We start from the raw sequence: 57389 nt of genomic DNA, 5'->3' as shown, positions 1-57389 counted from the left end.
GGCTGCACGAATGGGCGATGGTGTATCGCACCGACGACATCCGGCACCAGAAGGTGCCGCTACGCCTCGGACGAGCGGGCACCGACGCCGTGGTCGACTCGATGTCGCTGCGCTGCACGCATTTCGACGCCTACCGGTTCTTCACTCCGGAGGCCGTCGGCCGCAACGCCGAGCCGCTCACCCGCGCCGACCAGCTCCGCCGTGAACAGCCGGGCTGCTTGCACGCGAACATGGACTTGTACAAGTGGGGCTTCAAGCTGGTCCCGCTGATCTCCTCCGAGCTGCTGCTGGACTGTTTCGAGCTGGCCTGCGCCGCCCGCGAACTCGACATGCGCGCCAGCCCCTACGACCTGTCCGGGTTCGGCTACGAGCCGGTGCGCATCGAGACCGCTACCGGGCGGGCTGAGTACGTTCGCGCCCAGTCCGCGCTGGCGCAGCGCGCGGCCGAACTGCGCCGAACCATGCTGCGCGTCTGCGACGAACTGCTGGCGGCGGACGCCGACGCGACCGAGCACACGCAGCAGGCCCACCCGCGCTGACGCCGCGCCTCGACGGAAAACTTGGCGAATCCGAGCGGGATTCGATGAAACCGTCCCCCGAAGTTACCGCGAATTACTACCATTCAGTCAGTTCAGCGGTGACTGTCCCAGTCACCCTGGGTAGCCAAGCCCGAAGACGAAGTTGGGGGACGCGACGATGCGCCCAGTGGCCAGACTGTGCCGTGCCAAACCGTTGGCTCTGCTCACCATCGGCATGGTCACGGCCATGCTGCTGCCCGTGAGCGCCTCGGCCGATCCGGAATCGGATACCCGCAACGCGGTCCAAGAGTTCCTCGACGTCGGGCGCACCTCGGTCCCCCGGGCCGACTGCGGACCGGGCTCCGCTCCCGAGAGCGGCCTGCAAGGCGATGTCACCGCCGCCGACCGCGACAGCGGGCGCAGCACGCAGGGCTACCGGTGCAATATGTCCTTCGTCGGCGGCTACGCCGGCCGCGGGGCGGGCATCACCTCCACCAGCTTCGAGCACTGCGCCTACCTGGGGTCGTTCTTTCCCGGCGACCTGATCGGCGAGGCGCGCGGCGTCCAGGTGCTCGACGTGTCCGATCCGGCGCATCCGCGCCCGACGGTGACGCTGACCGAGCCCGCCATGCTCGCGGGCACCTGGGAGAGCCTCAAGGTCAATACCGCGCGCAAGCTGCTGGTCGGCACCGGCGTCCCGGTCGGCGAGGGCGTGGGCTACCTGTCGGTCTACGACGTCTCCGATTGCGCGCATCCGCGGCTGCTCAACCCGGGCCCGGGAACGAATCTGCTGATGCCGCTGCCGATCACCACGCACGAGGGCGGCTTCTCCCCGGACGGCAACACGTACTGGGCATCGGGGATCGCACCCGGTTTCGTCAGCGCGGTCGACCTGACCGACCCGGCTCACCCGCGCGTGGTGTGGCAGGGGCTGACCGGCATCGAAGCGCACGGTTTCGGCATAAGCCCCGACGGCAACCGGATGTACATCTCCGCGCTGGGCGGATTCACCGTCCTCGATATCAGCGCGGTGCAGCGACGCGATCCGAACCCGCAGGTGCACCACCTCGGCCGGGTGTTCTGGACGGACGGCTGGGCGACCCAGCACAGTGTCCCGGTCAGCTACGCCGGCAAGCCCTACCTCTACACCGTCGACGAAGGCGGTTCCGGCGGCGTCAAACTCATCGATGTCTCCGACGAGACCGCGCCCAAGGTGGCCAACAAGATCAAGCTCGAGATCAACCTGCCGCAGCACATCGACAGCAATATCGGCTCCTCCATGGGCGGTTCCGCCTTCGCCTACGAATCGCACTACTGCGCCGCGGACCGGCAGGAGAACCCGACCGCGCTGGCCTGCGGGTGGATCTCGTCGGGCATCCGGGTGTTCGATATCCGCGATCCCTACGCCATCCGCGAGATCGCCTATTACAACCCGCCCGCCCGCACCGGGCAGAACCTGAGTCTGTGGAATTCGCCGCACGCGCTCGCCTCGCTCATCGGCGTTCCCTTGATGAGCGCGCCACCCGCGGTGCGCGCCGTGCTGGAGGGACAGTTCAACCCGCTGGATGCCACCACCCCCCGTACCGGTCGCCTCGCCTTCGGCGACGTGTCCACCGACTGGTGCTTCTCGCCGCCGGAATGGCGCGGTTCGCAGCTCTACGTCGCGTGCTCGGACAACGGATTCATGGTGTTGCGGCTGGACGACGAGGTGTATTCGCCACCGGCGGACCAGCAGTCGATCGTCGGGTCGTAGCGGTGCGGCACTGGACGCGAATCGCCGCCCTGGTTTCGGCGGCCTTCGCGCTGCTCGTGCTGGGCGCCGCGCTGCGGCCCCTGGTGTTCCCGGAGAACCGTTCCGCCGCACCCGTTCTCACCGTGATGGAGATCGGCTTCGTTCAGGACATGACCACCCATCACCAGCAAGCGCTGCTCATGGTGCAGCGGCTCGACAGCTCGGTCGACCCGGCGATCGCCCGGCTGGCCGAGCAACTCGACCGCACGCAGCGGCTGGAAATCGGCACCATGCTCGGCTGGCTGCGCCTGGCGAACGCGGCCCCGAGCTCCGACCGTGCGATGGCGTGGATGCACGCCACGGACGCGTCGCCGCATCGGCACCCGGCAGCGGTCGCGCAGACCGCCCCCACTCCCCTGATGCCCGGGATGGCGAGCGGCGCGGAGCTGGACGCCTTGGCGACGGCGCGTGGCCGCGACGCGGAAGTCCTGTTCCTACAGTTGATGTTCCGGCATCATCAGGGCGGAATCGCGATGGCCGAGGCCGCCGACGGGCTCCTGGGCTCGGGACCGGTCAAGGAGATCGCCCGTGCCATGATCCACGGGCAGGGCCAGGAAGCCGGGATGATGGGCATGCTGCTCACCCAGCGCGGGGCGGTCCCGCGGCCGTGACCACCGGGTCAGGACGCCACGTGCAATTCGAACCCGGTCGCCCCGCGCGTCTCGCGGCCCGGCTCGAGACGCAGGCTGCGGTCGTAGTCGCCCCCGGCCTGCGCGCGGTAGGGAATCGGCTCCAGCTCCGCCAGATCCGACATCCGCCGCCGCAGGTCGTGGGCGACTTCCTCGAAGCGCGCCGAGCCGAGCCGGATCGTGTCGTGCACCAGGAACGGCGGCAGCACGTCCATGCCGGTGTAGTACAGGATGCCGTGGTGGATGGGGAACAGCAGATCCTCGACCGGTCCGTTGATCCCGCGGTCGGAATACGACGGCTGCTTGCCGCCGATCGACACCACGAGCATCGCACGCCGGCCCGCCAGCACGCCCGCGCCGTACCTGGGCAGCGCCGTACCGCCTGCACCGTAGGCGAAACCGCAGGTGAGGACCCGGTCCACCCACCCCTTCATGATCGCGGGCATGCCGAACCACCAGAGCGGGAAATGCAGGACCACCGCATCCGCCCACAGCAGTTTCTCCTGCTCGGCACGGATGTCGGGACTCAGCGTCCCGTTGTGGTACGCCTCGCCCGATGCCAGCATGAAGTTGGGCTCCTCGACCGCGCCGAAGTCGTCGGTGTCGGCGGCGGCCTTCCAGCCCATCGCATAGAGGTCGGTGATCCGGACCTCGTGACCCTGCGCCCGCAACTGCCGCACGGCAACGTCTTTCAGCGCGCCGGTGAGTGAGTCCGGCTTCGGGTGGGCGTACACGACCAGTACGTTCGATCCAGCTTTCGTCACGTCTGGGCGCAACAGCCTCGGACGGGCAGGAATTCCGGCGTACCGCCGACCTGCGCGGACGCAGCGTCCTTCCGGCCGCGGAGTCTCGTGGAACGCGGGCGCGGTGCGACGCGTTGCCCTCGACGACCGTCGATCCGGCGAGCGCACCCGGGCGGAAAGAAACGCGGGTGCCGGACAACACTTTCGAGGGCAGACACCGGGTCGTCACGGGCGGCGGAATGGGCCGCGCTGCCGAGCTCGCGTTCCTCGAGCAGCGAGCAGCGCGCGTCGAGCAGCGCGCGTCGCGACAGGTCGCCCGGCGGCGGACCGGCGACGCCACGACGGTATCGTCGGCTGAACCGGATCACGATCGTCGGCCGGGAGAGGTTGGGCAGCGAATGATTCGGACCGATGCGTTCACGGTCCCGGGGCACGTGCGGGGTTATCCGGGGGTGGCTTTCGGCGGGTACGTGGCGGGGCTGCTCGCCGCCGCCAGCGGTTCCGAGCAGGTGCGCGTCGACTTCCGCCGCAGCGTTTCGGTGGACACTCCGGTCGTGCTGGCCGCCGACGGCTCGGGCGGCGCGGCGCTCACCGATCAGGACGGTGCGGTGCTCGCCGAAGCGTCCGCGTCGACGGTTACGGTCACACCGCGGCCCGCGCCCACTTGGGCGCAGGCACGAGCGGCGAGTGCGACAGCCGACGTGCTGCGCAAAATGAGCCGCTGCTACGGCTGCGGCGCGGCCTGCCCGCCCGGCCGTGGGCTGCGCCTGTCCCCCTGGGCCATGCCCACGCACGACATGGTCGTCGCCGCATGGACCCCCGATCTGTCCCTGGGCGGGCCCGATGGCCTCCTTTCCACCGAAAACGTCTGGGCCGCTTTGGACTGCCCCGGCGGGTGGGCCGCGATGGCCCTGCGTGACCTGCGCCCGGGTGCGGTGACCGCCGCCCTCACCGCCACCCAGTTCGAACCCGTTCGCGCCGGTGACCCCTACCTCTCCTACGGCTGGCCGATCGCGGCGAACGGCCGCAAACACACGGTCGGCGTAGCACTGTCCCGCATCGACGGCACCCTCTGCGCCCTCGCCGAAGCCCTGTGGATCGAGCCCCGCCAACCGCTGCCGTTCGAGTGGTGATCCACCCCGACCTGTCGGTTGCTATCGGTACCGTCGCCGCCATGCCCTCGTCGGTGCACGAAGTGCTCATCGAATTGGTCCGGCGCGCAGACCAACTTTGGTCGCGAAACTGCTGACTTCCACGCTCGGACTATCGCTTCCCGAGTTCGATCACGCGCGCGTCGACTCGGGCGACCTGCCGGATATCGAACCGACCGAGTATCGGGCGGACCTGGTCGTCACGCTCACCGCCGCCGGTATCCCGGTGCTCGGCATCGTGGTCGAGGTGCAACTGCAGCGCGACGACGACAAGGCGTGGAGCTGGCCGAACGCGACGCGATCCTCACCGCCCTCGCCGCGACAGCACACGACTCCGCGGACGGCAAAAGGTACATTGACCTGGTACTGGCCGCACTGCCGAAAGCAGCGCCCCGGCACTTCCTGGAGATGCTGATGACGACCGACACGTCCCCGTACTACAGCCAGTACTTCAAGCAGCTGTACGCCGACGGCAGGACCGAAGGCAAGGCGGAAGGCAAAGCCGAGGGAGAGGCAAAGGCGTTGCTGACCGTCCTCGCGACTCGCGGACACGTCCCCGAAGCGGTGGCCGCCGAGATCAACTCCTGCACCGACGACGCGCGCCTGACCACATGGATCACCCGGGCCGTCACCGCCGACACCCTCGAGGAGGTCTTCGGCGACGGGGCTCAGTGAGTGTCGACGAAGCGGTACCACTGGCCGTCGAAGGCGGAGTATTCGACGCCGTTGGTGGCCGGAGGGCCGAGGTGGGGTGGGGTGGCCGGGTCGCGGAAGAAGGCGAAGCCTTCCGAGTCCTGATCGCCCGCCTGGGTGTAGAACAGGCAGCCGCCGTCCCGGGGCGTGATGAAGGTGATGGTGTAGACGCCCAGGCGGGTGCGGTGGCCGGAGTGGGCGCAGTCGACGGCTTGGTTCTCGAGGATCCCGCGGGACAGCCGCCAGCCGGTGTCCTCCGGAACGTCGTAGAGCGTGAGCGCCACCAGGACGCCGATCAGTACGGGCGAGGCGAGGCTGTGGAACAGGGCGCGGTAGCGCAGCAGGCCGAGCAGCCCGAACAGGACGGCGATCCCGCCGAGCACGCCGAGGACCACCCACAGCACGACGAGGGTCGGGAAGGTGCCCTCCGCGGCGAGTTGCCAGAACAGCGCCGCGCAGCAGAGCACGACCAGGGCGGTCAGGAGCCCCATCCACAGCACGAACCAACGAGGAATACGCGACCGTGTGCGCACGGACCCAGCGGAGTTCACGTGTTCAAGATACGAGGGGCCGCAGCTTCGCGCGCGGTATCGGTGGCGAAATCACCCAGCTCCATGGGGATCACGCCGGTCCGACCGGCCACCACAACCGTGACGGAAACCCGGCGAACCGGTGCGGAGTCGATTTCGAAAGCCCGCCTGCTCGCCTCATGTGGCCGAGAACGGTACCGCGCATCGAATTCCGATGATCACTCGCGGTCCGCGGGCAGCCGAGCCCGCCAGTGTGAAAACAAACATTCCGGAACGCTTTTCGATTCCGGCCCGAACGCGAAATCCCCCGGCCGGAAAACCGACCGGGGGATTCGCTATTACTCGAAGTAGATCGTGTACCGCACGCTCACAGCGGCGGGAAGCCCGCCGATCCGGTGGCCATCCAATTCCAGAACATCGCCGCGCGATTGGCGAGCAATGCCACGATGTCGAGCACAACGCTTCCCATGAATCTTCCTCACAAATCGAACGATCTCGTGCGGCCCCCAGGGTAACGGACCGATAAACGGGAGTCGAAACTCCGGATCCCCGAAGCACGAAATCCCCCGGCCGATGGACCGGGGGATTCGCGATGGGCGCGGACTAGACGCAGGCCAGCGCCTTAGCCTCACGGCGACGGCGGTGCAGGATCGGCTCGGTGTACCCGTTGGGCTGCTTGGTGCCCTCCAGGATGAGCTCCTTGGCCGCCTGGAAGGCGATGCTGCCCGCGAAGTCGGCGGCCATCGCCCGGTAGTTCGGGTCACCGGCGTTCTGCCGGTCCACGACCGGGGCCATCCGCTCCAGGCTGGCCACCACCTCGTCGGCGGTGACGATGCCGTGGCGCAGCCAGTTGGCCATCAGCTGGCTGGAGATGCGCAGGGTCGCGCGGTCTTCCATGAGCGCGACATCCTTGATGTCGGGCACCTTGGAGCAGCCGACACCCTGGTCGATCCAGCGCACCACGTAGCCGAGGATCGACTGCGAGTTGTTGTCCAGTTCCTGGCGCTTCTCCTCGTCGGTCCAGTTCGGCGCGGCGGCCAGCGGGATCTCCAGGATCTCGTCGACGGTGGCGCGGCGGCCCCCCTTGGCGATCTCCTGCTGACGCTTGAACACGTCGACCAGGTGATAGTGCGTCGCGTGCAAGGTGGCGGCGGTCGGCGAGGGCACCCACGCGGTGTTGGCACCCGCGCGCGGGTGACCGATCTTCTGGGTGAGCATGTCGGCCATCAGGTCCGGCATGGCCCACATGCCCTTGCCGATCTGCGCCTTGCCGGGCAGGCCGGCCGCCAGACCGGTGTCGACATTCCAGTCCTCGTAGGACAGGATCCACTGCTGGGACTTCATGTCGGCCTTGCGGACCATCGGCCCGGCCTCCATGGAGGTGTGGATCTCGTCACCGGTGCGGTCCAGGAAGCCGGTGTTGATGAACACCACCCGTTCGGCGGCGGCCTGGATGCAGGCCTTCAGGTTCACCGTGGTCCGGCGCTCCTCGTCCATGATGCCGACCTTGAGCGTGTTGCGCTCCAGCCCGAGCACGTCCTCGATCCGGCCGAACAGCTCGTTGGTGAACGCGACCTCGTCGGGACCGTGCATCTTCGGCTTCACGATGTAGACCGAACCGGTGCGGCTGTTCTTCAGCTTCGCGTCATCGGCCAGGCTGTGCTTGGCGATCAGCGAGGTGATCAGGCCGTCCATGATGCCCTCGGGCACCTCGTTGCCCTCGGCGTCGAGGATCGCGTCGGACGTCATCAGGTGACCGACGTTGCGCACGAACAGCAGCGAACGGCCGTGCAGCACCAATTCGCCGCCGTCCAGCGCGGTGTACACGCGGTCGGGGTTCATGGTGCGGGTGAAGGTCTTCTCGCCCTTGCTGACCTTCTCCGCGAGGTCGCCCTTCATCAGGCCGAGCCAGTTGTGGTAGCACAGCACCTTGTCTTCGGCGTCGACCGCGGCGACCGAGTCCTCGAAGTCCATGATCGTGGTGACCGCGGACTCCAGCACGACGTCCTTCACGCCCGCGGTGTCGGTGCTGCCGATCGGGGACTGCGGGTCGATCTGGATCTCGATGTGCAGGCCGTTGTGCTTCAGCAGCACCGAACTCGGCGACTCGGGATCACCGAGGTAGCCGACCAGCTGGGACGCGTCGGCCAGACCGATGCTGGTGCCGTCCTCCAGGCCGACCTCCAGCTCGCCGTCGACGATCTTGTAGGACGTCGAGCCGATGTGCGAACCGGTGATCAGGGTGACCGAGTCGTCGAGGAAGTTGCGCGCCCACTCGATGACCTTGTCGCCGCGCACCTTGTTGTAGCCGGTGCCCTTCTCCGCGCCGTTGCCCTCGGGGATGGCGTCGGTGCCGTAGAGCGCGTCGTACAGCGAGCCCCAGCGCGCGTTGGCCGCGTTGATCGCGAAGCGCGCGTTCATCACCGGCACCACGAGCTGCGGTCCGGCGGTGACGGCGATCTCGTCGTCCACGTTCTGGGTGGTGATCCGGAAATCGGCGGGCTCGGGGCGCAGGTAGCCGATCTCGGTCAGGAAGTTCTTGTAGGCGGCCTTGTCGTAGTTCGCGCCGGGGTGTTCGGCGTGCCAGGCATCGACCTTGCCCTGGATCTCGTCGCGTTCGGCCAGCAGGGCGCGGTTGCGCGGGGCGAGGTCGTTGACGACCTGCTCTGCCCCGGCCCAGAACGCGGCGGAATCCACGCCGGTCCCGGGGAGCGCCTCGTTCTCGACGAACTCGTGGAGAACGCGTGCCACCTGGAGCCCGCCGACCTGAATCCGCTCTGTCATCTACTGCCTCACTTCCGCGAAACCGGGTGGGAAAACAAAGCCATGTTACCCGCGGGTAGTGGTGCCACCGCGCGCCGGGTCGTGCGGCCCTGTGCCCAAATCTGTCCGCCACGCCGATATGAGCAGGTCTTCACCCGGCGGGTCGTCGAGCCGTCGGCGGTCGGCCGGACAGCCCCTTGATCGTAACCCGCGGCCGATTTAATGTACTGATCGGAACATTTCTCGATCCACGCAGGAGTTCAGGTGTCACTCACCGACAAGGTCGCCGTCGTCACCGGGGGCAGTCGCGGTCTGGGCAAACAGATGGTGCTCGCGTTCGCCGAAGCAGGCGCGGACGTGGTGATCGCCAGCCGCAAGCTGGAGGGGTGCGCCGCGCTCGCCGAGGAGGTGACGCAGCGGTTCGGCCGCCGCGCCCTGCCGGTGGCCTGCAACGTCAGCGACTGGTCGCAGTGCGACGCTCTGGTGGAGACGGTCTACGGCGCGTTCGGCCGGGTGGACGTGCTGGTCAACAACGCGGGCCTCTCACCGCTGTACCCGAGCCTGGACCAGGTCACCGAGGCGTTGTTCGACAAGGTCATCGGCGTCAACCTGAAAGGCCCGTTCCGGCTGTCGGCCCTGATCGGCAGCCGCATGGCGGCCGACGGCGGCGGCTCGATCATCAACATCTCCTCGATCGAGGCGGCACGGCCGGAGCCGTTCGCGGTCCCCTACTCGGCGGCCAAGGCGGGACTCAACGCCCTCACCGGCGGGCTGGCGCAGACATTCGCGCCGAACGTGCGGGTCAACACCATCCAATGTGGCCCCTTCGAGACCGACATCGCCACGGCGTGGCCCGACGAGCTGCGCACGGAACTCACCGAGCACAACGCGCTGCGCCGTGTCGGCGAGCCCGGCGAGGTGGTCGGGGCGGCTCTGTTCTTCGCCACCGACGCCTCCGCGTTCTGCACCGGCGCCACCCTCGCGGTGGACGGGGGCTGGCGATGAAGGCGCTGACCTACGAAGGCCCGCAGTCCATCTCGTACCACGATCAGCCCGACCCGGTTCTGCCAGGACCCGATGGCGCGATCGTCCGGGTGACCGCCTCCGGCATCTGCGGCAGTGATCTGCACATCTACGCCGGACACGGATTCGTGGCGGGCGCGGGTTACGGCGTCGGGCACGAAGCGGTCGGCGAGATCGTCGAACTGGGGCCGCACACCCGCGGCTTCGCGGTCGGCGACCGCGTGCTGGTCGCCGCGTCGGCAGGATGTGACAGCTGCCCGCGGTGCCGTGCCGGAATCGTCACCGCGTGCGAGCGCCACCCGCTTCCGGTCGACGCCTGCTACGGGCTCGGCGGCTCGCTGGCGGGGTGCCAGGCCCAGCTGCTCGCCGTACCGCACGCCGCGGGCAACCTGGCGAAGCTGCCCGACGAGGTGAGCGACACCGCCGCCGTCGTGCTCACCGACAACGCGCCCACCGCGTGGTACGGAGCCCGGCGCGCCCGGATCGCGCCGGGCGACACCGTGGTGGTGATCGGCCTCGGCCCCGTCGGGCTCATGGCGGTGCAGTCCGCCTTCGCGATGGGCGCGGCGCGGGTGCTCGGCGTCGACCTGCTCGCCGAACGCCGCAAGCGCGCCGCCGACCTGGGAGCCGAGCCGGTCGAGTCCGACGACCCGAAACAGGCGATCCGTGAAGCGCTGCGCGGCGGAGCGGATGTCGCGATCGAGGCGGTGGGCGCCGACGAAACCGTCAAGCTGGCGATCAGCGCGGTCGGGCACGGCGGCCGAGTCAGCGTGATCGGCGTCAGCCACAACCGCGCCTATCCGTTCCACTTGATGGCGGCGCAGGTGAAGGACCTCGAATTCCACATCGGGCTGTGTGCGATCCAGTACGAACTGCCCGCATTGCTGAAGCTCACCGCGGGGGGCAGGTTGCGGCCCGAGGCCGTGGTCACCCACCACCTCCCCATGTCCGAAGGCCCCGCGGCCTATCGAATGTTCGCCGAGCGGGCCGACGGCGTGGGCAAGATCGTGCTGGACCCGACGAGATGACCGCCCCTTCGCGTCGGCGCGGCCGCCCGCCCGCCGCCGAATCGACGGCGAGCGACACCAGGGAGCGGATCGTGCGGGCGGCGATCGACCTGTTCGCCGAGAAAGGCTTTCACGGCACCGGGGTGGCCGAGATCGGCGAGCGCGCCGACGTGCAGCGTGGCGCGCTGTACTACCACATCGGTTCCAAGGAGGACCTGCTGTGGCAGATCCTGCGCGACTACATCCAGCGAATGCTGGCCGACGCCGAACAGATCGCCGACGGGCCCGACGATCCGGTCACCAAGCTGCGCAAGCTGATCGACAGTTACGTGCGGCTGATCATCCGGCATCAGCGTGAGGTGGCCATCCAACTGCGCGACGTCGGCGCGCTCACCGGCGAGCGGGCCGCGCAACTGCAGGACCTGCGCGACCGGGTCCAGCACTGCTGGCAGCGGGTCATCGACGCCGGTCACGCCGAGGGGGCGCTGCGCACCGCCGACCACGTGCTCACCAACAGCGTGCTGGGCATGTTGAACATGGTGTCGTTCTGGTACCGCCCGCACGGCGACCGCTCGCCCGGCGAGATCGCCGGCATCCTCACGACCACTTTGCTCGACGGCGTGGTGACCGGCACCGCACGGAACACGAAAGGCTGAACATGGCTTGGGATTTCGAGACCGACCCGGAGTACCAGCGGAAACTGGACTGGGCGGCGGAATTCGTCCGGACCGAGGTGGAGCCGCTCGATCTGCTCTACCCCAATCCGTACGACCGCACCGACCGCGAGGCCATGGCGCTCATGCGGCCGCTGCAGGAACAGGTCAAGGAGCAGGGCCTGTGGGCCTGCCACCTCGGGCCGGAACTGGGCGGCCCCGGCTACGGGCAGATGAAGCTCGCCCTGCTCAACGAGGTGCTCGGCACGTCGGTGTGGGCGCCGTCGGTATTCGGTTGCCAGGCTCCGGATTCCGGCAACGCGGAGATCCTCGCCCACTACGGCACGCCTGAGCAGAAGCAGACCTACCTCGAGCCGTTGCTGGCCGGGGAGATCGGCTCGTGCTACGTCATGACCGAGCCGACCGGTGGCTCGGACCCGACGCTGTTCCGGACCCGCGCGGTGCGCGACGGCGACCACTGGGTGATCAACGGCGAGAAGTGGTTCAACTCCAACGCCCGATTCGCCGCCTTCCACATCGTCATGGTGGTGACCGACCCGGACGTGAGCCCGTATCGGGGCATGTCGATGTTCATCGTGCCCGCCGACGCGCCCGGTCTGGAGATCGTGAAGAACTTCCACGTCGCCGGATTCAGCGAGCACGAGGGACACCTGCGGTTCACCGACGTCCGCGTCCCCGCCGACCACCTGCTCGGCGCCGAGGGACAGGGCTTCGTGGTCGCGCAGACGCGGTTGGGCGGCGGCCGCGTGCATCACGCGATGCGCACGGTCGCCATGGTGCGTAGAGCGTTCGACATGATGGCCGAGCGCGCGGTCTCGCGCCCGATGCGCGGCGGCCCGCTGGCCGGGTTGCAGATGACCCAGGAACGCATCGCCGACAGCTGGATCGAGATGGAGCAGTTCCGGCTGCTGGTGCTGCGCACGGCCTGGCGCATCGACAAGGAGCAGGACTACACGAAGGTCCGCAAGGACATCGCCGCCATCAAGGTCGCCATGCCCAAGGTGATGCACGACATCGCCCAGCGCGCGCTGCACTTGCACGGCGCGATCGGCGTCAGCCAGGACCTGCCGTTCATCGACATGCTCAGCTACGCGGAGGTGATGGCCCTCGCCGACGGCCCCACCGAGGTGCACAAGATCACCCTCGCGAAAGAGGTGCTGAAGGACTACGCCCCCGCCGACCCGGTGTACCCGAGCGGATACCGGCCCGCGCTCCGGGAGAAGGCGCGCGAACTGGTGGCCCGGCGCCTCGAGCACATCGTCGGAAACCTCTGACCGAGCGCACGCGGGGATGGCGCCCGAGTTCAGGACGCGCGCTTGGCGGTGTCCCCGACGTGCGAGGTGTCCGCGTATCCGGCGACGGGACTGAGCCGCAGCACCGACGGCATCCGGCGGGTCAGCGCGGGCGGGCCGGTGAATCCCACACGGCCCGTCCGCAGCGCGTGCGGTCCAGCGCGCGCCCCGTTCGCCGAGACCGAACAGGATCGGCTCCAGCTCCCGGCCCGCGTCGGTGAGCAGGTATTCGCCGACCAGCTTCTCCACCAGTCCGGCGCGCTCGAACTGCCGCAGACGTTTGGCGAGCAGGCCGCGCGACAGGCCGGGCAAGCCACGCGCGAGGTCGTTGAACCGGGTGGTGCCCAGCAGCAGGTCGCGCAGGATCAGCAGTGACCAGCGCTCGCCCACCACGTCGAGCGCCCGGGAAATCGGGCAGTACTGGCCGTAACTCGGCATCGAAGTCGTCATGGCACCTCGCGGACGGGGTCTCGTTGGGTCGCCTTCGCGATGCACACCCACCTGGTCGCCGCGCAGGTGTGGCGGCACAATCACGGCATCGACGCCGCCCCGCTGTTCGCCAAGGTGGTCGCGGGCGCCATCCTGGTCAGCACCGGCGCCTCCGACCGGGTCGGCTCCAACGGCCACGCCGAGCGGGTGGAGGGCGGCTACCGGGTGCACGCGCGCAAAGCTCCTGCCAGCGGATGCGAGGCGGGCACAGTCCTGGTGACCAGTGTGCGCTGGGACGACGCACCGGACGGACCGCAGGTGCTGCACTGCGCCATCCCGTTCTGCACTTCGTCAACACCGACCAGTACGCGAGCCGGACGCTCAGCCGGAAGACCGCCGCGGCGGACGCGCTCGTGCACACCGTGCGCCTGGCCATCGAAACCGTCGGTGGGCTCGGCTACTCCCGCACCTGTGAACTGGAGATGCGCTACCGCGACGTGCACGGCTGCCTCTTCCACCCGTTGCCACGGGCCGAGCAGACCCACTTCACCGGTCGGGTCCTGCTCGGCAGTCGCCGATCGGATGACACCTGCCCGATCCGTTAACGCCGCCGCCGCTCGCCCCCATAATTCGATGAGGGCGAAAAGCCCTGCGCGGTGAGCCGACCCGATCGCCGGTCACGCGACGACGCTCCGAGGAGAAGCCATGGTGTCCGCACGCAGGATCGCCCGATCGCCGATCACCTGGACCGTCGCGGTGTTGCTGGTGGCGGCACTCGGCGCCGGACTGGCCGTATTCCAGCCGTGGCGGCTGTTCACCGACACCACCGTGCAGGAGGCGGCGCCGTCGGCCGCCACGGCGCCCGGTCCGGGCGATGCGGCACCGCAGCCGCGCGCCATCGCACAGGGCACGTTCGTCTCGCACGAGCACGCCACCACGGGCACCGTCGTCGTCCTGCGACTGCCCGACGGCAACACCGTGCTGCGACTGGAGAACCTCGACACCTCCGACGGCCCCGACCTGCACGTCTGGCTCACCGACGCGCCGGTGCGCGAAGGCCGTGACGGGTGGTTCGTCTTCGACGACGGGGCGCACACCGACCTGGGCAAGCTCAAGGGGAACCAGGGCAACCAGAACTACGCCGTTCCCGCCGACGCCGACCTCACCCAGCTGACCAGCGTCGCGATCTGGTGCGACCGGTTCAACGTCTCCTTCGGCGCCGCCGAACTGCGACCGGTCTGACCCCCGGGAACCCCCGCCGGGCACCGCCGGAAAATGACCCGACAACGGCGGGTGCGCTGTGCCACCATGTGTTTCGACAACGATCACCGCCTCGAGGTGGTCGCCGAGCAGTGGAGAGGAGGGGCGGCAGTGATTCCGGAGACGACGAAGCGGACGCAAGCCGAGACGGCGCGTTCGTCGGTCGCGGGCAATGCGTTCGGCAGGCCGATGCGCGCACCGCACGGCGAACCGGACGACAGCCGCCTCCAGGCCCTCGGCTGATCGCCGCCTTCCTCTCCCCCTTCGCTCGATTCCGCACGAAACGTGGTGAACCCCATGACGTTCCGCCGTGCCGCCGACCAGGCGGCGCCCACCGCCGACAACTGGATACACACCGAGGTCCTCGTCCTGAACGCCTCCTACGAGGCGCTCGACGAGATCAAGGCCGACCGGGCGGTGGTGCTGCTGGTCGCCGGAGCCGCGGAGTCGGTCGCCGACCGCGAACCACACTTCCCGATCCGGTCGCGGCACGTGGAACTCGCTCTGCCGCTGACGATTCGGCTGCTGCGCTACGTCTACCTGGAGCACACCGTGCTGGTGCACGACGAGAGCAGGGCCACGCTGGCGGGCGTGCTGCGCCGCGACCGGAACCGGTGCGGCTACTGCGCGGGGTGGGCGCGCACCGTGGACCACATCCGGCCGCGGTCCCGGGGCGGGCCGAACACCTGGAGCAACCTCGTGGCCTGCTGCGCGCCGTGCAACTCGGCCAAGGCGGACCGCACCCCGGAGGAGGCGGGCATGCGCCTGCTCTGGGAGCCGAAGGCCCCCACCCACCAGGTCAGGCAGCAGCGGCGGATCTGGAAGCAACTGGCCGCGACCTGACCACGACCCGAGAAAGGAGAAGATCGCGATGACGCGCACCGAGACCACCGCCGTCGCGGAGCTGACCCTGGCCGACCTGCTCCCGCTCTCGGATTCCCGAGGGTGGCACCGGGCGGCCTGCCGCGGCGACCCGAACCACGAAGCCTGGTTCCCGTACCCGTCGCAGGACTTCGACTACGCACGAGAAGTCTGCGCGGGCTGCCCGATTCGTCAGGCGTGTGGGAATTTCGCCGCGCGCACCGGGCAGTCCGGCGTCTGGGGCGGACACGAGTTCGACCGCGGACGAGTGATCCGCCACTGAGGTTCCGCCGCCGTGCCTTCGCGCGCGGCGGCGGATGACGCCTTCCCCTGGTCAGGAGGAGCCTCGCCGAGTCCGGCCGGAGCCGGTGACCATACACTGGGGCGCGTGGGCACTCATCGCAGCGGAACCAGGTCCCGGGGCGTCAGCAAAGGTCCGGTTATCGCGGTGGTTGCCATTGTGTTACTGGCCGCGATCGTCGTCGGCTGGTTCCAGCTGCGCGATCGGGCGGCGAATCAGGACAGCGCGGCGGCGGCCGAATGCGTGGAAGGGCCTGCGACGCTCCACGTGACCGCCGATCCGAGCATCGCGGCGCAGGTGCGGACCGCCGCGGACAGCTACAACGCCACCCAGCCGAAAGTGCGCGATCACTGCGCCCGGGTCGCGGTGACCGCGCAGCCCTCCTCGGCGATCGTCGCCGCGTTCACCAGCGGCAAGCCGTGGGACCAGGCGCTCGGCCCGCAGCCTGCGCTGTGGATCGCCGATTCGACCCGCTCGATCGAGTCCATGCGGGTGCCCGGCCTGATCGAGGGGACGCCGGTGTCCATAGCCGCGAGCCCGATCGTGCTCGCGGTGCCGGAGGAACTGCACCGTGCGCTGGAGCAGGCCGAGGTTTCCTGGGCGGACCTGCCGCGGTTGCAGCAGGGCTCGCTCGGCGAGATCGGGCTGAGCGGCTGGGGCGGGCTGCGGATGGCCCTGCCCTCGGGTGACGCCACGCTGGCCGCGGCCACGGCGGTCGGGTCCGCCGTCTCGGGCGCCGAGCCGCTCAGCGAGCAGGCGGCGCAGTCCGGCCAGGTGGTCGCCGCGATCTCCGGACTCGCCGCCGATGCCCCGGAGTCGTCCGGCGCCGCGGCAGCGCTGTCGGAGATCACGGCACAGGACGCGCCGATGCACGCCCTTGCGGCTACCGAACAGCAACTGAAAGGACTGCCCGGCGTCCTCGCGTTCCGGCCCGCAGGCTCGGCGCCGGTGGCCGACTACCCGGCCGCGTTGATGTCCGGCGCTTGGGTGGACAAGACGCAGAACCTCATCGCCGGGCGGTTCACCGACTATCTGCGCAAACCCGAGCAAGCGCAGGCCTTCGTCACGGCGGGCTTCGGCAGCGCGCCGCAGAACGCGGCCCCCGTCCCCTCGCGCGGCGCGCTCGACAAAGTACGCGACACGCTGGCGCATCCCGTTCTCGGCGTTCGGTCGACGGTCTTGGTCGACGTGTCGGCCTCGATGGGCACCGCCGAGGGCGCGACGACGCGACTGGCGAACGTCCTCGCCGCGGTGAACTCCACGATGACGGTCATGCCGCCCGACTTCGGCCTGGGTGTCTGGACCTTCGGCAAGAACCTCGACGGCAACACGCCCTACCGGGTGGCGGCCGCGACCGCCCCGCTCACCACCGAACAGCGTACGAAGATCAGTACCGCCCTGAGCTCGGTCCGCCCGGACGAGAACCGGTCCGACCAGGCGTATCCGTCCCTGATCGCGGCGTTCAAGAGCGCGGTCACCGGGTACACGGCCGGTCGCACCAACTCGGTCCTGCTGATCACCGACGGACCCGACGACGATTCCACGGTCACCGGCCCCCAACTGGCCGCCGACATCACCGCGGCGATCGACCGCACCCGCCCGGTGCGCGTCGACGTGATCGTGCTCGGCGGCAGCGGCACGCAGACACTCCAGGCGCTGGCCCAACAGACCGGCGGGAGTTACACCCGCCTGGCCACCTCCGACGACATCAGCTTCGGCTCCGCCGTGGTGAAGGCACTCACCACGCCGTAGCCGTGCCCCCTCGGCACCGACCGGAGTCTCGCGCTTCGCCCCGCCGGATCGAACTCGTAGTCGACGCATCCGTCGACACCGCGACGGTCCCGTCGGGAGTCCATGCACGACGCGGTCGGCTGGCCGGACCCGGCGAAAACTTACCGAAGACGGCCGCCGCCGACCGAGACCGGCATTCAGTCCGCGTACGCCTCCAAGGGAGGGCACGCGCACACCAGGTTCCGGTCGCCGTATGCGCCGTCGATCCGGCGCACCGGCGGCCACACCTTCGCCCTGGCGTGCCCGAGCCCCCGAGGATAGACGGCGACTTCCCGGCTGTAGGGATGCTCCCAGTCCCCCACCAGCGATGCGGCGGTGTGCGGCGCGCCGCGCAGCGGATTGTCGGTCACCGGCCACACGCCCGCGGCGACCTGGTCGATCTCCGCGCGGATCGCGATCATGGCTTCGATGAAATCGTCCAGCTCGGCGAGGTTCTCGCTCTCGGTGGGCTCCACCATCAACGTGCCCGCCACCGGGAAGCTCATGGTCGGTGCGTGGAATCCGTAGTCCGCCAGGCGTTTTGCCACGTCGTCGACGGTGACGCCGGTCTGTTTGGTGATCTCCCGCAGGTCCAGGATGCACTCGTGGGCCACCATGCCGTGCTCGCCGGTGTAGAGCACGGGGAAGTACTCGTCCAGCCGCCGCGCGATGTAGTTCGCCGAAGCGATCGCCGACAGTGTGGCCCGGCGCAGGCCGTCGGCACCCATCATGCGGATGTAGGCCCAGGTGATCGGCAGGATCGACGCCGAACCGTACTTCGCGGCCGATACCGCGTGCGACCCCGCTTCCAGCGGATCGCCGGGCAAGTATCGCGCCAGGTGCGCGCGCACCGCGACCGGCCCGACGCCGGGACCGCCGCCGCCGTGCGGGATGCAGAACGTCTTGTGCAGGTTCAGGTGGCTCACGTCGCCGCCGAACCGGCCCGGGCGGGCGAGGCCGACCAGGGCGTTCAGATTCGCGCCGTCCACGTAGACCTGGCCGCCCGCGTCGTGCACCAGCGCGCACAACTCGGCGATCTCGTGCTCGTAGACGCCGTGCGTGGACGGGTAGGTGATCATGATGCAGGCCAGGCGATCGGCGTGATCGGCGATCTTGGCGCGCAGGTCGTCCAGGTCGACGTCGCCGTTGGCGCGGCACTTCACCACCTCGACGCGCAGCCCGGCCATCGCGGCCGACGCCGCGTTGGTCCCGTGCGCGCTGGACGGGATGAGGCAGGTGTCGCGGTGGGTGTCACCGCGGTCGAGGTGATAGCGGCGGATCGCGAGCAGACCGGCGTACTCGCCCTGGCTGCCCGCGTTGGGCTGCAGGCTCACCGAGTCGTAGCCGGTGATGTCCGACAGCCAGCGTTCCAGGTCCGCGATCACCTTCAGCAGGCCGGGCGCGTCCTCGACCGGCGCGTAGGGATGCACGCGAGCGAAACCCGGCCAGGTGATGGCCTCCATCTCGGCGGTGGCGTTGAGTTTCATGGTGCAGGAGCCGAGCGGGATCATGCTGCGGTCCAGCGCGATGTCCTTGTCGGACAACGAGCGCAGATACCGCAGCATCGCCGTCTCGGTGCGGTACTTCGTGAACGCGGTGTGGTTCAGGAACTGCGAAGTGCGGTTCTCGATCGCCGCGACCGGCGCGGGTGTACCCGCCTCGGACGACACGGCGGTGCCGAAGGATTCGAGCACGGCCGCGACGTGCGCGCCGGTGGTCGCCTCGTCGCAGGCGATGCCGACATGGTCGGCGTCGACCAGCCGCAGGTTGATGCCGCGCGACTTCGCTTTCGCCACAACGGCTTCCGCACCGCCGGGCACGTGCGCGAGCACCGTGTCGAAGAAGCTGTCGTGCACCACGGCGCCGTCCAGCCCGGCCGCGATCGCCGCGGCGTGCCCGTGCACCCGGCGGGCGATCGCCCGCAACCCGTCGGCGCCGTGGTAAGAGGCGTACATCGCGGCGACGACGGCCAGCAGCACCTGCGCGGTACAGATGTTGGAGGTCGCCTTCTCGCGACGGATGTGCTGCTCACGGGTCTGCAAGGCGAGCCGGTAGGCGACCGCGCCGTCCGCGTCCACCGAGACGCCGACCAGGCGGCCCGGAAGCTGGCGGGCCTGCGCCTGCCGCACGGCGAGGTACCCGGCGTGCGGGCCACCGAAGCCGAGCGGGACGCCGAAGCGCTGGGTGGTGCCGAAGCACACGTCGGCGCCCTGCTCGCCGGGTGGCGTGATGAGCGTCATCGCCAGCAGGTCCGCGCCGACGGCGACCAGCGCGCCCCGCTCGTGCGCCGCGGCGATCAACTCGGTCAGGTCGACGACGCGCCCGGAAGCCCCGGGAGCCTGCGCCAGCACACCGAAGAACTGCCCCTCGGGCAGCTCGCCGGTGGACACATCCGCCTCCACGATCTCCAGCCCCAGCGGCTCGGCTCGGGTGTAGAGCACCGTCTTGGTCTGCGGGAACAGGTCGCTGTCGATGACCAGCCGGGCGGACTTGACCTTGCCCGCGCGCCGCAGCAGCGTCATCGCCTCGGCGGCGGCGGTGGCCTCGTCCAGCATGGACGCGTTGGCGACGTCCATGCCGGTCAGTTCCGCCACCATGGTCTGGAAATTGAGCAGCGCCTCCAGCCTGCCCTGGCTGATCTCGGGCTGATAGGGCGTGTAGGCGGTGTACCAGGCCGGGTTCTCCAGGAGGTTGCGCACCAGCACCGGCGGGGTCAGCGTGTCGTAGTAGCCGAGGCCGATCATCGAGGTGGCCACGGTGTTGGCCGCGGCGAGTTCGGCCAGTTCGGCGAGCACCTCGTGCTCGGTGCCCGCCGCGGGCAGCCCGGCCAGGCCGCCACCGTCCATGATGCTCGCGGGAAGCGCCCGGACAGCCAGCTCATCGAGCGACGGCACGCCGACGACGTCCAGGATCCGGGCCAGTTCCGCCCGGTCGGGTCCGATATGGCGGTCGGCGAATGAGCGAGTCACAACAGCTCCCAAGGTCGGGCGGGGTCGACCACCTGGTCGACGGGTACCGGCCCTCCCCCTCTGTCGTGGCGCCTGAGAGATTCGGGTGCCGCGACCGATGGCCGAGACCCTTTCCCCATGGGCGGGCGGCTCGAAGCCACCGCTTTCCAGAGGCGCCGAAGCCCGCACGGTCCTGGTTGCCTGAGAGATTGACGGGGAGGTGCTGCTCCTTCGGCGCTCGGACTCTTTTCGAGACCGAGACTCTCCCGCACGGCGGCGACGCACCGTCAGTTTATGCCGACGCCACGCCGGAACGCGCCATCGGACCCCGGGTGAGCAGTGTCGTTCTGGTCACTCCGAGGCCCGGCGGGCATCACCGTCAGATGGCCAGGCCGGCGCGCAACCTCGTCGCGGCGAGCACGATCGACTCCGCTTGGATACCGACCAGTCGAGCCAGCGGCACCGCGACACCCGGCGCGTTCTGCTCCACGTCGGCGCACCACCGATCGAAGACCGCGGCGAAGCGGTCGCGCTCGGCGGCCAGCACCGGCCCGGCGCCACGCCGGTACTCGTCCTCCAGCAGCCGCAGCAGCATCCCGCCCAGCCGCAGGCGCAGCATGGCGGTCCAGTCGTACTGCTCGACGAATATCTCGCCGCGCGTCGCGATGCGGTTCCGTTCCGGCACAGCCTGTCTGCTCACCGCGAGACCGGGCAGCCCGGCGACCAGCGCGCGCACCGACCGCTCGAACGGGCTGCGACCGCTCAATCGGCCGTCGACGCGAGCGAGCACCTCGGAGGCGACCTCGGCCATGGCGTGATAGTCGGCGGCCGTGGCGTCGAGCAGGTCGCCGAGCACGCGGTCGCCCGCCGAGCCGTCGCCGATGCGCGAGTCGGCCCAGAGCGGCAATTCGCAGACCAGGATCGCCGTGCCGTAGCGCGCCGCGTAGTCGCGGCAGCCACCCCCGCCCAGCGCCGCGACCGAGTCGAGGCCCTGCGCCGCGAGCAGATCGGCCATCGCCTCGAACAGCGGCAGTTCGAATACTCCCGGCGCAAGGGTGCGGGCGCCGGGCGCGTCGGGTTCGCCGCGGTAGATCGGCACGTCGGCGGCGGCCAGACGAGCGGTCAGCGCCGACCAGTACTCGGGGTCGCCGCCGGAGGTGTAGAAGAATCCGCCGCCGAACTCCGCGTTGTGCAGCGAGGCGATCAGCGCGGGCCGGGTGCGGTCGATCAGCGACATCATCGCCTTCGTCTCCGGCAGCGGGACGCCGACCTGCCTGCCGCGCCACACGGTCGGAAAACACCATTCCGGTTGCTCGGCCGCGGGCGGCCGGTAGAAGCCGCGCGCGACGCTCGTCCTGGTGTGCGGTCCGGCGAACCACCCTTCGTTCAACCGGGTGCCGTCCGGATCGACGCACAGCAGGAAATGCCACGTAGCACCCACGGTCGACGCGTCGTCCGCGGCCATCCGGCCGAGCAGGTGGCGGATCGTGGCCATGCCGATGGGCTCGTTCGGATGCGGATTGCCGAACACCAGGATGTGCCGCTCGCCCGAGCCGACCGTCACCTCGCGAATTGGATCGCCGCCGCGCGACCGTCCGAGTTCGGCGACCGAGACCCGTTCCGGATGTTCGGCGGCCAGCGCGTCGGCGAACGCGTTGAGTTCGTCGACGGTCGGGAACGCGTCGATCCGGCCGATCGGCCCGACCAGGCCGGTGATGTCGCCTGTCTGCACGGCGCCCCCCTTTCGCCGCCGCCGCGGCCCTTCACCCACCGCGGCGGCGCTGTCACACACCACGGCCGGGGAGGCGACACGCCTTACCCGGCCGTGGAAGCGTTTCTCATTCCATTGTGTTCGGGCTGAACGGGCGATTGCTAGCCCGTCTTGCGGTTCATTCGCGCCTTCCGACGGAACGACAGCTCGTCCTCCGGACGTTCGGTGATCGCCGACGCGCGTTCGGCGGGGAAATTGGCGATGGCGCCGGTCAGTTCGCGCATGGCGCCGCTGACGGCGATCCCGAAGACGCCCTGTCCGCCCTGCAGTAAATCGACGACCTCCTCGGCCGAGGTGCACTCGTAGACCGAGGTGCCGTCGGAGAAGAGGGTGATCCCCGCCAGGTCCTGCACGCCGCGGCTGCGCAGATGATCGACGGCTATCCGGATGTTCTGCAGCGAGATGCCCGCGTCGAGCAGCCGCTTGACGATCTTCAGGACCAGAATGTCCTTGAACGAATACAGCCGCTGACTCCCCGACCCCGCGGCGCTCCGGATGGAGGGCACCACCAGACCGGTGCGCGCCCAGTAGTCGAGCTGCCGATACGTGATTCCCGCTACCTGGCACGCACTGGGAACGCGATAGCCGACCAGATCGTCAGGTACCGAATCGTCGGGGAACAGGCCTGGCTGTACCACATCCTGCGATTGCTCTGCCACTGACCACTCCCTTGCTTCGCCGACGCATTCCCAGCCTCATCGATGACCCGGCTCCGTCACCGACCGAATCGGTGCGGATTCGGCCGAAACGGACGTGGCCCAACTGTCGAGATTACTCCCCACGATTGTCCAGGGAGCGACGTCATCGAGCCAAACGCGACGCGCGGTAAAAGTCTCGACCTCTACTTCAGCTATCGGTCGCCTTGAAGTCGTCCGGGGACACCGACTCGAGAAACTCCTTGAACTTCTCCACCTCGTCCTCGCGCTCGTCCGGCATCACCAGCCCCGCTTCCTCGAGAACGGACTCCTCGGCATGGATCGGGCAACCGACCCGCAAGGCGATCGCAACCGAATCCGACGGCCGCGCGGAGATCCGCAGATCGTTCTCGAACACCAGGTCCGCGTAGAAGGTGCCCTCTTGCAGATCCACGATCCTGACCTCCTTGAGGGTGTGCCCCAGCTCGGTGATCAGGATCTTGATGAGGTCGTGGGTCAGCGGGCGGATCGGGGTCACCCCCTCCTGCTCGAGGACGATCGCAGTCGCCTCGGCTTGCCCGATCCAGATCGGCAGATACCGGTCGCCCGCCACTTCGCGGAGCAACAGCACGGGCTGGTTCTGTGGCTGCTCGACACGGATGCCGATCACGCGCATTTCGCTCATCGCACTGCCTCCCATACTCGCCGCCGGCCCGGCATGACCGCTGCAGAGCTCGCCGTACCACGAGTCTAGGCGAACCCGCACCGGTCCAGCGATCCGTCTGCACAGCCGAAATCACCGTGTTGGCTCGGCGAAACCTCGGGACCCGAGGCCGCCGGGGGGGTCAACCCCCCAGCGAACCCCGGACCGAGGACTTCACCAGACAGGTGTGCAGGGTCAGCGACAGCGCGGCCAGTTCGCGCACCGTCTCCTCGGCACGGGCGCGCGCGTCCGCGTCGCGGCTTTTCGCGATCGGGGCGACGATCTGCGCCACGAGCGCGGCCTCCCGGTCGGCGGCGAGCTTGAACGCACGCAAATGCCGTGCCTCCAGACCGAATTCGGCCATCGCCCGCGCGGTCTTGGCCAGTGTGACCGCGTCGGCGTCGAAATATCCCGCCGGGCCGGGCGTGATCAGGTTGGCCCTGATGAGGTCGTTGAGGAACCTCTCGTCGATCCCGGCCTGGTCGAGCAGATCGGCCCGGGTGACCCGGATTTCGTGATCGAACCGCAGATCATCCGGGGAGACCTCGCTCGGCACGACGCCGAGCCTACGAGGCGCGGCCACCGGGCGCACGCCACGTTCGGAACCCGGCGCGGCCTGCTCGGCGTCCGGCGCACCCGGACCCGGCTCCGGCGCCCCGGACCGGACGGAGTGCGCTCGGGCGCGGGCTTCCCGCACGCCGAGCGTCGCCGCACCGCTGTCTATTGCCTCGAGCTGTTCCTTGATCACCTTCAGCGGCAGGTACTGGTCGCGTTGCGCGGTCAGCACGAACCGGAGCCGTTCGACGTCCGCCACGGAGAATCTGCGGTAGCCCGAAGGGGTCCGCTCCGGCCGGATCAGGCCCTCCGCTTCCAGGAAGCGGATCTTGGAGATGGTGACGTCGGGAAAGTCGGGGCGCAGCAGGTCGAGCACGGATCCGATCGACATTCCTCCGCGTGCCCACTGCGCCGCACCGGTCACAGCGCCAGGTCCTTCATGACTCAGAGCCTTTCATGAGGGGTACAACCCAGCGCCGACGCTGTCATAGACTCCCCGCGCCCGCCGACGAGTCGGTCACCTGGGCGCGCGGTCCGGTGAGGAACACCAACCGGAACTTGCCGATCTGCACTTCGTCGCCGTTCTGCAGTTCCGAGGAGTCCACCGGCTCCCGGTTCACGTACGTGCCGTTCAGGCTGCCCACGTCGACGACCTGGAACGAGTCGTCGTCCTGACGGAACTCGGCGTGCCGACGGCTGACGGTGACGTCGTCGAGAAAGATGTCACTGTCGGGGTGCCGCCCCGCCGAGGTGGTCGGCTGATCCAGCAGGAACCGCGACCCCGCGTTCGGGCCACGCTTGACGACCAGGAGGGCCGCACCAACGGGCAGACCCTCGACCCCTTGGACCGGCTGCTCGCCGGTCGGCTCTCCGGAGCGCGACGCGTCGACCTCGTTCAGGAAATCCGCGCGGAAGACCGACGTCGTCTCGGCCGCGGTCTCCCCGTAACCCGGGTCTTTGTTCTCGCTCACCGTTTCTCTCCTCCTCGAACCTGATTATCCATGCAAGCAGGTGATGCCTCTGGCACCACGACCTGCCGTCGAGTCTCTAGATTCCCGGCGCAGCCGCCGGGTGCATCTGTTGGCATTGACCGTACCCTGCCGGGCCGCACCCGTGCAGGTAGAACTGGGAAGGCTGCTTCAGCCCCCGATAACTCCTTGATAACCTGCGGCATCCAGCAGTTCACCGAGTGTCACGTCGAGGCTCGCCGCGTCGCTCACCTCCAACTCGAACAGCCACCCGTCACCATAGGGGTCGGTGTTCAACGTCTCCGGCTCCGAGGTCAGCTTGTCGTTCACCGCAACGATTTTCGCGCTCAGCGGCGCGTAGATGTCGGACACGCTCTTGGTCGACTCCACCTCCGCGATGCTGTCCGCGGCGGCCACGTCCGCGTCCGTCTCGGGCAGCTGCACGAACACAACGTCACCGAGTTGAGACTGGGCGTAGTCGGTGATGCCCACCCGCACCCGGGTCGGGGCGATCCGGCGTACCCACTCGTGCTCCTCGGTATAGCGCAGATCCTCGGGGGTCTGGGTCACAGGCCGTCCTTTCTTTTGAACGTTGCACGCAAACTCTATCGGCTACGCCGTCCGGTGCCCCACAGCCGGTATCGCTCTTGCGACCGCGATGGCTCTGCCGGTATAGAGCACCCCGGTCCACACGTACACCGCCGTGCCCCAGATCAGGAGTGCCCCGCCGAAGGCACGCCCGAAACCGGCGGCCGCCCAGTCCATCTGCCCGGCCAGCAGCCAGGGCAGCGCGGACATCAGGGCGAAGGTGGCCGCCTTGCCCAGGTAGATCACCTCCGGCGGGGGCAGGTCGCGGCGTTTGTACACCGACAGCGTCGCGGTGAGCACGACGTCGCGCCCGACCAGGATCGCCGCCACCCACCACGGGATCAGGCCGCGGATCACGAAGGCCGCCAGCGTCGTGACCAGAAAGAGCCGGTCGACGAACGGGTCGAGCAGCGCCCCCAGCCGTGAGGACTGATCCAGCAGCCGCGCGAGCTTGCCGTCCAGGAAGTCGGTGACGCCGCTGGCGACCAGGAGCGCGAACGCCCAGCCATCGGCCCGCTCGATCAGCAGCAACCACAGGAAGAGCGGAACGCCCAGCAGGCGCAGCACGCTCAGCACGTTGGGCACGGTCAGGACGCGATCGGCGAAGACGCCGCGTACTCCGCCGCCGCCGGCGCGTTCCTCGGGTTGCGCTGTGCCCGATTCGGTTGTCACGACCCGTGCATACCCCACCGACCCCGGTCCCCGCCATCTCCACGCGCCGAATTTCCGGATATCGGCGCGGCACGCCCGTGCGAGGATGGTGTCCGCCACAACGCGGCGGTGACAGAATGATTAAAAATGTTTCTCACCGTATGGCCGGTGAGCGAGAGGAAGTCATGTCCGCATACGACTACGACGTGGTGGTGATCGGCTCCGGCTTCGGCGGTAGCGTCAGCGCCCTGCGGCTCACCGAGAAGGGCTACCGGGTCGGCGTCCTCGAGGCAGGCCGCCGGTGGAATCCCGAGGACATCCCGCGCACGAATTGGAATGTGCGCAAGTCGATCTGGGCGCCTCGGCTGGGCCTGACCGGACCGCAGCGGATCAGTCTGCTCGGCAAGTGCGCCGTGTTCTCCGGCGCGGGTGTCGGCGGCGGCTCGCTCATCTACGGGAACACGCTCTACGAACCCCTGCCGAACTTCTACACCGACCGCCAGTGGTCGCACATCACCGACTGGCGCGCGGAACTGGCGCCGTTCTACGACCAGGCCAAGCGCATGCTCGGTGTCGCGCCCAACCCGCGCACGACACCGGCCGACGAGGTGATCCGGGAGATCGCCGAGGACCTCGGTGTGGCCGACACCTTCCATCCCACCGACGTCGGGGTCTTCTTCAACGAGAGCGATCCGGGCACGGAGGTCGACGACCCCTACTTCGGTGGGGCGGGTCCCCGCCGCACCGGCTGCGTGCACTGCGCGCGCTGCTTCACCGGCTGCCCGCACAACGCCAAGAACACCACCACCACGAACTATCTCTACCTGGCCGAGCAGGCGGGCGCGCAGGTCCACCCGCTGACCACGGCCACCGCGGTGCGGCCGCTACCCGGCGGCGGGTACGCCGTCGACACCCAGCGGTCCGACCGCTGGATCCGCAAGCAACGCAGAACCTTCACCGCCGAGCAGGTGGTGTTCGCGGGCGCCGCGCTCGGCACCCAGAAGCTGCTGCACAAGATGCGCGACGACGGCGTGCTGCCGCACCTGTCGCCCCGGCTCGGCGAACTGACCCGGAGCAACTCCGAGGCCATCCTCAACGTCGTCAGCCGCGCGCGCCGCGATTTCGCCGAAGGCATCGCGATCACCTCCTCCATCCATCCGGAGGCCGACACCCATGTCGAGGTGTGCCACTACGGCAAGGGTCAGAACGCGCTGTTCCCGATGTCGGTGCCGATCGTGGACGGCGGCGCGTTCCGTTTCCTGCGCTTCCTGCTGGCGATCGTGCTGCACCCGCTGGTATTCCTGCGCAGTCTCGACGCGCGGCACGCGTCGGAGAAGTCGGTGATCCTGCTGATCATGCAGTCGCTGGACAACTCGCTGACCTCGTTCCGCAGCCGCGGGCGCCTGCGCACCAGGCAGGGCACCGGCGAGCCGAACCCCACCTGGATCCCGCTGGCCCACGACATCGGGCGGCGATTCGGCGCGAAGGTCGACGGCGACACCCACGGGCTCATCATGGATGTTTTCGACATCCCGGCCACGGCCCACTACATCGGCGGCTGCGTGATCGGTGACAGCCCGCGGACCGGCGTGGTCGACGCCTATCAGCGGGTCTACGGCCATCCCGGCCTGCACGTGGCGGACGGCTCGGCGGTGACCGCCAACCTCGGCGTGAACCCGTCGCTGACGATCACCGCGCAGGCCGAGCGCGCCATGGCGTTCTGGCCCAACCGCGACGACCCCGACACCAGGCCGGAGCTGGGGTCGGCCTACCGGCGCATCGCGCCGGTCGCCCCGGCGCGTCCGGCGGTGCCCGCGGCGGCGCCCGGCGCGCTGCGGCTGCCGATCGAGCCCGCGCCGCCCCGCGTCCCGGTGGACTGAGTCCGACGCCACACCGGCATGGGCCGCCCGCACCGGCTAGCGTGAGCCGTTGTGTCAGACAGTGGTATCGACCTGCGCTCCTATGTGCCCGCGGAGCAGGTCCAGGACCGGGGCCGCGCGCTGCGGCAGCGGACCCCGGTCATCGCCAGGGACCGGGAAGCGACCAGCGTGCGGCGTCCGGGCGTGCTCGACTTCGTCGCCGCGAGCAACGCGGTCCGGCTCCCGCACCTGATACCGCTGCGGATCGGGCGGATGATCACCTCGCCGTTCACGTTCTACCGGGGTGCTGCGGGCTTGATGGCGGCGGACATGGCGGGTGGCCCGGACAGTGGGCTCACCGCCCAGCTGTGCGGTGACGCGCACCCGGCGAACTTCGGCCTGTACGGCACGGCGCGCGGCGAAATCATCATGGACATCAACGATTTCGACGAGACCGTGCCCGGACCGTGGGAGTGGGATCTGGAGCGCCTCGCGGCCGGGCTCGTACTGGCGGGACGCGAGGCGGGCGCGGGCGAGGACGAGTGCCGGACCGCGGCGCGGGACGCCGCCCGCTCCTACCGCCTGGCCGTCGACGCGTTGGCCGTGATGCCGTTCATGTCCTCTTGGAGCGCGCTGCCGGACGAGTCGGTGATCACCCAGGCCAAGGCGGACGCGCTGCTCGACGACTTCCAGAAGGCGGCCAAGAAAGCGCGCAAGAACACCAGCGCCAAAGTGGTGGCCAAATGGACCGCGCATCTCGAGGACCACCAGACCGGCATCCGCAGGCACCGATTCGTCAGCGACCCCCCGATCCTCACCGCCGTGGACGAGCAGGCCGCGGAGGCGGTGATCGATGGACTGGAGCGCTACGCCGACACCCTGCACGGGTCACGGCGCAACCTGCTGGCCCGATTCGCGGTGTCCGACATCGCGTTCCGGATCGTCGGTACCGGCAGCGTCGGCCTGCACAGCTACCTGGCGCTGCTGCACGGCAACGACGGCGAGTCGCTGGTTTTGCAGGTGAAGCAGGCCGCTCCCGCGGCACTGGCCCCGTTCCTGCCGACGCGCGCCGTGCGGCACGAGGGTGAGCGAATCGTCGAGGGCGCCAGACTCGTCCAATCCGAAGCGGACATCATGCTCGGCTGGACCTCCCTCGACCCGGTCGGCGACGGCGCCGAATTGCCCTTCATCGTCCGGCAATTCCGCAATCTGAAGGGCAGCATCGATCCCGCCGAGCTGCCCGCGAGCGACCTCGACGACTACGGAAGGCTCGCGGGCGCGCTGCTGGCCCGCGCCCATTCCCGCTCCCTGGACCCGCGGCTGCTGTCCGGGTATCTGGACGGCGACGAGCGCTTCGACGAGGCGGTGGCCGCGTTCGCGGTGCGCTACGCCGACCGCACCGAGGCCGACCACGCCGAGCTGCTGGCGGCGGTGCGGGCGGGCCGGATCGACGCCGAGGAACCGGAGTAGCACGCCGCGCCGCCATGGGACCGACACGCCGCCGGTCGGCGTGCGCGCGGCGAATCCGTTGCGGCACCTCGTATCCTGTGCACTGTCGAGTGTCGACGTGAAGGGTGGTCGCCAATGCTCGTGCGAGTCCAGAACGCCGCAGGCACCAATGCCGAGCGCGCGCTGATCGATTGGCTGCGTACCTGGAAGGACCCCGATAGTCCGCACGGTGTCGCGACGATCACCTGCAGTCTGTTCCACAAGGACCGGCTGCACCAGTTCGACGCCGTGATCTGGACACCGACCAGCTGCGTGGTGATCGAGGCCGACGCGCTCGTCGCCCGCCAGGACGGTGTCCTGGAGGTCCCGCTGAACGGCGAGTGGACCGTCAACGGCGAGCCGGTCGCGACCGAGAGCCGCGACCGCCGCACACCGCTGGACAAGTCGCGCGAGCACACCTTCGCGTTGCAGGAATGGCTGGCCGCTCGTGGTCTCGGGCAGCGCGTCGTGCACGGCGTCGCACTGGTGGTCCCGTTGCCCGGCGCCCAGCTCCAGCTCGAACAGCCGTGGGCTGATCCGAGTTTCGACGTGATCATCGGCGACGGGCCCGGCCGGCTCCAGCACTATTTCGACGCCCTCGCCGCGGAGGAGAAGTTCCTCTGGACGGCCAACGACGTGGCGGTCGCGTTCCGCGGTCTCGGCATCCTGCCCTATCTTCCCGCTCCGCAGGACCTGCTCAACGAGGGCTTCCTCGGCCCGATCGACATCACGCTGTGGCACGGCGGCCCGAACCAGGCTCAAGCCGAGGCCTACGCGGAGGAACTCGCGCAGGCCGAGCGGGACGCGCAGGCCTCGGCCTTCGCCGTACGGGCGCCGTGGTACAGCCCGTGGAAGCTGTATCCGCGGGAGCGCGGTGACCTCGACTTCGGCCGCGCGGTGATGCGCACCGTCCTGGCGATCGGGATGGTCATCGCCTTCGTCTGGGTTCTGTGGTTCGTGGTCACCGCGATCACCGCGTACGGGCCGGGCTGATCGGCCGCGAACGAGCCCCGCGCCGCTAGGACGGCACCGCGATCGGCTGGGCCCGGTCGAAGACGCTCGCGTCGTCGAGCATGGCCGCGCGCAGCATCGACTCCGGCACGCCCATGGCCTCGACCAAGGTCAGCGCGTGCGGACGCAGCCGGTCGACCAGCTCGTTCACACCGCGACGGATGGCCTTCGCCCGCTCCACCGACATGAACCGGTGCATGATGTACCAGGCCTGGTTCTCCTCGATGGTGGTGTAGACGAACAGGTCGCACATCCAGTCGGCGAGTTCCCTTGCCTCCGGATCCTCGATATCGGCGATGCCCTCGATGAACGCCTCGAGGACGAGACGGTCGATATGCGCCGAGCCCGCGGCCAGGATGTGGTCCTGGGCGTTGTTGAACGCCTCGAACGGTCCGGTGTCCTCGGCCCTGGCGCGCAGCCGGTGCGCCGCGGTCCGGACCAGGTAGTCCTCGCGATCGGCGAACAACTGCAGCTGCACCGCACGGCGCGAGAGGTCGCCCTCCTCGATGGGGTCGTCGCCGCGGTCCTTCAGGTTCTGGATCAGCTGACGCACGCCGGACCGCTTGCGCACCACGTCACCGGCCATGGTCGCGGCGAAGCGCACCCAGCCCAGCGCGTCCAGGTCGCGCACCTCGTCGGCGTAGGCGGTGAGCAGTTCCTTGGCCACCAGCTGGGTGAGCACGACGTTGTCGCCCTCGAAGGTGGTGAACACGTCGGTGTCCGCCTTCAACGTGACCAGGCGGTTCTCCGTCAGATAGCCCGCGCCGCCGCATGCCTCCCGACATTCCTGGATGGCGCGGGTGGCGTGCCCGGTCTGCGCGACCTTCAGGCCCGCCGCGCGCTTCTCCAGCGCGCGCTGCGCGCCCGCCTCCAGGTTCTGGCCGGTCTGCACCAGGTGCATCCGCCGTACCAGGTCGTTCTGCGCGAAGGCGAGGGCGTAGGACTTCGCGACCAGGGGCAGCAACCGGCGCTGGTGGCTGCGGTAGTCCAGCAGCACGGTCTCCACACCGGTGTCCGGGTCGGAGAACTGGCGTCGCTTCAGCGCGTAGCGGACCGCGATGCTCAGCGCGACCCGCGCGCCCGCCGCCGCGGCGCCGCCGACGCTGACCCGGCCGCGCACCAGAGTGCCGAGCGTGGTGAAGAACCGGCGGCTGGGATTCTCGATCTCCGAGCTGTAGGTGCCGTCCGGCGCGACGTCGGCGTAGCGGTTGAGCAGGTTCTCCCTGGGCACGCGCACGTGATCGAAGACGATGCGCCCGTTGTCCACACCGGGCAGACCGCCTTTGAGGCCGTCGTCGTAGGTCGTCACGCCGGGCAGGTCGGCGCCGTTCTCGTCGCGGATCGGCACCAGCAGGCAGTGCACGCCCCTGTTCTCGCCGCCGGTGATCAGCTGGGCGAAAACCGCGGCCATCCTGGCGTGCTCGGCCGCGCCGCCGATGTAGTCCTTGCGCGAAGATGGCGTCGGCGAGTGCACTACGAATTCCTGGGTCTGCGGATCGTAGGTCGCGGTGGTCTCGAGGTTCGCGACGTCGCTGCCGTGCCCGGACTCGGTCATGGCGAAGCAGCCGAGCAGGTCCAGCGAGATCAACCGCTCGATGTACTCCCGGTGCCGCTCGGTGCCGAGGTTCTCCACCGCACCGCCGAACAGGCCCCACTGCACGCCCGATTTCACCCACAGCGACAGGTCCGCGTACGCCAGCATCTCCAGGCTGACCACCGCAGCGCCCGGCTCGCTTGTCCCGCCGTTCTCCCTGCGGAAGCCACGCTCGGCGAACCCCATCGTGGCGATCGCCTTCATCTGTTCGAGCACCCGGGCCCGAGCTGCCTTGTAGTCCAGGTGGGGATCGGCGGTGAACTCCTCCCCAGCCAGCAGCGTCCGGGCTTCGTCCCGGACGGCCGCCCAGGGTCCGTCGAGTGCCGCGCGTAGGTGGTCCGCCGTCGTTGCCGTGCCGCTAGTCATGTCTCGACGATAGCCCGGTACACCGGCGGCAAACCGTGACGCACGACAAGTCGGAGACGGGGTCTTGCTAGACCATTGAACGACTGTTTAATATACTGAACATGTGTTTAACCAACAGCCCGTTCCGCAAGGATCCCCCGACGATCTGACCACCGCGGCGCGCATTCGCGATACCGCGATCGAGGTGTTCGGCGAGCACGGATTCCAAGTCGGAGTCCGCAAGATCGCCGCCGCCGCCGGCGTCTCGCCCGGGTTGGTCAACCATCACTTCGGTTCCAAGGACGGCCTGCGCGCCGCCTGCGACGACCGGGTACTGCAGTTGATCCGCGACGAGAAGGTCAAGGCGATCACCGCGTCGTCGGTCAAGGCGGGCATGCTCGACGCCCTCGCCGAGATCGAGTCCTACGCGCCACTGGTCGCCTATATGGTGCGCAGCCTGCAAGCGGGCGGACCGATGGCGGAATCACTGTTCGAGCACATGGCCGCCGATGCCGAGGGGTATCTGGAGAAGGCGGTCGAGGCGGGCACGATCAAGCCGAGTCGCGACCCGGCGGCGCGCGCCCGATATCTGATGATGCTGAACGTCGGCGCCACCTTGCTGTACATGCAGATGCGCCAGCACCGCGACGAAAAGATCGACTTTCGCAAGGCGATTCGCGACCTCACCGAAGAACTCACCCCACCAGCCCTGGAGTTCTACACCCAGGGTCTGCTCACCGATTCCACGATCTTGGACACATTCACCAAGGAGAAGTGATGTCCGACATCATCGAAGTCCGCGGCCTCCGCAAGACTTTCGGTCACGTCACCGCGCTGGACGGCCTCGACCTCACGGTCGCCGACGGCGAGATCCACGGCTTCCTCGGCCCCAATGGCGCGGGCAAGTCGACCACCATCCGAGTATTGCTCGGCATCCTGCGCGCCACGGGAGGACAGGCCCGGTTGTTCGGCCGCGACCCATGGGCCGACGCGGTCGCGCTGCATCGTGAATTGGCTTACGTCCCAGGCGATGTCACGCTCTGGCCGTCGCTGTCCGGTGGCGAGACCATCGACCTGCTGGCCCGGATGCGCGGCGGCATCAACGCGCAGCGGCGCGACGAGCTGATCGAGCGCTTCGACCTGGACCCGCGCAAGAAGGCACGCACCTACTCCAAGGGCAACCGCCAGAAGGTCGCGCTGGTCGCCGCGCTGGCCTCGGACGCGCGGCTGCTGCTGCTCGACGAGCCGACCTCGGGTCTGGATCCGCTGATGGAGCAGGTCTTCCGAGAGAGCGTGCACGAGGCGCAAGAGCGCGGCGCCACCGTCCTGCTGTCCAGTCACATCCTGTCCGAGGTCGAAGTGCTGTGTGAGCGGGTGACCATCATCCGGGCCGGGCGCACGGTGGAGAGCGGCTCGCTGTCGGATCTGCGCCACCTCTCGCGCACCTCGATCACCGCCGAATTGATCGGCGACGCAGGCGATCTGAGCCGCATCCCGGGCGTGGAGGACATCGAATTCGACGACCACACGCTGCGCTGCCAAGTCGACAACGAGCACCTGGGCGAGCTGATCCGGGTGCTCGGCGATGCCGGCGTGCGCAGCCTGACCAGCACGCCGCCGACGCTCGAGGAGCTGTTCCTGCGGCACTACCACGTCGACGGCCACGACGCCGAGTCCACCGCGGCCACCGGGGAGAAGGTGCGAGCATGACCACCGCCACCGCCGGCCGCGCCACAGCGGTACCGGCATTCGGCGTATCCGGCGACTTCGCGGGCACCGGGCGGCTGCTGCGACTGTGCCTGCGGCGCGACCGGATCGTGCTGCCACTGTGGACGCTGCTGATCGGGCTGATGCCCGCGTTCCAGGTCGTCAGCGTGAAGGACCTCTACGACAACCAGGCCTCCCTGGACAGCTTCGCGCGCACCACGGCCGACAGCCCCGCGCTGATCGCCATGTACGGCCCGGTGTTCAGCTCCGCGCTCGGGTCGATCGGCACCTGGAAAGCCGGCGCCATGTACACCATGATCGCCATCGCCACCGTGCTCACGGTGATCCGGCACACCAGGGTCGAGGAGGAGACCGGACGCGCGGAACTGGTGGGCGCCACCAGCATCGGACGCTACGCGGGCCTCACCGCCACCCTGATCATGACCTACGCCGGGGCGCTGCTGGCCGGAATCGTGTGCGCCCTGTCGCTCTACGCCGCCGACCTGCCCGGCACGGGATCGGTGGCCTTCGGCGCGGCCCTGGCGGCGTCGGGCATCGTCTGGGCCGCCGTCGCCGCGGTCGCCGCCCAGGTGAGCGCCGGTGCGCGAGTGGCGCGCGGCGTCGCGTTCAGCGCCCTCGGCGCGGCCTTCGCCCTGCGGGCGGTCGGCGATGCCGGAAACGGCGTGCTGTCCTGGTTCTCACCGATCGGATGGTCCTTGCAGATCCGCCCGTACGCCGACGAACGCTGGTGGGTGCTGATCCCGTGCGCCGCCGTCGCGGCGCTGGGGACCGCGGGCGCGTACACGTTGCTGAGCAACCGCGACGTCGGTTCGGGGCTCATCGCGGAGCGTCCGGGACCGCGCGCAGCGGCGCCGGGCTTGTCCGGCCCGCTCGGCCTGGCCTGGCGATTGCAGCGCGGCACCCTGCTGGCGTGGACGGTGGGCTTCGCCCTCTACGGGCTGCTGATCGGCGGTGCGGTGAACAGCGTCGGCGACATGCTCGACGGCAGCGCGTCCATCCGTGACATGGTCACCCGGATGGGCGGCTCACAGCAGCTCCAGGAGTCCTTCATCACCTACGCGATCACGATGCTGGCCGCGGCCGCGTCCGCCTACTCGATCTCCGCCGCGCTGCGGCTGCACGACGAGGAGTCCAGCGCGCGGGTCGAGGCCACCCTCTCCGGCGCAGTCGGCCGTGTTCGTTACGCGCTGAGCCACATCGGCTTCGCGCTGCTCGGGCCCGCGGCGGCACTGCTGGTCTCCGGTGTGACGATCGGCATCGTCTACGGCGCCTCCGACGGCGACCTCGGCACGAAGCTCGCGCAGTCGATCGGCGCGGCGGCCGTGCAGGTGCCCGCGGTCTGGGTCGTCACCGGCATCGCCGTGGCGCTCTACGGGGTCGCACCGCGGTTCGCACCGATCGCGTGGGGTGTGCTCAGCGCCATGGTGGTGATCTTCTTCGTCGGTTCGCTGGACGGCCTACCGCAATGGATGGTCGATCTGGTGCCCTTCGTCCATCCGCCGAAGGTGCCCGGCGCCGGGTTCCAGGCGCAGCCGGTGCTGTGGCTGCTCGCGAGCGCGGCAGTCCTGCTCGTCGTCGGCATCGCCGCGTTCCGCAGGCGCGACCTGCGCTGACAGTGTCTCGGTGGCCCGCGCGAAGCCTCTTCGCGCGGGCCACTTCCCGTCCAGGGGCAGTTCGACTCGCGCGGCGGCGCGACCGGCCAATACGGTCACCGGGACCGAATTGCCGTGCCGTGCGACATCGCAGGCGAACCATCGATGAGGATCATGCCGAGATTCACCCAGCTCATCGCCGTGCTCACCGCCTGCCTGATCGGTGCGGCACTCGCCGCACCCGGCGCGGCGGCACAGCCGGACCGGACCGAGCAGCCACCGAGCTACGCGCCGACCATGCTGATCCTGGATGCCTCCGGATCGATGCAGCGGCCGGACCCGGCGGGCACCATGATGGATGCGGCGAAGAACGCGGTACGCGCGTTCGTCGCAGCCGCGCCCGCAGAGTCGAAGGTCGGCCTCGTCACTTACGGCACGGGCACCGGGAACGCCGAGGCGGAGAAAGCCGCCGGATGCCGGGACGTCCACCTGCTGCGGCGCGCCGACCCGCTCGACAAGGCCGCGCTGACCGCCGCCGTCGACGGCATCCAGGCGCGCGGCTGGACGCCCATGGGTCCCGCGCTGCGGCAGGCCGCCGATGCCATGCCCGGCTCGGGCCCGCGCTCGATCGTGCTGGTCTCCGACGGCGAGGACACCTGCGCCCCACCCGACGCGTGCGAAATCGCACGCGAAGTGAAGCAGCGCGGCATCGATCTGGTCGTGCACGCCATCGGGTTCGCGGTGGACGCCGCCGCCCGCAACCAGCTGACCTGCATGGCGCAGGCCACCGGCGGCACTTATACCGACGCCGCCGACGGTCGCGCGCTGGAGCGGGTGCTGCCGCGCGTGAGCGCCGCGGCCCTGCGCAACTACCGTGCGGCGGGAACACCGATCACCGGCACCGGCTCGCACGAGACCGCACCCGTCGCCGCACCCGGTCAGTACCTCGACACCATCGGTCAGAAGGAGAAGCGGTACTGGTCCGTCGACGTGCCCGCGGGAGCGACCGCCTACTTCAGTGGCACGGTGTCGTTCCCGCGCGTCCGGGACGTCTCCGCCACCGAGGATCTGAACACCTTGCAATTGCGCGTGTACGGCGCGGACGGCCAGGACTGCCATGTCTTCGAAAATGAGCTGACCACCAAATCCAGTGACGGCGCGGCGCTCACCATCGCCAAGACCTGGGACGGCGCGACCAAAGAGCGCAGCGGCAGCGCGAGCGGCGACAAGTGCCGTGGCGGCGGCCGCTACTCCTTCGCCGTGACCTGGGACAAGATCTCGGCGGGCGTCCCGGAGCGCCTACCGGTCGAGTTGCTGGTCGGTATCGAGCCAGGGGTGACCGACCCGGGCCCGAGGGCTACGACCACGCCCACCGCCTTCACCGAGCCCACCGGTTCCGGCACGCCCGTAACCGGCGGCGGATCGTTCAACGTGGCCGCACCGCTGCCCCGCAGCGGTCGCTACACCGACACCCTGCGCCAGGGCGAGTTCGTGTTCTACCGTGTCCGGCTGGACTGGGGCCAGGGCCTGGCCTACCGCGTGCACTACGGCGGCAACGGTGGGCGCGGCCTGGCCAACGTCTCCAATATCCGCACCACCCTCTACAGCCCGATCCGTCAGGAGATCGAGTCCGATTTCGCCGCCTACACCGGCACCGACACCGTGCTGCCGACGAGGGACGCGATGGCGACGGTCCCCATTCGCTACGCCAATCGGACCGCCGACCACAGCAAGGCCCGCGGGCAATCGGTGCCGGGCTGGTACTACATCGCGGTGAAGGTCGGCTCGACCTTCGAGCAGGGCGACGCGGCGCCGGTGCCGGTCCGGCTGGATCTGACCGTCACCGGCGGCCAGGAACCCGGGCCCACGTATTCCTCCGGCATCGCCGACGGAGTCTTCGGGGAAAAAGGCGACACACAGCGCGCCGCGCGGCGCACCGACGCGGTGGCCGCCGCAGGCGCGGCAACGGAGTCACGGAGCGAATGGCTGCTTGTCGCGGGTCTCGGCGCGATCGCCGTCGTCGTGGTCGGCGTCATCGCGGGCGTGCTGGTGCTGCGCCGACGCGGCTGACCGCGTCCAGCCGTCAGCCGGGCGGCTCGGGCTCGGGCTCGGGCTCGGGCTCGGGCTCGGGCTCGGGCTCGGGCTCGGGCTCGGGAGATCCTCCGGGGTGACGCGTCAGCGCGTCACTCGGTGTGCTCGATACCGAGTTTCCCCGCCAACCGGGTGAGGTAGGCCCGCACGTCCTCCGCCGGGCGGTCCGGCAGCCCGAAAACCACTTCGGTGACGCCGGATTCGGCCCAGCGAGCCAGCTGCTCGGCGTCGTGCCGACCGGCGAGCGCGACCACCTCGGGGGTGTCCGCGCGCTCGTACTCGCGCCACACGCGGTGCAGCAGGTCGATCTTCTGGTCCAAGCCGTCCTCGGTCGGCGTGGTGATCCATCCGTCGGCGTACTTCGCCAGCCAGGTGAAGTTCTTCTCGGTGCCCGCCGCGCCGAGCAGGACCGGAATGCGCTTCTGCACCGGCTTGGGCCAGGACCAGCTCGCGCCGAACCTGACGAACTCGCCGTCGAAGCCGGCCTCCTCCTCGGTCCAGAGCACGCGCATCGCCTCCAGATGCTCGCGCAGCACGGTCCTGCGCTTGCCCGCCGGCACGCCGTGGTGGGCCAATTCGTCGGTGTTCCAGCCGAATCCGACGCCGAGGCTGACCCGGCCGCCGGACAGGTGGTCCAGCGAGGCGATCGTCTTGGCCAGCGTGATCGGGTGATGTTCGGCGGGCAGCGCCACCGCGGTGGACAACCCGATGCGCTCGGTCACGGACGCGGCGGTGGCGAGCGCGACCCACGGGTCGAGGGTCCGAAGGTAGCGGTCGTCGGGCAGGCTCGCGTCACCGGTGCGCGGATGCGCCGCCGCGCGGACCACCGGGATGTGGGTGTGCTCGGGCACATAGAACGTGTCGAAACCGGCACGTTCGGCGGCCACCGCCGCATCCGCGGGGGTGATGCCCCGATCGCTGGTGAACAACACGATTCCGTACCGCACCGTACGCGCTCCCATCGCTGAAATTAGAACAAGTTCTACCACGATTCGCCGGTCCGACCAAGAGGGCCGAGCCGGGGCAGGTACGCCCGCGCCGACCCGCGCGGATGCCAACGGCACATCGGATGACTAGGTTCGCGTCCATGGGTCCTGACGCATCTTCCGTAGGCGATGTCACCACCGCACGGGTGGATCACCTCGGCTGGCGTCGCGGGCTTCGCCTGCGGCGCGCCCGGCCGATTCCCGTCGTCAGCCAGGCCGTGGGCCTGCTGGTCGCGGACCGGCAGGCGACCGCGGACACCATCGTCACCGCGCCGACGCCGTTGCAGCCGATCGATCTCACCGACGACGCCCGGGTGGCCGAAGTCCTCGATCTAGCGGTCCGCGTCGGCGAAGTGGTGCTCGCCTCCGGCACCGGCGTGGTCGACACCACCACGACGGTACGGTTCATCGCCGCCACCTACGGGCTGTCGCGCTGCAGCATCGACGTCACCTACGACGCCATCCGCATCTGGGCCGACCGCGGGCCCGCGCTGCCACCGGCGAGCACCATGCGGATCGTGCACTACCGCGCCCTGGATTTCACCCGGCTCGCCGCCGTGGACCGGCTCACCCGCCGGATCCGCAACGAAGTGGTCCCCCCGAATCAGGCCCGCGCCGCGCTCGACGCGATCACCTCGGCGCCACATCCGTATCGGCGGTGGACCGCCACCGCCGCGTGGTCGTTGATGGCGGCGGCGATCGCCGCGCTGCTGGGCGCGGGCGCGCTGGTGGCCGCGGTCAGTTTCGCGACCACCGCGGCGATCGACCGCACCAATCGCGTCCTCAACCGCTACGGGCTGCCGTTCTTCTTCCAGCACATGGTGGGCGGGGCCATAGCGGCGATTCCGGCCATCGTGCTGGCGAGCCTGGCCGCGCGTTTGCAGATCGACGTCGACCCGACCCTGATCATCGCCGCCGGAATCACCGTGCTGCTCAGCGGTTTGCAGCTGGTCGGCTCGGTGCAGGACGCGATAACCGGTGCGCCGATCACCGCGACGGCCCGCATGCTCGAGGTGATGATGATGACCGGCGGCATCATCGCGGGCATCGCGCTCACCCTGCACGTCGCCGATCTCCTCGACGCCACCGTGCCACCGGTCTATCTGTCCTCCGCCCGCGACATCACCGACCTGCCGGTGAAGATCGTGGCCGGTGCGGTCGCCGCCCTTGCGTTCGCGCTCGCCTGCTACGCCGAACGCCGGGCGCTGGCCGCGGCCGCGGGAAGCGGCGCCGCGGGCACCATCTGTTTCCTGCTCATCCAGCAGGCCGGATTCGGCCCCGTGATCTCTTCCGGCGTCGCCGCGACGCTGGTCGGCCTGGCCGGTGGCCTGATGGCCCGCCGCGCGCTGACGCCCCCGCTGGTCGTCGCCGTCGCTGGCATCACCCCGCTGCTACCCGGCCTCAAGGTCTACCGCGGGCTCTACGCCCTGCTCAACGACGAGCTGCTGATCGGAGGCAACCAGCTGCTGTCGGCCTTCGGCATCGGCTGCGCGCTGGCGGCCGGCGTCACGCTCGGTGAGTGGTGCGACCGCACTGTGCGCAGGCCGCGGATTCTGCGCCGATTCGGCTCGCTGCGCCGCCCGATCGTGCGACGCCGCCGCCGGTCGGCGCCCGCGCGCTGAGGCGCGAGGTGCATGCGCGCCGAACGCCCGCCCGGTACCCTCTTATCGAACTGGTCAGGGCGGCCCGATTCGGCGGCGGCCCCGGTTGAGGTGAGGTGGTTCGGGCATGTCGGAAGCAGTACCGTTCTCGACGCAGATCCGCACCGCCACCGCGCGCCAGCATGCGGAGGCGGAGAACTCCCGCTTCATGAGCGACATGCTCGGCGGCTCGCTGGGCGTCGACTCGTACCACCGCTACACCGGTCAGCTCTGGTTCATCTACCGCGCGCTCGAGGGGCGCTGGAAGACGCTCGCCGATGATCCGGTCGCCGGGCCGTTCATCCGCCCCGAGCTCGCCCGCACCGCGGAACTCGAACGCGACCTCGCACATCTCATCGGTCCCGACTGGCAAACCGATCTGGAGCCGCTGCCCGCGACCGCGGCCTACGCCGAACGCATCGACGAGTGCGCGCGCGACTGGCCCGCCGGGTACATCGCCCACCACTACACCCGCTACCTCGGCGACCTGTCCGGCGGACAGGTCATCCGCGGCACCGCGGAGAAGCTGTGGAACCTGCCGCATCGCGGCGACGGCGTCCGCTTCTACGTCTTCGACGGCGTCGGCAACCCCGCGGCGTTCAAGCGCGAATACCGCAGCCTGCTCGATCGCCTGCCGCTGGACGATCTGGAACGCCGCCGCGTACTCGACGAGGGTCAGCGCGCCTTCGCGCTGAACAGCGCGGTGTTCGAGGAACTCGCCGAGGAATTCCCCGCCGCTCAATAGCGGGCCGGGCACAGCTCACCGGCGCTGTGGCACGCGGCATTTCGGCTGTCGTGCGCGAACGCCGCGGACATGGGACAGTCGTGGTATGAGAGCGCGCCGTCGCATCGCCGTGGTTCTTGCCGGTCTTGTCGGTGTCGGTCTGGTGGGGGGTTGCGGCACGACGTCCGATCCCGGCGCCGGTCCCGGCTCGTCGACGGCGGCACAGATCGTGCCGTTGATCTCGACGAACGACCTACGTCCCGCGCAGCCGGACGAGGTGCACCTGTTCGGATTCAACGACCTGCACGGAAATCTGCAGCCGCCGGGCGGATCCACCGGAAAGATCGCCGGACACGACGCGGGCGGCGCCGCCTACCTCGCCACTCACCTGACCCGGCTGAAGGCCGCCTATCCGTCCAGCGCCGTACTGGCGGCCGGAGACAACATCGGAGCGAGCCCGTTGGTGTCGGCGCTGTTCCACGACGAGCCGACGATCACCTTCCTGAACAACGCCGGAGTCGCCGCGTCGGCGGTCGGCAACCACGAATTCGACGACGGCGTGCGGGAATTGGCACGCCTGCAGCAAGGGGGCTGCGCTCCCGACGGATGCTCGCCCGGCGCTCCGTTCACCGGCGCGAGGTTCCCGTACCTGGCCGCGAACGTCGCCGACGCGCAGGGCAACCTGCCGCCCGCGCTGCGTCCGTGGACCCTGCTGGAGGTGGGCGGGCACCGGATCGGCGTGATCGGGACGGTGACGCCCGAGACCGCGAATATCGTGCTGCCCGAGGGCATCCGGGGCTATCACTTCGGCGACGAAGCCGCCGCGATCAACCGCTACGTGCCGGAGATGAATGCGGCGGGCGCCGAGGCCATCGTGGCGCTGGTGCACGACGGAGGCGCCCAGCGACCCGAGCGGGACGCGCCGCTGGACTACAACGGATGCGCTAACGTCACCCCGAACGTGACAGGGCTGGCCGAGCGGATCGACCCCGCGGTCCGAGCGGTGTTCACCGCTCACAGCCACCAGCCCTACGTGTGCACCGTCGGCGGCAAAGTGATCACCCAGGCGGCCTCGTACGGACGACTGATCACCGATGTCACGCTGCGTTTCGGCGGCGACGGTGTGCAGGCCTCGGCGGTCAACCGGGTCGTGACCCGCGAGGTCACACCCGACGCTGCGACAACCGCCCTGATCGATTTCTACACCGAGCAGTCCCGGCCCAGGGCGGGCCGCGTCGTCGGCGCGACCACGAACGCCCTTCCGCACAGCCCGAGCCAGGCAGGCACCTCGCCGCTCGGCGACGTGATCGCCGATTCCATGCTGTCGGTCACCGCGGGCCCCGCCGCCGCCGTGGCGGCCTTCATGAACCCCGGCGGCGTGCGCGCCGACCTGAAGCAGGGACCGATCACCTATGGCGACATCTTCACCGTCCAGCCGTTCGGCAACCAGGTGGTCACGCTGACGCTGACCGGCAGCCAGATCCTGCGCCTGCTCGAACAGCAGTGGAACGACCCAGGAAAGCCGACCATCCTGTCCCCCTCCGGTATCACCTACGCGTACTCCGATACCGCCCCCAAGGGCACGAAGGTGCTCGCGGACAGCGTCCGCGTCGGCGGGCAGCCGCTCAACCCCGTCGCCACCTACCGCATCACGACGAACAGCTTCCTGGCTTCCGGAGGTGACGGGTTCACCGTCTTCACCGAAGGCGCCGATACCGCGGCCGGCCCGACCGACCTTGATGCTTTCGAGACATTCCTGCGCGACAAGCCCCCGCTGCAGGCGCCACCCGCCCGCGTCGAGAAGAAGTAGCCGGATGGAAATAGCCGCACCGGACGCTACCGGATTGCTGGACACCCGACCAGAACGCGGGTAACTGGAAATCTATGTAACACATACCGTTTGACCTGCGCATTCGGGTGACCAGTCCCACAGGCCGAACGGGTCATGATCGCTTGCCGGTGCCGTACGCGGTCGATTACTGTTCAGTAATAAGTCAGGACGAAGGTGTTCCTACTTTCGGCCCGACGTTCTGTCGCTGGGGGCCGAGCGACGCTGTCCGGATCCATTGCCGCATGCCGGATGACTTGTGCGACAACATGGTTCGAGTGAACAGCAGGAGAGTGCGATGGCCACTTACATCGTGACGGGTGGAACCGGATTCTTGGGCAGGCGGGTCGTGCAAGACCTCCTGGATCGCGACGCCGAGGCGATCGTCCACGTGCTGGTGCGCGAGACGTCGCTGGCGAAATTCACCGATATCGCGGCGGGTTGGCGCGGCGCGGAACGCGTCTTCGCGCTGATCGGCGATCTCACCGCCGACGGGCTCGGGCTGGCGTGCGAGGCGCCGCAGGCCGACCACGTCGTCCACCTCGGCGCCGTCTACGACATGACCGCCGACGAGGACACCGCGCACGCCGCGAACGTCACCGGCACGCGCTCGGTGCTGGCCTTGGCCCGCAGGCTGGGCGCGGTGCTGCACCACGTCTCCTCGGTGGCGGTGGCGGGCGACCACAAGGGCAAGTTCTTCGAGGAGGACTTCGACCTCGGACAGCAACTGACCTCGCCGTATCACCGCACCAAGTTCGCCGCCGAAAAGCTCGTGCGCGAATCGCGCGGCGTGCGCTGGCGGGTCTATCGGCCCGCGATCATCGTGGGCGATTCCCGCACCGGCGAGATGGACAAGATCGACGGCCCCTACTACTTCTTCAGCGCGATCGCGAAGCTCGGCACGCTGCCGTCCGATCTGCCGTTGCCGCTGCCCGATCTCGGTGCGACGAATATCGTTCCGGTCGACTATGTCTCGGCCGCCATGGCGGAACTGATCCGCCGCCCCGGCCTGGACGGCCGCACCTTCCACCTGGTCAACCCCGAGCCGCAGCCGTTCGGCGAGGTGTACAGCGCGCTCGCCGCCGCGGCGGGCGCGCCGACCGGCGTGGGCACACTGCCGGGCAGCGGGCTGGCGCTCAGCGGCCTCGCACACCTTCCCGGAGTCGCCACCGTGCGCGATTTCCTGCTCGAACAGCTCGGCATCCCGGCCGAAGTCGCTCCGCACACCTCGTTCTCCGCGGAGTTCATCAGCGACTCCACTCGCTCCCAGCTGCGCAGCGCCGGCCTGACCGTGCCGTCGTTCGACAGCTACGCCGAACGCCTGTGGCAGTACTGGCGTGCCAACCTCGACCCGCAGCGCGGACGCGTGACCATCACCGGTGACCCGCTGGCCGGCCGGGTCGTGCTGATCACGGGCGCGTCCTCCGGGATCGGGCTGGCCACCGCGCACGCCGTCGCCCGGCGCGGCGCCAAGGTGCTGATGGTCGCCCGCGGGCACGACGACTTGGCGGCCGCGGCCGAAGCCGTGCGCGCGGAAGGCGGTGTCGCGCACACCTATCCGTGCGACATCACCGACTCCGAAGCCGTCGAGAAGCTCGTGCAGTGCGTCCTCGACGACCACGGCCACGTCGACTACCTGGTGAACAACGCGGGCCGCTCGATCCGCCGCTCCGTGCTCAACTCCACCGACCGGATGCACGATTTCGAGCGCACCATGGCGGTGAACTACTTCGGCGCGGTCCGGCTCATCCTCGGACTGCTGCCGTCGATGCGGGCGCGGCGCTTCGGGCACGTGGTCAACATCTCCTCGATCGCGGTGCAGACCAAGGTGCCCCGGTTCGCCGCCTATGTGGCGAGCAAGTCGGCGCTGGACAACTTCAGCGAGATCGCGGCGGTGGAGAACCGGGACGCCGGCATCACGTTCACCTCGGTGCGGATGCCGCTGGTGCGGACCCCGATGATCGCGCCGACCGATCTGTACCGGGCGCTTCCCGTCCCGGATCCGGACCAGGCCGCCGCCATCGTGGTCCGCGCGCTGGAGGACCGCCCGCACCGCATCGACACACCGGTCGGCACCTTCGCACAGGCGGTCGAGTTGCTGATGCCGTCGGTCAAACGCCAGATCATGCACCAGGGCTTCCGCCTGTTCGGGGAGTCCCGCGCCGCGCGGGGCGACTCGGACCGCCGTCCGGCCGAGGAGTCGACCACCGAGCAGGCGCCCAGCCGCGGCGCGCTGTCCGCGCTGGCCCCGGTGATCATGCCGCTCATGGCGCTGCCCGCCCCCGCGGCGCGCCTCGCCCGCGTCGTGCCCGGTTTGCACTGGTAGCAGGCACAACGAACGGTGGAGCCGACCTCGGTCGGCCCCACCGTTCGGATTACCGGCTCCGCGATGTCACACCCGGTACACCGTGAACTCGACCGCGGGCCACATGGCCCACCGGTAGTCGGTGTGCGCGGCGGGACGGATGCCGCCCTCGCACACCGGATCACCACTCGCGCAGTAGTTTCCGGTTCGCCAGGCGTAGTGTTCCGGCACATTCCAGCCGATCAGCCGGATGGGATCGCCGAACAGCAGCACCGCGGCCACCCGGGATTCCAGATCCGCGGGCAGCGAGTGGATGCCACCGAGCGCGGTCACGATGCCGGTGCCGAGCACCCCGTGGGCCACGATGGCGCCTTGTGAGAAGCCGACCAGGATGAACCGCTGGTCCGGGCACCTGGCCGCCTGCCACATCAGATGGGCGGTCATGTCGTGGGTGCCGCGGCTGATCGAGGACGGATCGAGCAGGTCGGCCGGGTAGTCCACCCGGTAGGCCTGCGAATCGACCGGAAGTGCTTGCCACAGTGCGTCATAGAGCGGGTCGCCCACCACCGAACCCAGAAATCCGGGTTCGTGGGTGCCTCTCGCGACGACGACGTCGACTGCCGCACAGGACGTCGCCCATGCCTGCAATCCCGTCGCCGCCCCGAATCCCGCGACGAGCAGTAGCACGGCAAACGCCCTTACTACACGCCACTTCTCGAAATGAATTACCTTCCGGTTGGCCATCGTACTCACCTACTCACGCCGTTGTGAGACAGCCGATCGACACTTGTCAGTGACAATTGCGGCTATATCCGCGAAGGTAAGAACGGCTCCGAGGGCCGTCAAGGAACTCCATCCGACCGATACGGACTCAACGCCGAATCGTGTTCTACGGGCCCTTACGGCACGAGAACCGCTGCGCCGGTGAACTGTCCGTGCGCGAGATCGGCCAGCGCCCGATCCGCCATGTCCAGGGAGTACCCGTGCGTGGTCAGATGTATCCGGTGATCGCCTGCGAAAGCCAGGAATTCGCGGGCGTCCGCACGGGTATTCGCGGTCACCGAGCGAATCTCCCGCTCCTGGAACAGATGCCGCTGGTAGTTCAGCACGGGAATGTCGCTGAGATGGATACCGGCGACGGCGAGGACACCGCCCCGATCGAGCGCCGCCATGGCCGGCGGCACCAGGTCACCGACCGGCGCGAACAGGATCGCCGAATCCAGCAGCACCGGAGGCGGATCCGCAGCGCCCTGTACCGACGCCGCCCCGAGCGCGGACGCGAGCTCGCGCGCGGCCGGATCCCGTGTCATCACGTGCACCTCCGCTCCCTGCGCGGCGGCCACCTGAGCGGCGATGTGGGCGCTGCCGCCGAAGCCGTAGACGCCGAGCCGCCCGCCCGGCGGCACGGCGGCCCGCAGCAGCGCCCGGTACCCGATGATGCCTGCGCACAGCAGCGGAGCCGTGTCCGCGTCGGAGTAACCGGCGGGCAGCCGCAGCGCGTACGCCGCGGGCACGCAAGCGAATTCGGCGTACCCGCCGTCGGCGTCCCAGCCTGTGTAGGCCGAACGCGGACAGAGGTTCTCCGCACCGCGCAGGCAGAATTTGCACTCCCCGCACGTGTGCCGCAGCCAGGCGATGCCCACTCGATCCCCGACCGCGAAACCCTCCCGCTGCGCACCCTGACCGAACGCGACGACCTCGCCGACCACCTCGTGCCCGGGCACCACCGCGGCGCGGTGTACCGGAAGATCCCCCTCGGCCACGTGCAAGTCGGTCCGGCACACGCCGCAGGCGAGAACACGCACCATCAGCTCCCCCGGGCCGGGTGCCGGCACCGGCGTGCGCTCCGCGTGCAACGGGCCGCCATCGATCGGACCCGGCCTGCGCACCCGCCAGCACCGCATCGAGGTCCTGCCGCCGGAGAACTCGCTCATCGCCGGATCACCTCGCACCGATCGGACCGACACGGATCGGGCAACCCGGCCCCGCCGGATGCGCCGGATTCACCCTACTCGGCGCATTCGGCCTCGCTCGGCAACGAGGTCTGATACGTTTCTGTATCGAGTACATTTCTGTATCCGATGATCGGTCGCGGCCGAAACGAGGAGGTGCCCGATGACGTCCGACGCCGCGCAGGCCGCGCCCGCCCGGGTGACCCGCCGTCGCGCCGAAACCAGGAACCGGCTGCTGCGGGCCGCCTACGAGGCGTTCGCCGAGGAGGGCTTCGGACGCGCCACCGTGGAGCGGGTGTGCGAACGCGCCGGATTCACCCGCGGGGCTTTCTACTCGAATTTCAGCTCGCTGGACGAGCTGTTCCTGGCCATGTGGGAACAGCGCTCGACGGCGATGCTCACCGAGGCGAGCGCGATTCTGGACGAGATCGCGGCCGGGGGCACCGATGACGTGCGCACCGCCGTCGAGCGCCTGGAACGAGCGGTCCCGGTCGACGAGGGCTGGTACCGGATCACCGCGGAATTCACCGCGCACGCCCTGCGCACTCCCGCGCTGCGCCGGGTGATGGCCGCCCGCGAGGAGGCCATCGTGGCGGCGCTCATGCCCACCATCGTCGCCGCGCTCGCGCGTGGCGGCCGCACCGTGCCGGACCCCGAGTCGTTCGGCCAAGCGCTCATCGCCGTGCACGACGGAACCAGCGTGCAGGTCCTGATGGAGCCGGACAGCCGCGCCGCGCGCGAGCGGCGCACCGAACTCTTCCACCACGTCGTGCTGGCCTACAGCACCGCAACCGAAGGATGAACATGTCCCACAGCAGCCCCGAGGTGACGCCGGAGGCGGACGTCCTCGTCATCGGCGCCGGGCTGGCCGGCTTGGTCGCCACACACGAGCTGGTCAAGGCGGGTCGCACGGTGCACGTGCTCGACCAGGAGAACCGCAACAATCTGGGTGGCCAGGCGTTCTGGTCGCTGGGCGGCCTGTTCTTCGTCGACAGCCCGGAGCAGCGACGCCTCGGCATCAAGGACTCCTACGATCTCGCCCTGCAGGACTGGCTCGGCTCGGCCGGGTTCGACCGCGACGACGAGGACAAGTGGGCCAGGCGGTGGGCACAGGCGTACGTGCGGTTCGCGGCCACCGAGAAGCGCGACTACCTGCGTGATCTCGGCCTGCGCGTGACACCGCTGGTCGGGTGGGCCGAACGCGGCGGCGACCGTGCCGACGGGCACGGCAATTCGGTGCCGCGCTTCCACCTCACCTGGGGCACCGGCCCCGAGGTGGTCCGGGTCTTCGCCGAGCCGGTCCTCGAGGGCGAACGGCGCGGTCAGGTTCGCTTCAGCTTCCGCCATCAGGTGGACGAGTTGATCGTCGCGGACGACGCGGTCGTCGGCGTGCGCGGCACCGTGCTCGAGGACACCGATCTCGAACGCGGCCGCGCCTCCTCCCGGACCGCGGTCGGCGAGTTCGAATTCCGCGCCGAAGCCGTGATCGTGACGTCCGGCGGCATCGGTCACAACCACGAGATGATCCGCCGCAACTGGCCCACCGAGCGGCTCGGTCCCTGCCCGAAGACGCTGATCTCCGGCGTGCCCGCGCACGTCGACGGCCGGATGCTCGGCATCACCGAGGCGGCGGGCGGCGCGATCGTCAACCGGGACCGCATGTGGCACTACACCGAGGGCATCGTCAACTGGGATCCGATCTGGCCCGACCACGCCATCCGGATCATCCCGGGCCCCTCCTCGCTGTGGTTCGACGCGAACGGAAAACGGCTGCCCGCACCGTGTTTTCCCGGGTTCGACACCAATACGACGATGAAGGCGATCCTGAAGACCGGCTACGACTACTCCTGGTTCGTGCTCACCCAGTCGATCATCGAGAAGGAGTTCGCGCTGTCGGGCTCCGAGCAGAACCCGGACATCACCGGCAAGGATCTCAAGCTCACCCTGAAAAGCCGGGTCGCCAAGGGCGCGCCGGGGCCGGTCGAGGCGTTCAAACAGCACGGCGTCGACTTCGTCGTCGCGGACACGCTGCGTGAACTGGTCGAGGGCATGAACAAGATCGCGCGCGGCCCCCAGCTGGACTACGACGACCTGGAACGCCAGATCGTCGCCCGCGACCGGGAACTGGCGAACAAGTACAGCAAGGACAGCCAGCTGATGGCGATCGACAACGCCCGCCGGTACATCGGCGACAAGGCGGGCCGGGTCGCCAAACCGCACCGGATCCTCGACCCGGCCGCAGGACCGCTGATCGCCGTCCGACTGAACATCCTCACCCGGAAGACTCTGGGTGGCTTGCAGACCGACCTGGATTCGCAGGTGATCCGGCCGGACGGCACGGCGTTCCCCGGTCTGTACGCCGCGGGCGAGGTGGCCGGGTTCGGCGGCGGTGGCGTGCACGGGTACAACGCGCTGGAGGGCACCTTCCTCGGCGGGTGCATCTTCTCCGGCCGGGCGGCCGGACGTGCACTGGCCGCGAAACTGGCCTGATCGCTACGGCCTGCACCGGGACGCGGCCGTGGCAGGGCCCGTCGAGGTCGCCAGGGACGGCGTCAGGGACGTGAACGCGGGTGCGCCGGAATAGAGCCGGGTACCCGCCGAGTATCGGCCCGGTTCTACCGTGACATCGGTGATCTCGGCCTCGTTGCCGAAGACATCCGTCACTCGTGCGGTGAAGGGGCCCTGCCCGGCGCCGGAGAGGGTCCAATAGTTGTCCGCCCGCCGGGTGAGCTGTTGCCACGGCCCGCCACCCGCGGGCCGGACAGCCGCCTCGCGCAACGGATTTCCGGTGCCACCGAACAGGATGGCGAACCAGGACGTGGAGGAGTCCGGCTTCACCTCGAAGGTCAGCTCCTGCACCGGCTGCGGGTCACGGACCAGGCGGTAGCGGACCGCAGCCACACCGTCGTCGGGATCGGCGATCAGCTCGAACGCGGCCGCGCTCAGATTCAGTTCTTCCCCAGCGCATGCCGGGCAGTGGTCCACCACCAGCGCCCGGACCGCTCCGCGTGGACCCTGGATCTCCAGATACGCCCCGCAGAGGTCGGCGCGACCGTAGTCGGAGGTGGACAGCCCGGCGTAGTAACCATCCGGCGGCAGCTCGCGGAAGGAGCACGACACCTGCTTGCCGAACCTGTAGTAGCGCGCCTCGGCGGACCTGTCCGGCCCGAGCGGAGCGAAAGTCATGGCGCTCACCGGAAATCGCGAAGGCGAGGACGCCTCGTTCAGCGCTGTCGCTGCACCGCAGCTCGGCGCCGACGGCCGCACCAGCCAGACGACCACCGCGACGGTGACCAGCACGCCTGCCGCAAACCACAGCCATTCGGAACGGAATGGCCGCTCTTGGATCGGTACCCGGTGCATCGCTTCCCCGACTCCGGCTCACCTACTCGCGGACTGTCCATCCTGACTACATCAGGAAAGCAGCCCCGCGCCTCGTGTGCACCGCGAACGAAAATTCTCCACTGTGAAAGACCGCAGTTCAGCAAGCGTGCGGCTAATTCCGACCGATCCGCCTTGCGCAGGCACCGGCCGATCGGAAATGATCCGGCACGGCTGCGGCTCGCCCGGACCGGTCAATGTCTGCGCGCCTGTCGAGGGAAGAGGTTCCGACCCGCCTCCTGGGCCACCTCGGCCAGCGCGCGAGCCAGCCGCGCGGTGTCCAGCACCGCTCGGTCCGCACCGACCCGGCCCGACAGTGACACGGCGGCCAGCGCGGCACCGCGACCGCGGATCGGCACGGCCACACACGCGATGCCCGTCACCGACTCCTCGTTGTCGACGGCGACACCCTGGCGGTTACGGATGCGACTCAGCTCGCGATGCAGTTCGGCACGGTCGGCGAGGGTGCGTGCGGTCAGCTGCGGCAGGCGATCCCGGAAGGACGCTTCCACGATGCTCGGTTCCAGCGTGGCCAGCAGCGCCTTGCCCAGCGCAGTGCTGTGGGCGGGCATCCGCCCGCCGAGCCGGGTGGGCACGCTCGCGGCGCACCGGCCACCGACCTTGTCCAGGTACAGCACGTCGCGGCCGTCCAGAACACCGAGGTGACCGACCATGCCGGTCTGCTGGTGCAGGTCGTGCAGCAGCGGACTCACCGCGTCACGAATCTCGTTGTGCTCGGCGGCGAGTCCGCCCAGCTCCAGCGTGCGCAGTCCGAGCCGGTAGCCGCCCGGCGCGTGGGCGAGCCAGCGCAACCGGATCAGCTGGTCGAGGATGCGGTGCACGGTGGACCGCGGCAATCCGGTGCGCTCGGCGAGTTCGATGAGCGTCAGCGTCGGCGTCGCGCCGTCGAAAGCTTCCAGTATCAGCGTCATCCGCTCGATCATCGATACCGGCGGCTGGCCCGGCCGGGCCGCCGATCCTGAGCCGGTCCATAACTCCCCGGGCTCGGGATCGGTCATCACCTCGACCGTCATTGCCAACCTCCACGCGTGCTCGCGTAGAGCTTAGGAGCAATCCCGTCGGCCAGGGGTAATTCACTGATCATTTCGACGCGACCCACCGCCGAACGCGCGAGCCTGTGAGCGGCTCACGCGCCGACGGCGCCGGTGTTCGCAGGTGGCGGACCGATCCATCCGCTACGCGGATCCGGACGCGGAATCCGCGACGGTGAACAGCCACTCGCGGGTGTACCGCTCGGCCAGCAGCGGCAAGTAGTTCACGATGGTGGCGTGGTCGGCGAAATGGTCGTACGACGAGTGCAGGTGATCCTCGATCGCGGCCTCGCTGACGACGCCGTCGAATTCGTCCTCCAAGCGCTGCGCGGCCGCTTTCAGGGCGAGTTCCTGGTCGAGGGGGGTTTGCCGGTTCGGGTCATGGGTGGCAGGACGGTCGGTCATCGCAAGGTTCCCTTGGTCGTGACGAGATCGGTACCTCGGGCGCTGTCGTAGCGCACGACAGCGCCCGTCAGTTGGGTACCCGGTCGCGCTGGTTCGACACCCGGGCTGCGGTAGAACACGTTCTTGTCCTGGAAGGCGGCACGTGCCAGGCTCGACAGATGGATCTCGACGCCATCGAAGCCGTCCGCCAGCTGAAGTACCGCTACTTCCGGAGCCTCGATCTCAAAGACTGGGACGAGTTCGCCGATACCCTCGCCGTCGACGCGGAAGGACGCTACGGCACCCACGCCATGGGCGAGCCGCTGCACCTGGACGGCCGCGATGCCATCACCGCGTTCATGCGGGAGAATCTCGGCCCGTCGGTCATCTCGGTGCACATCGCCAACCATCCGGAGATCGGTGTCGACGGCGGAACGGCCACGGGATCCTGGGCATTCGAGGACACCGTGATCGCCACCGAATACGGTGTGCTGATCCGGGGGGCCGGCTACTACACCGACACCTACCGCCGCGACGCCGACGGCAAATGGCGCATCACCTCCACCGGCTACCGCCGCATCTACGAATCCATGCAGTCGCTGGCGGACACGCCCAGCTTCCAACTGCTGTCCAATATGTGGGCGCCGGAGAAATGACCGCCCAGCGCCGAACGAAATCGGTCCACTATCGGCCCGGTGGCGCTGGACCGCCCGGCGCCGCCCGGTGGATGCTGCGAACATGCCCTCCCTAGCGCCCGACGAATTCACTCCCGAAACCACCTACCTGAACACCGCCTCCTTCGGGCTGCCGTCCGCCCGTGCCCTCGCCGCGGTGCGCGACGCGAGTGCGAGCTGGGCGTCCGGCCGCGGTGCGCCGACCGCCGAGGTGGATCGACTGGTACCCGACCTGCGTGCCGGGTTCGCCGGGCTGCTCGACGGAGCGACCGCCGACGACATCGCGCTCGGCAGTGGTGTCGCGGGCCTCATCGGCCCCGTGGCCACCGCCCTGCCGCCCGGCGCGGAGGTCCTCCTGCCGGAAGGCGAATTCTCCTCCGTCTCCATGCCTTTCGTGCACCGTGGCGACCTCGTCGTGCGCTTCGTGCCCTTGCCCGAGCTGGCCGCGCACGTGCGGCCGGAGACCGCGCTGGTCGCCGTGAGCGTGGTCCAGTCCGCGGACGGCCGGGTCACCGATCTGGCCGAGTTGCGCGCGGTCACCCGAGCCAACGGCGCGCGCCTGCTCGTGGACGCCACCCAGGCCGCGGGCTGGCTGCCGCTGCGCTTCGCCGACGCGGACTACTGGGTCTGCGCCACCTTCAAATGGCTGATCGGGGCGCGCAGCGTCGCGTTCCTCGCCACCGCCCCCGACCTCGTCCCGCAGCTGCGTCCGGTCGGCTCCAGCTGGTACGCCGCCCAGGACCGCTGGGCCGAGCTCTATCGCCCGATCGCGCTGCCCGCGACGGCACGGCGGTTCGACACCACACCCGATTGGCTCGGCGTCGTGGCGGCGCTGGCCGGACTGTCGCTGATCGAGGAACTCACCGTCGCCAAGATCGGCGCGCACGACCTCGACCTCGCCGACCGCTTCCGCGACGGCCTGCGAGACCTCGGCTTCGAGCCCGTCGAAGCGCGCTCGCCGATCGTTTCGGTGCCCGGCGCGGCGGAACTGGCCGCCCGGCTCGCGGAGGCAGAAGTGGTCGCCTCGGCGCGTGGCGGCGGGTTGCGGTTCGCCTTCCACCTCTACAACAGCGCCGACGACATCGAGCGGGCGCTGTCGGTGCTGCGCGCCGGTTAGCCCCCGCGGCGGCCCCGGGCCGCAGGGCCGGTCAGGGCCCCAGCGGGCCTGATGGCGGGCAGGCCGTATACCCGCGCGCCGTGGGCCCGAGGGCGATCACCGGCCAGGGCGGTGTGCGGGGGCGGTGATCAGTGGGAGATCCAGCGCGGTGAGAATTCCGGCGGGGGCGGCGACCACCGCGGGGACGGCGTTGACGATGCGCAGGCCGGTCGCCAGGACCGTCGCGTAGTTGTGATCCCCATTGCGGCTCGAAGTCACCAGATCCAGCGCGTAATTCGGCTCGCCCGTGATCTCGACGCGGTAGGAGCCCTCGGGGTGCGCCGGCTGCGGCCAGTCGGGGCACAGGTCGGGGCGCAGCCGGGTCACATGCTCGAGCACCGTGACCGGCACGTCCCCGACCATGCCCCGGACTTCGAAACGCAATGCCGCCGCGGTTCCCTCGGCGATGTGCCCGGTCGCGATGTCGAACGACTCCGGAGCCGGAATGCGCTCGTAGGACTGCGTGACGGCATCGAGGGTGACGCCGATCCCGGCCGCGAGCTGACGCACCGTGCCGCCCCAGGCGAGCGACAGCACGCCGGGCTGCAACAGCATGGGGACCTCGTCGACGGGTTTGCCGAAGCCCATGATGTCGAACATGACCGCGCGGTTGTCGTAGCTGGCGTAGTCCACGATCTCCAGACAGCGCACCTGGTCGACACGCAGGCAGGTCCCCGCGAGCGCGAGCGGGAGCAGGTCGTTGGCGAAACCAGGATCGATTCCGTTCACCCACAGCGACGAATTGCCCTGCGCGGCCGCCTCCTGCACCGGCTTCAGCAGCTCGTCGGGCAGCACGCCGTAGGGGTACTGGAAGAACACCGGTGCGCAAGCGACGACATTGATCCCTGCGGCCAGGATGCGTTGCAGATCCTGCACGGCTTCCAACAGCCGGTTGTCGGTCATGGAGCAGTAGACGACGCAGTCCGGGCGGGAGGCGAGCAATGCGTCGCCGTCGGTCGTGGCGGTGACGCCGACCGAATGATCGAGTCCCGCGAGGGCTCCCGCGTCCGTGCCGCTCTTGGCGGAGCCGGACACCCACACGCCGGTCAGTTCCAGTTCGGGATGGGCGATGACGCCGGCCAGGGCATGCCTGCCCACATTGCCGGTGCCCCATTGCACTACGCGATATGTCATGTCAGATCCGGTATCGGGAGGTCGAGGTTCGGGATGATCAAGCCGCCGTCGGGCTCGAGAATCTTCCCGGTGAGGTACTTGCCCGCCGGCGACACCAGATAGAGCGCGGCCGCGGCGATGTCTTCGGGTTCGCCGATGCGATGCAGCGGCGTCTTGGCCTCCAATTCGGTGCGCATGGCGTCGTTGCTCGCGACGATCTCCAGCGCGGAGGTCAGAATCGAGCCGGGCGCGATCGCGTTCACCCGGATGCGCGGATTCAAGTCGAGGGCGGCGAGCTTGGTGTAGTGAGCGAGGGCGGCCTTGGCGGTGCCGTATGCCGCGAACGCGCGGCCGGGCAGCCGCCCCATCGTGGAGGTGATGTTCAGAATCGAACCACCCCCTGCGGTTTCGAGCATGCGCGGCACCGCGGCCCTGACCAGGGCGTGCGCGTTGACCACGTTGAAGTCGAACGCCTGCGCCAGCGCCTGCGGCGTCGTGTCCAGCAGCGGGCACGGCAGTGCGCCGCCCACGTTGTTGACCACGATGTCCAGCCGCCCGAAGCGTTCCACCGCCGACGCGGCGAGGGCGGCCGTGGCATCGGCGTCGCTCAGGTCGGCGGGCACCACGTGGGCCTGTCGCCCGGCGGCGGCGACCCGCTCGGCAACCTCCTCGAGCTGGCTCTCCGTGCGTGCGGCGATCACCACGTCCGCGCCCGCCTCCGCGAACGCGACCGCTATGGCCGCGCCCAGACCACGGCCCGCACCGGTGACTATGGCGACCTGATCATCGATTCGGAACCGGTCCAGAATCATTCACGCTCCTCCGCTCTGACGAATATTCGACAGTGCTGTGATCTAATATTCGTCATCGTAAGTCGCTCACCCGAGCCGGGACAAGGGGTTGCCGCCATGCCGGACCGATCCGCGTCGCCACCGACGCGTCGCGTCATCGATATAGTCTCGCTGCTGGCGACCTCCGGTGAGCCGATCAGCGTCGCGGGCATCGCCGAACGTCTCGGCATCGCCCGCGCGACCGCGACCGCGATCCTGGCCGAACTGGACACGGCCGGTTGGGTGGCTCGCGATCCGGCTCGCGGCTACGTCATCGGGCCGGCACTGGCCGGGCTGCACGGCGCCGCCCTCCCGCACGGCGTCGGCGACCTCCTCGCCGGCCTCGCCGCCCGGACCGGGTACGGCGCCACGTTCAGCCGCATCGAACCCGACCGGCTCACGGTGCTCGACGTGCGACACGGCGTCGACCGCGTTGTTCCCGGAATCCCGGTGGGGCACCGCATTCCGCTCCAGTTCCCGGCCGGTGCCAGCGTCATGCCGTGGCGTCCGGCGAGCGAGCAGAACACCTGGCTGCGCACCGCCACCGAAGACGATCAACGGATGGCCGGTGCGCTACTGACGCTGGTACGCGATCGCGGGGTGGCTGTCTTCCGGCCCCGCGCCGACGACGCGGGGATGGTCGATCTGCTCGCCGATCTGCTCGGCGCGGTGGGATCCGAACTGCTGCAACCTCATCTGCGCACCCGCGCGCTTCGCCAGCTCGCCACGCTCACCTCACGGCCCTTCACCCGGGCAGAGCTGGATTCGGAGGAGGTATTGCCGCTGAGTTATCTGGCGGCGCCGGTTTTCGACGCGCGCGGCACCGCGGCCTACGAAGTGCAGCTGGGACCGTTGCGTGCCGCGACGACGCGAACCGAACGCGAGGATTTCGTGGACGCGACGCGCAGCACGGCAAGTGAATTGACGAGCGCGCTCGCCGTCGACAGGTAACGAAAGTAATTTCCGGATAAACGACGAAAGGCCCCCCGACGATCGTCGGGGGGCCTTTCGGAGCTTATGGGGTGCTCAAATGCAGATAGGGGACCCAGAGTCTGGGTCCCCTATCGTGAAGGATGTTCCGGCGGTGTCCTACTCTCCCACACCCTGTCGAGTGCAGTACCATCGGCGCTGGCAGGCTTAGCTTCCGGGTTCGGAATGGGACCGGGCGTTTCCCTACCGCTATGGCCGCCGTAACTCTATGAAACTATCCACACCCGACACCACCATCCCCCTTCGAGTCGTCCACCACGAACAGTGGAACAAACCCTAAGGAGTGGGGTTACGGGTATCTGTGTGTTGTTTCAGATACCGCACAGTGGACGCGTAGCAACCTTTGTTGGTAAGTCCTCGGCCGATTAGTACCGGTCACCTCCACACGTTACCGTGCTTCCAGTTCCGGCC

General features: G+C 69.4%; 51 protein-coding genes, 1 rRNA gene, 1 pseudogene and 1 riboswitch (1 of these 54 running past the window's edge). Of the genes and pseudogenes, 31 read left to right on the top strand and 22 right to left on the bottom strand.

Annotated elements, in window-relative coordinates:
• The 3 genes from IU450_RS23850 to IU450_RS23840 form a co-directional block, all read left to right on the top strand.
• Positions 1-539 carry the 3' portion of a 3-methyladenine DNA glycosylase gene (locus tag IU450_RS23850; protein WP_195151974.1) on the top strand. Its footprint begins 391 nt before the window's first position, so only the last 539 of its 930 coding nucleotides appear in the window; its start codon lies off the left edge, out of view; the stop codon is at positions 537-539.
• 157 nt (positions 540-696) lie between these two features.
• The gene (locus IU450_RS23845) at positions 697-2271 is read left to right on the top strand and encodes an LVIVD repeat-containing protein (protein ID WP_195151973.1); all 1575 of its coding nucleotides are present in this window, start codon (positions 697-699) and stop codon (positions 2269-2271) included.
• 2 nt (positions 2272-2273) lie between these two features.
• A complete protein-coding gene (locus IU450_RS23840) occupies positions 2274-2921 on the top strand; it encodes a DUF305 domain-containing protein (protein WP_324197786.1) in 648 nt (215 codons plus the stop codon).
• 8 nt (positions 2922-2929) lie between these two features.
• On the opposite strand, the gene IU450_RS23835 is transcribed toward IU450_RS23840, so the two are convergent.
• Positions 2930-3703, bottom strand: coding sequence for an NAD(P)H-dependent oxidoreductase (locus IU450_RS23835; protein WP_195151971.1), 774 nt, complete (start codon positions 3701-3703; stop codon positions 2930-2932).
• Between the two features lie 377 nt (positions 3704-4080).
• On the opposite strand from IU450_RS23835, the gene IU450_RS23830 reads away from it, so the two are divergent.
• Positions 4081-4815 carry a PaaI family thioesterase gene (locus IU450_RS23830; RefSeq protein ID WP_195151970.1) on the top strand — a complete coding sequence of 245 codons (735 nt, stop codon included), beginning with the start codon at positions 4081-4083 and terminating at the stop codon, positions 4813-4815.
• Positions 4816-5109: 294 nt separating this feature from the next.
• Complete coding sequence (locus IU450_RS39930; protein WP_228835022.1) at positions 5110-5508, top strand: hypothetical protein; 399 nt, start codon at positions 5110-5112, stop codon at positions 5506-5508.
• Here IU450_RS39930 and IU450_RS23820 read toward each other — a convergent pair.
• Positions 5502-6017: a hypothetical protein gene (locus IU450_RS23820; protein ID WP_195151969.1), complete on the bottom strand. Its 516-nt coding sequence runs from the start codon at positions 6015-6017 to the stop codon at positions 5502-5504. The two genes, IU450_RS39930 and IU450_RS23820, sit on opposite strands and share 7 nt — an antisense overlap.
• Before the next feature lie 642 nt (positions 6018-6659).
• A complete protein-coding gene (locus IU450_RS23815) occupies positions 6660-8840 on the bottom strand; it encodes a malate synthase G (protein WP_195151968.1) in 2181 nt (726 codons plus the stop codon).
• A 243-nt stretch (positions 8841-9083) separates the two neighbouring features.
• On the opposite strand from IU450_RS23815, the gene IU450_RS23810 reads away from it, so the two are divergent.
• Genes IU450_RS23810 through IU450_RS23795 form a run of 4 tightly spaced genes read left to right on the top strand, consistent with a single transcriptional unit; the run spans position 9084 to position 12797 of the window.
• A complete protein-coding gene (locus IU450_RS23810; protein ID WP_195151967.1) occupies positions 9084-9824 on the top strand; it encodes an SDR family NAD(P)-dependent oxidoreductase in 741 nt (246 codons plus the stop codon).
• The gene (locus IU450_RS23805; protein WP_195151966.1) at positions 9821-10870 is read left to right on the top strand and encodes a zinc-binding dehydrogenase; all 1050 of its coding nucleotides are present in this window, start codon (positions 9821-9823) and stop codon (positions 10868-10870) included. Before IU450_RS23810 ends, IU450_RS23805 begins: the two co-directional genes overlap by 4 nt.
• Entirely contained in the window at positions 10867-11505 is a 639-nt protein-coding gene (locus IU450_RS23800; RefSeq protein WP_195151965.1) for a TetR/AcrR family transcriptional regulator, read from the top strand. The genes IU450_RS23805 and IU450_RS23800 overlap by 4 nt, the downstream gene beginning before the upstream one ends.
• Before the next feature lie 2 nt (positions 11506-11507).
• Complete coding sequence (locus IU450_RS23795; protein WP_195151964.1) at positions 11508-12797, top strand: acyl-CoA dehydrogenase family protein; 1290 nt, start codon at positions 11508-11510, stop codon at positions 12795-12797.
• Between the two features lie 225 nt (positions 12798-13022).
• Here IU450_RS23795 and IU450_RS23790 read toward each other — a convergent pair.
• Positions 13023-13253 (bottom strand): annotated as a pseudogene (locus IU450_RS23790) (winged helix-turn-helix transcriptional regulator); the annotation flags it as partial.
• Between the two features lie 245 nt (positions 13254-13498).
• Between IU450_RS23790 and IU450_RS39925 the strand changes: the two are divergent.
• The 6 genes from IU450_RS39925 (at position 13499) to IU450_RS23760 (ending at position 17418) form a co-directional block, all read left to right on the top strand.
• Positions 13499-13849 carry a hypothetical protein gene (locus IU450_RS39925; RefSeq protein ID WP_228835021.1) on the top strand — a complete coding sequence of 117 codons (351 nt, stop codon included), beginning with the start codon at positions 13499-13501 and terminating at the stop codon, positions 13847-13849.
• Between the two features lie 100 nt (positions 13850-13949).
• Positions 13950-14486, top strand: a complete 537-nt coding sequence (locus tag IU450_RS23780; protein WP_195151963.1) for a DM13 domain-containing protein — start codon at positions 13950-13952, stop codon at positions 14484-14486.
• A gap of 33 nt (positions 14487-14519) precedes the next feature.
• Positions 14520-14747, top strand: coding sequence for a hypothetical protein (locus IU450_RS23775; RefSeq protein WP_195151962.1), 228 nt, complete (start codon positions 14520-14522; stop codon positions 14745-14747).
• Positions 14748-14801: 54 nt separating this feature from the next.
• Positions 14802-15347, top strand: coding sequence for an HNH endonuclease (locus IU450_RS23770; RefSeq protein WP_195151961.1), 546 nt, complete (start codon positions 14802-14804; stop codon positions 15345-15347).
• A gap of 28 nt (positions 15348-15375) precedes the next feature.
• Positions 15376-15648, top strand: coding sequence for a WhiB family transcriptional regulator (locus IU450_RS23765; protein WP_195151960.1), 273 nt, complete (start codon positions 15376-15378; stop codon positions 15646-15648).
• Between the two features lie 165 nt (positions 15649-15813).
• A complete protein-coding gene (locus IU450_RS23760; RefSeq protein WP_324197785.1) occupies positions 15814-17418 on the top strand; it encodes a VWA domain-containing protein in 1605 nt (534 codons plus the stop codon).
• 176 nt (positions 17419-17594) lie between these two features.
• Here IU450_RS23760 and gcvP read toward each other — a convergent pair whose 3' ends face one another.
• The 8 genes from gcvP to IU450_RS23720 all read right to left on the bottom strand — a co-directional run bounded on the left by gcvP (position 17595) and on the right by IU450_RS23720 (position 26276).
• Positions 17595-20405, bottom strand: a complete 2811-nt coding sequence (gene gcvP / locus IU450_RS23755; RefSeq protein ID WP_195151958.1) for an aminomethyl-transferring glycine dehydrogenase — start codon at positions 20403-20405, stop codon at positions 17595-17597.
• 157 nt (positions 20406-20562) lie between these two features.
• A riboswitch (glycine riboswitch) is annotated at positions 20563-20663 on the bottom strand.
• Positions 20664-20763: 100 nt separating this feature from the next.
• The gene (locus tag IU450_RS23750; RefSeq protein WP_195151957.1) at positions 20764-22116 is read right to left on the bottom strand and encodes a M14 family zinc carboxypeptidase; all 1353 of its coding nucleotides are present in this window, start codon (positions 22114-22116) and stop codon (positions 20764-20766) included.
• 140 nt (positions 22117-22256) lie between these two features.
• Positions 22257-22814 carry a MerR family transcriptional regulator gene (locus IU450_RS23745; RefSeq protein ID WP_039797830.1) on the bottom strand — a complete coding sequence of 186 codons (558 nt, stop codon included), beginning with the start codon at positions 22812-22814 and terminating at the stop codon, positions 22257-22259.
• 187 nt (positions 22815-23001) lie between these two features.
• Positions 23002-23475, bottom strand: coding sequence for a bifunctional nuclease family protein (locus IU450_RS23740; protein WP_040866482.1), 474 nt, complete (start codon positions 23473-23475; stop codon positions 23002-23004).
• 160 nt (positions 23476-23635) lie between these two features.
• A complete protein-coding gene (locus tag IU450_RS23735) occupies positions 23636-24439 on the bottom strand; it encodes a MerR family transcriptional regulator (protein WP_195151956.1) in 804 nt (267 codons plus the stop codon).
• Positions 24440-24533: 94 nt separating this feature from the next.
• Positions 24534-25019: an FHA domain-containing protein gene (locus IU450_RS23730; protein ID WP_043690204.1), complete on the bottom strand. Its 486-nt coding sequence runs from the start codon at positions 25017-25019 to the stop codon at positions 24534-24536.
• Between the two features lie 168 nt (positions 25020-25187).
• Positions 25188-25586 carry a glycine cleavage system protein GcvH gene (gene gcvH / locus IU450_RS23725; RefSeq protein WP_195151955.1) on the bottom strand — a complete coding sequence of 133 codons (399 nt, stop codon included), beginning with the start codon at positions 25584-25586 and terminating at the stop codon, positions 25188-25190.
• Positions 25587-25628: 42 nt separating this feature from the next.
• The gene (locus IU450_RS23720) at positions 25629-26276 is read right to left on the bottom strand and encodes a CDP-alcohol phosphatidyltransferase family protein (protein ID WP_195151954.1); all 648 of its coding nucleotides are present in this window, start codon (positions 26274-26276) and stop codon (positions 25629-25631) included.
• 164 nt (positions 26277-26440) lie between these two features.
• Here IU450_RS23720 and IU450_RS23715 point away from each other — a divergent pair, with 164 nt between their 5' ends.
• The 3 genes from IU450_RS23715 to IU450_RS23705 all read left to right on the top strand — a co-directional run bounded on the left by IU450_RS23715 (position 26441) and on the right by IU450_RS23705 (position 30595).
• On the top strand, positions 26441-28135 hold the full coding sequence (locus IU450_RS23715; RefSeq protein WP_195151953.1) for a GMC oxidoreductase: 1695 nt from the start codon (positions 26441-26443) through the stop codon (positions 28133-28135).
• Positions 28136-28186: 51 nt separating this feature from the next.
• A complete protein-coding gene (locus tag IU450_RS23710; RefSeq protein ID WP_195151952.1) occupies positions 28187-29584 on the top strand; it encodes a DUF2252 domain-containing protein in 1398 nt (465 codons plus the stop codon).
• A gap of 114 nt (positions 29585-29698) precedes the next feature.
• A complete protein-coding gene (locus IU450_RS23705) occupies positions 29699-30595 on the top strand; it encodes a nuclease-related domain-containing protein (RefSeq protein ID WP_195151951.1) in 897 nt (298 codons plus the stop codon).
• 25 nt (positions 30596-30620) lie between these two features.
• Here IU450_RS23705 and IU450_RS23700 read toward each other — a convergent pair whose 3' ends face one another.
• Positions 30621-32573 (bottom strand): acyl-CoA dehydrogenase, encoded by a 1953-nt coding sequence (locus IU450_RS23700; protein WP_195151950.1) that lies wholly within the window; start codon positions 32571-32573, stop codon positions 30621-30623.
• Positions 32574-32676: 103 nt separating this feature from the next.
• Between IU450_RS23700 and IU450_RS23695 the strand changes: the two genes are divergently transcribed.
• From IU450_RS23695 to IU450_RS23680, 4 genes are all read left to right on the top strand, one after another.
• Entirely contained in the window at positions 32677-33330 is a 654-nt protein-coding gene (locus tag IU450_RS23695; protein ID WP_195151949.1) for a TetR/AcrR family transcriptional regulator, read from the top strand.
• Positions 33330-34262: an ABC transporter ATP-binding protein gene (locus IU450_RS23690; protein ID WP_195151948.1), complete on the top strand. Its 933-nt coding sequence runs from the start codon at positions 33330-33332 to the stop codon at positions 34260-34262. The genes IU450_RS23695 and IU450_RS23690 overlap by 1 nt, the downstream gene beginning before the upstream one ends.
• Positions 34259-35893, top strand: a complete 1635-nt coding sequence (locus IU450_RS23685) for an ABC transporter permease (protein WP_195151947.1) — start codon at positions 34259-34261, stop codon at positions 35891-35893. Before IU450_RS23690 ends, IU450_RS23685 begins: the two co-directional genes overlap by 4 nt.
• A gap of 153 nt (positions 35894-36046) precedes the next feature.
• The gene (locus IU450_RS23680) at positions 36047-37942 is read left to right on the top strand and encodes a vWA domain-containing protein (protein WP_195151946.1); all 1896 of its coding nucleotides are present in this window, start codon (positions 36047-36049) and stop codon (positions 37940-37942) included.
• Positions 37943-38055: 113 nt separating this feature from the next.
• On the opposite strand, the gene IU450_RS23675 is transcribed toward IU450_RS23680, so the two are convergent.
• Positions 38056-38910: an LLM class F420-dependent oxidoreductase gene (locus IU450_RS23675; RefSeq protein ID WP_195152174.1), complete on the bottom strand. Its 855-nt coding sequence runs from the start codon at positions 38908-38910 to the stop codon at positions 38056-38058.
• 236 nt (positions 38911-39146) lie between these two features.
• Between IU450_RS23675 and IU450_RS23670 the strand changes: the two genes are divergently transcribed.
• The 4 genes from IU450_RS23670 to IU450_RS23655 all read left to right on the top strand — a co-directional run bounded on the left by IU450_RS23670 (position 39147) and on the right by IU450_RS23655 (position 45467).
• Positions 39147-40571, top strand: coding sequence for a threonine/serine ThrE exporter family protein (locus tag IU450_RS23670; protein WP_324197814.1), 1425 nt, complete (start codon positions 39147-39149; stop codon positions 40569-40571).
• A gap of 106 nt (positions 40572-40677) precedes the next feature.
• Positions 40678-41334: a heme oxygenase (biliverdin-producing) gene (locus IU450_RS23665; RefSeq protein ID WP_195151944.1), complete on the top strand. Its 657-nt coding sequence runs from the start codon at positions 40678-40680 to the stop codon at positions 41332-41334.
• Positions 41335-41419: 85 nt separating this feature from the next.
• The gene (locus IU450_RS23660; protein ID WP_195151943.1) at positions 41420-43123 is read left to right on the top strand and encodes a bifunctional metallophosphatase/5'-nucleotidase; all 1704 of its coding nucleotides are present in this window, start codon (positions 41420-41422) and stop codon (positions 43121-43123) included.
• 316 nt (positions 43124-43439) lie between these two features.
• On the top strand, positions 43440-45467 hold the full coding sequence (locus IU450_RS23655; protein WP_195151942.1) for an SDR family oxidoreductase: 2028 nt from the start codon (positions 43440-43442) through the stop codon (positions 45465-45467).
• A 66-nt stretch (positions 45468-45533) separates the two neighbouring features.
• Here the strand turns inward: IU450_RS23655 and IU450_RS23650 are convergent, their stop codons facing one another.
• Together IU450_RS23650 and IU450_RS23645 are read right to left on the bottom strand one after the other, a co-directional pair.
• A complete protein-coding gene (locus tag IU450_RS23650; protein ID WP_195151941.1) occupies positions 45534-46190 on the bottom strand; it encodes a cutinase family protein in 657 nt (218 codons plus the stop codon).
• A gap of 155 nt (positions 46191-46345) precedes the next feature.
• On the bottom strand, positions 46346-47350 hold the full coding sequence (locus IU450_RS23645) for a zinc-binding alcohol dehydrogenase family protein (RefSeq protein WP_195152173.1): 1005 nt from the start codon (positions 47348-47350) through the stop codon (positions 46346-46348).
• A 211-nt stretch (positions 47351-47561) separates the two neighbouring features.
• Here IU450_RS23645 and IU450_RS23640 point away from each other — a divergent pair, with 211 nt between their 5' ends.
• Both IU450_RS23640 and IU450_RS23635 read left to right on the top strand, forming a co-directional pair.
• Positions 47562-48200, top strand: a complete 639-nt coding sequence (locus IU450_RS23640; RefSeq protein ID WP_195151940.1) for a TetR/AcrR family transcriptional regulator — start codon at positions 47562-47564, stop codon at positions 48198-48200.
• Complete coding sequence (locus IU450_RS23635; protein ID WP_195151939.1) at positions 48197-49888, top strand: FAD-binding dehydrogenase; 1692 nt, start codon at positions 48197-48199, stop codon at positions 49886-49888. The genes IU450_RS23640 and IU450_RS23635 overlap by 4 nt, the downstream gene beginning before the upstream one ends.
• A 3-nt stretch (positions 49889-49891) precedes the next feature.
• Here IU450_RS23635 and IU450_RS23630 read toward each other — a convergent pair whose 3' ends face one another.
• The 3 genes from IU450_RS23630 to IU450_RS23620 form a co-directional block, all read right to left on the bottom strand.
• On the bottom strand, positions 49892-50698 hold the full coding sequence (locus IU450_RS23630) for an expansin EXLX1 family cellulose-binding protein (RefSeq protein ID WP_195151938.1): 807 nt from the start codon (positions 50696-50698) through the stop codon (positions 49892-49894).
• A gap of 275 nt (positions 50699-50973) precedes the next feature.
• The gene (locus tag IU450_RS23625) at positions 50974-51813 is read right to left on the bottom strand and encodes an IclR family transcriptional regulator (protein ID WP_195151937.1); all 840 of its coding nucleotides are present in this window, start codon (positions 51811-51813) and stop codon (positions 50974-50976) included.
• A gap of 162 nt (positions 51814-51975) precedes the next feature.
• Complete coding sequence (locus tag IU450_RS23620) at positions 51976-52236, bottom strand: three-helix bundle dimerization domain-containing protein (protein ID WP_195151936.1); 261 nt, start codon at positions 52234-52236, stop codon at positions 51976-51978.
• A gap of 158 nt (positions 52237-52394) precedes the next feature.
• On the opposite strand from IU450_RS23620, the gene IU450_RS23615 reads away from it, so the two are divergent.
• Together IU450_RS23615 and IU450_RS23610 are read left to right on the top strand one after the other, a co-directional pair.
• Positions 52395-52871 (top strand): nuclear transport factor 2 family protein, encoded by a 477-nt coding sequence (locus IU450_RS23615; protein WP_195151935.1) that lies wholly within the window; start codon positions 52395-52397, stop codon positions 52869-52871.
• Positions 52872-52953: 82 nt separating this feature from the next.
• Positions 52954-54006, top strand: coding sequence for an aminotransferase class V-fold PLP-dependent enzyme (locus IU450_RS23610; protein ID WP_195151934.1), 1053 nt, complete (start codon positions 52954-52956; stop codon positions 54004-54006).
• 96 nt (positions 54007-54102) lie between these two features.
• On the opposite strand, the gene IU450_RS23605 is transcribed toward IU450_RS23610, so the two are convergent.
• Both IU450_RS23605 and IU450_RS23600 read right to left on the bottom strand, forming a co-directional pair.
• Positions 54103-55179 carry a diacylglycerol kinase gene (locus IU450_RS23605; RefSeq protein ID WP_195151933.1) on the bottom strand — a complete coding sequence of 359 codons (1077 nt, stop codon included), beginning with the start codon at positions 55177-55179 and terminating at the stop codon, positions 54103-54105.
• Positions 55176-55970, bottom strand: a complete 795-nt coding sequence (locus IU450_RS23600) for an SDR family oxidoreductase (protein ID WP_195151932.1) — start codon at positions 55968-55970, stop codon at positions 55176-55178. Before IU450_RS23600 ends, IU450_RS23605 begins: the two co-directional genes overlap by 4 nt.
• Before the next feature lie 96 nt (positions 55971-56066).
• Here IU450_RS23600 and IU450_RS23595 point away from each other — a divergent pair, with 96 nt between their 5' ends.
• A complete protein-coding gene (locus IU450_RS23595; RefSeq protein WP_195151931.1) occupies positions 56067-56939 on the top strand; it encodes a helix-turn-helix domain-containing protein in 873 nt (290 codons plus the stop codon).
• Between the two features lie 125 nt (positions 56940-57064).
• On the opposite strand, the gene rrf is transcribed toward IU450_RS23595, so the two are convergent.
• Positions 57065-57181, bottom strand: a 5S ribosomal RNA gene (rrf, locus tag IU450_RS23590).
• Positions 57182-57389 lie beyond the last annotated feature (208 nt).

Origin of the sequence: Nocardia abscessus, assembly GCF_015477775.1 — a bacterium.
GTDB classification, from domain to species: Bacteria; Actinomycetota; Actinomycetes; order Mycobacteriales; family Mycobacteriaceae; genus Nocardia; species Nocardia abscessus_A.
This window is presented reverse-complemented; position numbering and strand designations above follow the sequence as displayed.

Excerpts from the sequence above, each read along its gene's own strand:
- IU450_RS23845 (WP_195151973.1), top strand. The coding sequence starts at position 697 with ATGCGCCCAGTGGCCAGACTGTGCCGTGCCAAACCGTTGGCTCTGCTC.
- IU450_RS23830 (WP_195151970.1), top strand. The coding sequence starts at position 4,081 with ATGATTCGGACCGATGCGTTCACGGTCCCGGGGCACGTGCGGGGTTAT.
- IU450_RS23820 (WP_195151969.1), bottom strand. The coding sequence starts at position 6,017 with ATGGGGCTCCTGACCGCCCTGGTCGTGCTCTGCTGCGCGGCGCTGTTC.
- IU450_RS23815 (WP_195151968.1), bottom strand. The coding sequence starts at position 8,840 with ATGACAGAGCGGATTCAGGTCGGCGGGCTCCAGGTGGCACGCGTTCTC.
- IU450_RS23805 (WP_195151966.1), top strand. The coding sequence starts at position 9,821 with ATGAAGGCGCTGACCTACGAAGGCCCGCAGTCCATCTCGTACCACGAT.
- IU450_RS23800 (WP_195151965.1), top strand. The coding sequence starts at position 10,867 with ATGACCGCCCCTTCGCGTCGGCGCGGCCGCCCGCCCGCCGCCGAATCG.
- IU450_RS23795 (WP_195151964.1), top strand. The coding sequence starts at position 11,508 with ATGGCTTGGGATTTCGAGACCGACCCGGAGTACCAGCGGAAACTGGAC.
- IU450_RS39925 (WP_228835021.1), top strand. The coding sequence starts at position 13,499 with ATGCGAGGCGGGCACAGTCCTGGTGACCAGTGTGCGCTGGGACGACGC.
- IU450_RS23780 (WP_195151963.1), top strand. The coding sequence starts at position 13,950 with ATGGTGTCCGCACGCAGGATCGCCCGATCGCCGATCACCTGGACCGTC.
- IU450_RS23775 (WP_195151962.1), top strand. The coding sequence starts at position 14,520 with ATGACCCGACAACGGCGGGTGCGCTGTGCCACCATGTGTTTCGACAAC.
- IU450_RS23770 (WP_195151961.1), top strand. The coding sequence starts at position 14,802 with ATGACGTTCCGCCGTGCCGCCGACCAGGCGGCGCCCACCGCCGACAAC.
- IU450_RS23765 (WP_195151960.1), top strand. The coding sequence starts at position 15,376 with ATGACGCGCACCGAGACCACCGCCGTCGCGGAGCTGACCCTGGCCGAC.
- IU450_RS23740 (WP_040866482.1), bottom strand. The coding sequence starts at position 23,475 with ATGAGCGAAATGCGCGTGATCGGCATCCGTGTCGAGCAGCCACAGAAC.
- IU450_RS23735 (WP_195151956.1), bottom strand. The coding sequence starts at position 24,439 with ATGTCGATCGGATCCGTGCTCGACCTGCTGCGCCCCGACTTTCCCGAC.
- IU450_RS23715 (WP_195151953.1), top strand. The coding sequence starts at position 26,441 with ATGTCCGCATACGACTACGACGTGGTGGTGATCGGCTCCGGCTTCGGC.
- IU450_RS23705 (WP_195151951.1), top strand. The coding sequence starts at position 29,699 with ATGCTCGTGCGAGTCCAGAACGCCGCAGGCACCAATGCCGAGCGCGCG.
- IU450_RS23700 (WP_195151950.1), bottom strand. The coding sequence starts at position 32,573 with ATGACTAGCGGCACGGCAACGACGGCGGACCACCTACGCGCGGCACTC.
- IU450_RS23690 (WP_195151948.1), top strand. The coding sequence starts at position 33,330 with ATGTCCGACATCATCGAAGTCCGCGGCCTCCGCAAGACTTTCGGTCAC.
- IU450_RS23685 (WP_195151947.1), top strand. The coding sequence starts at position 34,259 with ATGACCACCGCCACCGCCGGCCGCGCCACAGCGGTACCGGCATTCGGC.
- IU450_RS23680 (WP_195151946.1), top strand. The coding sequence starts at position 36,047 with ATGCCGAGATTCACCCAGCTCATCGCCGTGCTCACCGCCTGCCTGATC.
- IU450_RS23665 (WP_195151944.1), top strand. The coding sequence starts at position 40,678 with ATGTCGGAAGCAGTACCGTTCTCGACGCAGATCCGCACCGCCACCGCG.
- IU450_RS23660 (WP_195151943.1), top strand. The coding sequence starts at position 41,420 with ATGAGAGCGCGCCGTCGCATCGCCGTGGTTCTTGCCGGTCTTGTCGGT.
- IU450_RS23655 (WP_195151942.1), top strand. The coding sequence starts at position 43,440 with ATGGCCACTTACATCGTGACGGGTGGAACCGGATTCTTGGGCAGGCGG.
- IU450_RS23650 (WP_195151941.1), bottom strand. The coding sequence starts at position 46,190 with ATGGCCAACCGGAAGGTAATTCATTTCGAGAAGTGGCGTGTAGTAAGG.
- IU450_RS23645 (WP_195152173.1), bottom strand. The coding sequence starts at position 47,350 with ATGCGGTGCTGGCGGGTGCGCAGGCCGGGTCCGATCGATGGCGGCCCG.
- IU450_RS23640 (WP_195151940.1), top strand. The coding sequence starts at position 47,562 with ATGACGTCCGACGCCGCGCAGGCCGCGCCCGCCCGGGTGACCCGCCGT.
- IU450_RS23635 (WP_195151939.1), top strand. The coding sequence starts at position 48,197 with ATGAACATGTCCCACAGCAGCCCCGAGGTGACGCCGGAGGCGGACGTC.
- IU450_RS23625 (WP_195151937.1), bottom strand. The coding sequence starts at position 51,813 with ATGACGGTCGAGGTGATGACCGATCCCGAGCCCGGGGAGTTATGGACC.
- IU450_RS23620 (WP_195151936.1), bottom strand. The coding sequence starts at position 52,236 with ATGACCGACCGTCCTGCCACCCATGACCCGAACCGGCAAACCCCCCTC.
- IU450_RS23615 (WP_195151935.1), top strand. The coding sequence starts at position 52,395 with ATGGATCTCGACGCCATCGAAGCCGTCCGCCAGCTGAAGTACCGCTAC.
- IU450_RS23610 (WP_195151934.1), top strand. The coding sequence starts at position 52,954 with ATGCCCTCCCTAGCGCCCGACGAATTCACTCCCGAAACCACCTACCTG.
- IU450_RS23605 (WP_195151933.1), bottom strand. The coding sequence starts at position 55,179 with ATGACATATCGCGTAGTGCAATGGGGCACCGGCAATGTGGGCAGGCAT.
- IU450_RS23600 (WP_195151932.1), bottom strand. The coding sequence starts at position 55,970 with ATGATTCTGGACCGGTTCCGAATCGATGATCAGGTCGCCATAGTCACC.
- IU450_RS23595 (WP_195151931.1), top strand. The coding sequence starts at position 56,067 with ATGCCGGACCGATCCGCGTCGCCACCGACGCGTCGCGTCATCGATATA.